Genomic DNA, 48845 nt, shown 5'->3' with positions numbered 1-48845 from the left:
ATATTCAATGTTTAGTGACAATAGCGAAGAGGTCACACCTGTTCCCATGCCGAACACAGCAGTTAAGCTCTTCAGCGCCGATGGTAGTTGGGGCCTTGCCCCTGCAAGAGTAGGACGTCGCTATGCAAACAAAAAAGAAAACCTTTCATGAAGAATTCACTTCAAGAAAGGTTTTCTTTTTTGTTATCATTGTTGTATTTGCGAGATGAAGAAAAATCCGCTTTGTATTACCTGTTAATCAGTGGATATTTTAACTATTCTATCACTGATTATTAGCCAAAAAGGATGAACCGTCGGGTTGATAACGTCCGTTACTCCTGTATAAATGAACTTTGATTTCTTTTTCTTTTGAATAATCGGGAGTTTTACGAACGGTTGCTAGGGGATTACCTATTGAATTTAGCTAAGGGATTACCTATTGAATTTAAATGATTAAGTAAACGGATAATATCCTGCAGCAGCTACTTGATCTGCAATGTAACGATATCCCGTACGATTAGGGTGTAGACGGTCGATCGATAGTAATTCTGGACGGTATCGAAATATTGGTGAGATATCGACAAAATGAACCAGCTTATTATTACAGAGTGAACGTACTTTGTTATTGAATTGATTTACCCAATAATTGCTATAGTGTAGATTTGGGTATGGATTATAGACACCAATGATTCGAATGAAGTATGGAGAGACATACTTAGTTTTTAAAGATTGTATTTCAGCAAGAATTATTTTTAAATTGTGATACACGTTATCAATCGTCCCCTGGAAAAGTTGGAAGTTACTTGATTTATGAATCAATCGGTTTGTATCTAATAAATCCATTCCGCCTATCGTAATTGTAATCATATTAGCATTTGCGATTTTTTTTCTTACATAAGTATCAGTTTTTATTAATGCTACGAGCTCCTTACTTCTCATACCATTCTTCGCAAAAATAGCTACGAGTATTCGATTGTTTAAAGTTCTTTCTGATAACGATGCATATCGCTTCACAAATCCGCGTGATAATCCCGCACCACTGCCGACTGTTAACGAATCACCTAAAGCTACATAGTTTAAACTCTTGCTCATTCATTCACCTCCCCATACTTAAAATAGTATATGAATAACTTATAATGGCTGTATGGTTTAGTAACCGGATTATAACAGCTTTTTTGTTATCAATAAACCTAGCAATCATGAGAAATGCATAAGACTTACAATTTCCCCCTTAATCGTTTAAAAACAATCAGATAGTTAAAACCTAAAACCCCAGTTTTTTATGATAAAATAATTTTATCCTGGAGCAACCGTCCGTAAGACTCCCACTTCAAAAAAACGAGAAAATCAAGTGGTTTAGGTGGGAGTAACGGACGCTAGCATCCCGAATGGTTCAAGGGCCTTTAGGTCATCCTTTAGGACTAACAATCAGTGGGGAATACCTAAAAGCCCCCCCACTGATTGAAGTTTCACTTTATTCTGTCCGTTATATTTTGATAAACAATGTCGAAGGTGGGAGCTCTATGATTATAAAACAAGCAACTATTTATACAGAAGATGATACTTTTGTTGGGGATCTCTTCATTAAAGAAGGAAAAATAGCCGGAATATATCCTAAAAGAACTCCAAATAACTTCGTTGATTCAGAACAGATCGATGGAAAAGGTCTTCATCTGATTCCTGGTTTTATTGATACTCACATTCATGGAACGCATGGCGTTGATGTCATGGATGGGACGATCGAAGCCTTAGATAAGATGGCGAAATCATTAGTAGCAGAAGGTACAACGAGTTTCCTCGCGACAACGATTACGCAATCGCGTGAAAAGATTGATAAAGCTCTCCGTGCCGCCGCTAATTATCAAATGAAAGACAAAAGAGCAGAATTATTAGGTGTTCACTTAGAAGGGCCATTTCTTGATCTAGCAAAAGCAGGTGCTCAGCCAGCTGAATTTATCATAAAGCCAGATCTTGAATTATTTCATCATTGGCAAAAACTTTCGAAAGGTAAAATCAAGACTATTACGATGGCACCAGAACATGATCCAAATGGTGTATTCATTCAAGCACTACGGAAAATAGGGGTTAATGTGTCTGCTGGACACACCAATATGAATTTTTCACAAACAAAAGTAGCCCTTCAACATGGGGTGAACCAGTTGACGCATTTATGTAATGCTATGAACGGGATTCACCACCGAGATTTGGGACCTGTTGGTGTTGCTTTTTTAACAGAGGATATCATGGCAGAAATCATTGCGGATGGCATTCATCTTGATCAAAATATGTTAGAACTGATTTATCAGAATATCGGTAGTGAGCGGTTGTTATTGATTACAGATAGTATGCGAGCCAAAGGACTCGAACCGGGTGAGTATGATTTAGGAGAACAAAAGGTTCATGTGTTTCAAGATCGTACGGTTTTAAGTGACGGGACGCTGGCAGGGAGTATCTTATCCATGATTGATGCTGCAACAAGGATGATGCGTGTACCTGGTGTCTGTTTGCGAGATGTTATGAATATGGCGTCAGTAAATCCTGCCCGTCAACTTCAAGTGTTTGACCGGAAAGGGTCCATTGCAATAGGAAAAGATGCCGATCTACTCCTTGTTGATCAAGATCTACAACTTCAATACACTTTTTGTCGTGGGGAAATTGCTTTTCAAATGAGATAGTTTTTACTGTTTTCAAACCGGATTATTGGACATCAATGTTCGTGACAAGATAGGATGTATATATATAAGAGGAATTGTTTAATAAATAGAAAGGATGAAAACGATGAAGATTCTTGTAGTTGGAGCAAATGGTCAAGTTGGGAAGCATCTTGTTCAATTCATTCAAAAGAGTGATTATGAAGTGAGGTCGATGATTCGAAAAGAAGAGCAAGCTGAATACTTTAAAGATCTAGGTGCGGAGACAGCACTTGTTGATTTAGAGCAAGATGTTGAAGCGATCGCTAAAGCAGCTGACGGAGTAGATGTTATTGTGTTTGCTGCTGGTTCAGGTCCGAAGACTGGGAAAGATAAGACGATTATGGTTGACTTGGATGGTGCGGTAAAAACAATTGAAGCAGCGAAAACAGCTGGTGTGAAACGATTTATTATGGTGAGTTCATTTGATACAACTCGAGAGGCAATTCAAGAGGCACCTGAATCATTTGCACCGTATGTGGCCGCTAAACACTATGCTGATGAATGGTTAAAAGCAACAGATTTAGATTATACAATTATTCACCCAGGTGGACTTACGAATGACAAAGGAACAGGGAAAGTGTCTGCTGCTGAAAAAGTAGAACGAGGAGAGATTCCACGTGAGGATGTTGCCTCGGTTATTTTCCATAGCATAAAAAATAGTGACACGATCAAAAAAGAATTTCAGATTGTATCGGGAAACACACCAGTAGACGAGGCAGTTGAATCATTGTAAAAGAGGAAACAATAAGACTAATGATTGGAACAAGAAAATACCACAAAGAAGAAGTAATAAGCCTCCTAAATTATGTGCTAGGAGGTTTATTACTTTCCTTATTATTTAGAGAAGGATAAGAGCTATCATACTACTGGAAATACAGAGAATGCTTTAAGTTCTCGAACGACTCTGGAAATTGGTAATCCTACCACATTATAATAATCCCCAACCATTTGTTTAACAAAAATAGCGCCGATACTCTGAATTCCATATCCGCCAGCTTTATCATAAGGATCAGTAGTAGGGATATACCAATTGATTTCATCTTCAGATAATGGCCAAAATTTAACTTTTGTTTGTTCAACAAATACAACCTCTTTTTCAGAAGAACGAATCATCACACCAGTATAGACCTCATGTTCTTCTCCGCTTAATGATGTGATCATCTTCTTAGCTTCTTCACTGTTTTTTGGTTTTTCGAAAATATTTTGTTGAAAAGATACAACAGTATCTGCAGATAAAATTACTTCATCCGCGTGTTTGATGGGTACATTTCGGCCCTTAAGTGTTGCTAATTGTTTTACTTTTTCTAGTGGATCTTTGTTTGTCACTAGTGTCTCATCTAAAGAAGAAACTGTCACTTGGTGAGGAAGATTTACTTGTTTTAGTAGTGCTTGTCTTCTTGGTGACGAGGAAGCTAAAATAAGTTTATTTGCCATGAATATTCCTCCTGATGTAAGAATGAATGGTTAGTTGAAACTTCCCTCGTTTAATATGTGCTTACTATAGAAGGTTATCCCTACTCTAAAGTGGTGTTTCGACAAAAACCGACGGGTGACAGGCACCACAGGATTTTTTTCAATAACATTTTTTGCACGTGGGTGTCTAGGATGCCTTCTTTTGTGTGTGCTGGTGTGAGGCAACAAACTTTACCGTTTTCGAAGTTATGCTGCCATCCTGCGATCGATTCTCCTTCTGTGGAGGTACTTGTTAAAAACACATTTGTTTGCTCTTTCTGACAATGCACCATATAATGCTCGTCTTCTATGGTGAAACTTGTGTCCTTATTATGGTAGGTTATTGCTTGCATGCCAGGTGAATGGTACTTGAAATAGCCTTTAAGCATTTGAGTATAGTTTCCATCTGTTGGATAGAGTGCCATGCCAGCGTGCCAAGCAAGAATGCTTCCACCCGTTTTGACATAATCAACGATCGCATTTTCTATTTCTTCGTTCATCCATGTATTTATCACCCCATCTTCCGGGTTTAGTCGGTTTTCTTTATTAAGAATGAACAAATCTGGCTGCTCTTTAAGCCTGCTAATAAGCTCTTCGGTGACAATAATTTGAACGTCAAGTTCCGTTTCAATGGGAGAGAGAGCAGTCTCTAATCCTTCTTGAATAGCATCCTTGTGATGATAATAATCTCCTAATAGTGCAACGATTTTTTTCATTTTCATTTACCTCCTATGGATCGTTATTCTTTAGTGAAGACCACTGTTCAATATTTATTTCCATATCATTAACTTGGATTTCCTCTTTCTCTTTAATAGCTGTCTTCGTTTTCAACCGGTAAAAAACTTCTACATTAATCATAATACAAATACATAAACAAATCTAACGTGAGCAAAGTAACTACATGGTGTATAACCCTCCACCGCCATTATCTAGGTCTAGTCAATGCGTGACAGACAAATTGTAGGGGTAGATAATCGCACAAAAATAGAAAAATCATTGTAAGATAAGTTAACAAATGAATTGAAACTATTTGAAATCAGCTTATATTAAAGGTATGAACCATTCCTTTTACAGCTTTCCCAAACGAATAAGGTGGTTTTTAGTGTCTAGCTTCAACGCCTTGGTTAGTTTAATAAAAAGATCAGGGCGTTGGGCAATTTTTTTATTTTAGATAAAATCTCAAACAAATGACAAGACCAATATGTTCAACGAAGATCGTTTATGGAATAAGGGAGGTAAATTCTATGCCACAACTAAATGAGTTTACGTATTCGAGTCGCTTTTCAGATTCCATCCCTATAGTGGGATCCGCTTTTACTAAAAACCAACAAGATGCTATTCCTCTTTCCTTTGGTTTTCCAGCACCAGAGACCTTCCCAATTCAACCGATCATTGATGCAACCACCTATAGTTTAATGACAGACGGAGACAGAGCGCTTCAGTACACTGGTGGGGATGGTAAGAAAAAAATCGCACAGTGGATTGTAGATCGATCTAAGTTGCGTTCCATTGAAACAAGTGCAGAAAATGTCCTTGTGACTACAGGTTCGATGCAAGCAATTGATCTAGCTGTAAGGACATTAACAGATGAAAATGACGAAGTGTGGATAGAAGCTCCTACCTTTTTTGGTGCAGTACGAATTTTTCAATTAGCAGGAGTTCGTTTACGTTCCTTTCCCGTCGATCAAAATGGAGTCGATGTAGACGCAATAGAAAAGGAACTGATTGATGCAACAAACAATCATCAGCCTTTGCCCAAAATGATTTATGTCATGCCAAATTATCATAATCCTACAGGAGTTAATTTATCACTAGAGCGCCGCAAAAAGCTTGCAGCACTTGCTTATCGATATAACTTTTTCATTTTAGAGGATGATGCATACGTTGATTTGAACTTCTCTAATATTTACGTACCGGCAATCTACCATTATGCACCGGAGCGGGTTATTTATTTAAGTACCTTTTCAAAATTAATCGCTCCAAGTATTCGCATGGGGTGGGCGATTGGCAATGATTCCGTAATACAGAAAATGCATTTATTAAAAGTAGATGGAACGACAAGTGCTTTCGTACAAGAGATTGTAGCAAATGTATTAGAAAAAATGAATGTTGAAACACATATCTCTTCGATAACACAATTATACCGAGAACGTTGTGAAGCAATGATTTCTGCCGTGTTAAATTATTTTGGTGATGAAGTTACATTTGTTGTACCTAAAGGCGGCTTCTTTTTATGGTTAACTTTTCCTTTAGGTGTCAATACAAGCCATCTTGTTCAAGCGTGTGTGGATAAAGGTGTCAACTTTATTGCGGGTGAATATTTTTATGAAGGATGTTTGGAGTTTAATCATCTCCGTTTATGTTTTACGTTTTGTGACGAAAAAAAGATTGATGAAGGTATAAAAAAAATTGCAGAAGTTTATTTTGCAAACAAAAACTTACAATTATTTCAGGAGGCTGAATAGATGACGATGACAAAGATTAAAACCCACCAAATAACGCCATCCATATATTTTAGAAGCTCCATTTCCGATCAGCATTTACAAAAGTTGCGAGGAATTAGTGAGAGAGTGATTGTTGATCCTTGGGAAATGGGAGAGACAGAACCAGAACCAAGTGCAGATCTTTCCGATTGTAACATCATTTTCACGTTAGGTTTGACTGATGATCTTTCTATTTTGAAAAAAGCACCCAATGTAAAATGGGTACAATCGCATAGTGTGGGTGTGGATGCAATGCTCCATGAAGAGACGATCAATCAAGACATTATTATTACGAATGCACGTGGATGTACCTCGATTCCGATTGCAGAGCATACGATTGCGATGATTACTAGTTTTGCCAAACAAGTACCAACATTGCTAAAACATAAGCAACAACAAAATTGGGAAAAGGCAATGGTAAAAGATTTATCGGGCTCAACCATTGCTATTATCGGCTATGGTCAAATCGGTTCAGAGATCGCTAAACGTTGTAAAGCATTTGATATGCATGTGGTTGGGTGTCGAAGAAATCCTTCCCAAAATAATCCTGAAAACGATTATGCAGATTTGATCGTTGGTATGGATCAGGTCAATGATGTGTTAGGAAAAGCCGATTTTGTCGTATTAGCTTTGCCGGCAACGGAAGAGACGGATGATTTCTTAGATCGTGAGCGTTTGAAGGTTATGAAACCAGGAAGTGTGTTGATCAACGTTGGTCGAGGAAATGCAGTAGTCGAACCTGATTTGGTAGAGAGTTTACGAGCTGGCCATCTTGCTGGAGCTGCACTGGATGTTTTTGATGTGGAGCCATTACCGGATGAGCACCCATTTTGGCATATGGATAACGTGATTATCTCCCCACACCAAGCATATCTTTCTCCAAAAAATACAGATCGAATTATTGATTTGTTTTATCAAAATATCAAAAGATTTATCGCAGGAGATCCACTACTTAATGTGGTGAATAAAGTTAAGGGCTACTAATTATTTTCTTAGCAATAGACCGTCCGATGAAGAAGGATGGTCTATTTTTTGTTTGTTTTTATCACCTAAGAATAGCATCAAGCAATCGAACGTGGTAATCTTAGGATGGTTAGTTAGCTAAAGGGTGTGAGTAGAAATGAATCCAATTCTTGTCGTAGATGATGATGCACATATTCGTAAATTGATGAGATTGTATCTGGAAGACAGTAATTTTACCGTTATGGAAGCTGGCGATGGTAAAACCGCTTTGCATGTACTTGAAAAAAATGCAATTGATTTAGTAATTGTCGATGTGATGATGCCAGAAGTTGATGGTATAGAGTTAACGAGAGATATACGCAGTTTCTTAGATATTCCGATTTTGATGGTGACAGCAAAAAGTGAGTCACAAGATAAAGTAAAAGGCTTTCAAGCTGGAACGGACGATTATCTTGTTAAACCATTTGATCCTGTTGAATTGATTTTACGTGTTAAGGCACTGTTGAAACGATATAATGTCGTTTCCGAACAAATTAATCAAATTGGTGATGTGACGATTAATCTGGAATGCCTAACTGTCGAAGAGAATGGTCAAACCATTGATTTAAAACGAAAAGAATGTCAACTATTACTCGAGTTATCTCATGCTCCAGGAAAAATTTTAACAAGAACACAACTAATCGAAAAAATCTGGGGATTTGATTATCAAGGAGATGAACGCACGGTCGATGTCCATATAAAGAGGCTACGAGAAAAATTAACCCCGATAGATTCCCTCCACATCCGGACGGTTCGAGGATTAGGATATCGTTTGGAGGTTGTGAAGTAGATGGCACGAAGTTTGTATTTGAAATTTGTCTTTACTTTCATTTCGGGTGTAATGGTTAGTCTGTTTGCTTCATACTTCATTGCGACGGTTTTTTTTCATGATAATATAGTTTATCAAGATCGAATGGAGTCAACCACCAATCATGTGATTGAATTGCTGGATATCGTTGAAGGTGAACAGCTTCCTCGGTTGCTAGAATTGTTGGATGATTTATCGGTAGATGCTGTCTTGTTAAACGAGTCGTACCAAACGTACACAGATAGCATGTCGATTGAATGGATTACGGATGAAATGATCTACGCCATTCGTAATCAAGCAGCAGAAAAGACGCTCACCTTTCCTGTTGAACAACACCCTTCGATTCGATTAGTGGGAACGATGATTGAATTTGAAGGGCAACAACAATATTTATTTATTATCATTGACTTTGAACAAGAATTACTAGCGTTTCAAACGATTATTTTTCTTGTTTTATTACTGGTTTTGTTGATTGGTAGTATTTTTATTGCCTTAGTATCTCGCTATTTTGTTTCGAGTATACAGTCGGTAACTAATGCAGCAGGGCAATTGGCTACCGGAGATTTTACGGTGCGATTAAAAACTAATAAAAAAGATGAAATCGGAAAGTTGACGAAAAGTTTTAATCAACTTGCTACTTCGTTATCGAATATGGAGAAGGTGCGCGAAGATTTTGTAAGTAATGTATCTCATGAAATTCAGTCTCCTTTAACTTCCATTAAAGGATATACACGTGCTTTAAAAGATGGTTTAGTTGCAGCAGAAGAGCAGAAAGAATATTTAGAGGTTATTTATCAAGAAACGGACCGCTTGTCTCGTTTAAGCGATAACCTTTTGAAAATGGCTTCTTTAGATTCTGAACACCACCCATACCATCCCGATCATTATCGTTTAGATGAACAATTACGAAGAGCTGTATTGGCAACAGAACCTCTCTGGCAAGAAAAAGAGATGAAGATGGAATTGCGATTAACCCAACAAAGGATTTACGCGGACCAAGATTTGTTTGAGCAAGTTTGGTTAAACTTAATAACAAATGCCATTAAATACAGTGAACCGTTTGGTAAAGTTATTATCGACTTAGATCGTGAAGATATGAATGTAAAAGTAAAGATTACCGATGAAGGGATCGGTATTCCTAAAGAGGAATTGCCATATATTTTCGATCGCTTTTACAAAGTAGATAAAGCGAGAAGTAGTGAGACAAAGGGCAATGGTCTTGGATTATCGATCGTGAAAAAAATAGTAACTTTACATCAGGCATCTATTGATGTGGAGAGTAAAATAGAGGAAGGGTCTTGTTTTATCGTCACCATTCCCTATACTGAATCAAAAAAATAGTAGTGCTAGTTCATATTTAGTTCATAATTTTCATTTATAATAAGGGGGTATCATTCAATAAAGCGAGGTGGATCAGTTGTTACTGACTTGTCACTTAAGGTTGATTGAAGACAAATATCTCCTTAAAATGAAAGAAAAGCAAGTACAAAAATCGTTACATCAGTTCGCGGAAGAATTACAAAAAGAAGGTGTACATGCATCCGTATGTACCCGCATAAAATAAAGATAAAGGTAGGTTGAGACAATGTTTTTTTTCTATCATCCAGTTATGGATTTATTGATTTTTGCAGCATTAGGATTGGCGCTTTGGGCGCAATCAAAAGTACAATCGAATTTTCAAAAATGGTCCAGAGTAGGTGCTAGTTCTCGCATGACAGGCTTGCAAGTGGCTAGAAGAATTTTAGATAATAACGGTTTACACGATGTAACAATTGAACAGTCAAGAAACGGAACTTTGTCTGATCATTATGACCCAAGAAGTAAGACAGTTCGTTTATCTAGTCCTGTTTACAGTGGTGCATCGATTGCTTCGCTTGCTGTTGCTGCACATGAAGTTGGTCATGCGATTCAACATCATCAAGGTTATGTGATGTTGAAAATTCGTAGCGGTGTATTTCCAGCTGCTCAACTTGGTTCGAGAATGGCACCGATCTTATTTATTGCAGGTTTTTTATTGTCTATTGATAGTCCATTAGGGAGCAACTTAATTGGAATTGGAATTGGTTTGTTTGCGGCTGCAGTATTGTTCCAAGTTGTTACACTGCCAGTGGAGTTCGATGCAAGTAGTAGAGCGAAAAAAGAATTAGTTTCCTTAGGTTTAATTGAAAATCGGGAAGAAAAAGGGATTAGTAATGTATTAAGTGCTGCTGCATTAACATATGTTGCTAGTACATTAATGGCTGTTTTACAGTTACTTAAATTCATTATGATTTTCCGAGGTGGAAATAGACGATAAAGGAAACTTCAATCAGTGGGGGGTTTTTAGGTATTCCCCCACTGATTGTTAGCCCTAAAGGCCCTTGAACCATTCGGGGTGCTAGTGTCTGTTACTCCCACTTAAACCACTTGATATTCTCGTTGTTTTCAAGGTGAGTCTTACGGACGGTTGCTCCGGGACAAATTGAGGTGATCGATCATTTGTGAAAAGATATAATCTATCGGTGAAAAGAATTATATTTGGATTGATTGGTAGTTATCTTTTATATGTACTACTTACTGCAGTTGTGTTATTTGGCTTTTATTCTCCAGATATACAAGCAACTGTTTTTGAACAAGAATCTGCTTATGAATATTTTCGATCAAAGGATCGTGTTGCATTGGTTGATGATGGCGTAAAAGCAGGAATGGCACGATTGCATGTAATAGAAAATGCAACTAGCTCGTTAGATATTTCCTATTATTCCATGCAAGGTGGAGACTCAGTCCCTGTATTTTTTTCAACCATCATTGACGCGGCAGATCGTGGTGTGGAAGTGCAAATCTTGTTGGACGGGATTTTTCATAATTTACGAGGAAAAGACAGGGATATGATCTATGCTGTAGAAAAGCACCCTAACATTGAATTACGCTTTTATGAAACTTTGGACATATTGCGTCCTTGGACATGGCATAATCGTTTGCATGATAAGTTCATCATTGCTGATCAAGAAGTAGCTTTAATCGGGGGAAGAAATATTGGAGATAAATATTTTGCTTCTGATGGGTATCAAGATGCAGTGTTTGATCGAGATGTGATGATTAAGAGAACAAGCGAGATCGAAGCGAATCAGATTAGTGCAATTGACGAGATGATTCATTATTTCCAGCTTGTTTGGGAACACGAATATACGGCCCCTGCAACGAATAATCTTCGAAATAGACAAGTGAAAAAAGCAGAGAACAGCTTGGAAAAACTTCGTGAAACATATATATTATGGCAGGAGAACAAACCTTTAGCATATCAAGAAACTATCGACTGGGGAAAAATGTTTCACCCGACGAATGGAGTTTACTTCGTTCATAATTCTCTAGAACGTGGACATAAGGAGCCTAACGTTTGGATCGAATTGGTTAGGTTAATGGAACAAGCGGAAGATTCGATTTTTCTACAGAGTCCCTATATTATTCCAACGGATAATATGATCCGTTTTTTAAATGTGGAAAACGTGACGGCTGATGACATAACATTGCTAACGAACTCTTTAGCAGCAACGCCTAATATCGTTGCTCATTCAGGGTATCGAAATCATCGCAAGGATTTAGCTGGACGTGACTTAAATTTATATGAATATCAAGGTCCTAATGATTCTGTTCACACAAAGTCGATGGTATTTGATAAACAGATTAGTGCAGTTGGTTCTTTTAATTTGGATGCAAGAAGTACTTTTTTAAACACGGAGTCGATGGTGTTTATAGATAGTGAATCCTTTGCTCATGAGTTGATAGAAAAACAAGAACAAACAATTCTTCCAAATAGTTTACCAGTTTCACCGACTGGTGATTATCACCCTGAGTACGAAGAGATGGCTGCACCTGTATCTTCGTTCAAGCGAGGACTAGCATTTGTCACAACCATCCTTGTTCAGTTTTTCGAATTTTTGTTATAGAGGAAGCGATGAGTTGGATTTTCACTTTTATTTAAATAGTCGGATTCAAAAATTTATACAACCTGAAAAACAGCATTTCATTATAGGAGTGCTGTTTTGGTTTGCATTTTTTCGGGAATAGATAAAGATAATTCAGAGGATGGCTTTTACTTCTAAAATAATGCGAGCATTTTTAAAAGAATGCGAATAAATCCCGGAGAATGCGAACAAATTGGAAAAGATGCGAATAAATCTCGGAGAATGCGAGGAAATCCCAAAAATCGACGAGGTATTTTAAACAGATTTATAATTAGAAGACATCTGTTACAGAGGCAATCAATGAGGTGGGTGATTTCAGGGAGAAAAACGAGGGCATAGTAGCTCAAGAACATGGTGCGGCAACAGTCGCTCAGTTTAGTTTTACAAAAATAAATGAAGATTCTAGTGTCTTGTCCAAACCGGAAAGTGACAGGGTAATTCTCTTTGCGATTGAATCAAATCATCATTATCTCGGAGTTCAGATGATTTGCAATGTATTTCAAATTTATGGTGTTCAACTGAGGTTCAAATCGATTTCGATACATTTATTAAAGTTGCTGACTAGGAGATGTACCAGTATAAAGAACAATATAAGAAGGAAAGAGAAAAGCCTCAATAACGTACCTATTGTCTTTCTCTGATTGGTAGTATATCCAATGAGTAGCTTTTTGCACACTTAATTGTTAAAATAGTTTTTAAACAAAAGGGGGATGAATGAAATGTTCGCGTTAGCATTAAAAGAGATCCGTTTCTTTAAAGTGAAATATACGTTAATTGGTTTTATCCTATTCTTAATCGCGGCACTTGTTTTTATTGTTAGTGGACTAGCGAGGGGATTAGCGTTTGATACAGCAGTTGCTATGGAAGAGATGGATGCAGAAAGATTTTATTTAGAAACAGATGCAGACGAACAATTAGTACGGTCTCGATTTATGTTATCTGATTTAGAGGAAGAGATCGATAGAGAAGCGGGCTGGGAGCCGTTGTTATTGCATCGAATTCGCTTGGATCTCGTAGATAGCGATTTTCGAGAAAACGTTACATTGGTACCAGTCGATCCTGATAGTTTTGTTTACCCTGGTGTAGTAACCGGCGAATCTATTGAATCATCAACGGACCTGTATATTGTTGTTGACGAGTCATTACAGGCCGATGGGGTGGAGGTTGGAGATCAACTATATAATGAAGAATCAGAACTTCAATTAACCGTTGTTGGTTTTGCTGAAAATCAAATGTATAGCCATATGCCTCTTGCTTACATAGCTGAAGATGCATTTGCTTCGATGGAAATCGTTCCCGATTCTGTTGCGAATGCGATTCTACTACAAGAGTCAGATGAAGAATTAGAAGCGAGAATTGAAAATATCATATCAGGCGGTAATTGGTTAACAAAAGATGCGGTTGTACAGGCAACACCTGGTTATTCAGCACAACAAAGCTCGTTAATGATGATGATTGCCTTCTTAATTATTATCGCAGTCTTTGTTTTGGCATCGTTTTTCTATATCATAACCATCCAAAAAATAAATCAATTTGGTGTGTTAAAAGCCATTGGTGCCAAAAATAGCTTCCTTGTTGGAGCTACTGTTTTACAAGTGTTTTCTTTGGCGGTAATAAGTATAGGGGTTGCGATAGCATTTACCGTGTTTGTTCAGATGAACCTACCTCCGGGAATGCCATTTGTTTTTGATCTGTCCTTACTATTTGTTTATTCAGGTATTCTGTTAACTGTCTCGTTGCTAGGGGCATTGCTGTCTAGTGTAAAAATTGTAAAAGTTGATCCACAGCAAGCAATGGGGAGGGCTGAATAATGACAAATCAAGCGCCGTTAGAACTCGCTAATATTACGAAGCGCTATAAAGATGGGGACCAGTATATTGAAGTGATAAAAGACTTATCTTTTCATGTTCACAAAGGTGAATTTGTCGCAGTTATCGGTCCTTCTGGATCAGGTAAAAGTACATTCCTATCGATTGCGGGAGCATTATTGAGTCCTGATGAGGGCAAAGTATTGGTCAATGGCGAGGATATCGCAACCTATCCAGATAAAGCAAAAGCTGATGTTCGTTTACGTACGATAGGCTATATTTTTCAATCTGCCAACCTAGTTCCATACTTACGAGCCAAAGATCAATTGAAATTGGTGAGTGAAATGGCTGGTAAGTGGAGTAAAACGAATGAAAAGAGAGTAAAAGATTTATTGAATGGAGTAGGCTTATCGAGTAGGAACAATCATTTCCCGCATCAACTATCAGGTGGGGAGAAACAGCGGGTAGCGATTGCACGTGCATTTATGAATGAACCAGATATTATTTTAGCAGACGAACCAACAGCAAATTTAGATGGTGATCGAAGTACCGAGATTGTGGAACTGATTGCAAAAGAAGTGAAAGACAAAGAGAAGGCAGCCGTAATGGTTACCCATGATGAAAATCTGTTGAAATACTGTGATCGTATTTATCGGCTAGCAGATGGTCAATTAACATTAGAAAAATAATAGCAAAAGACGCTTTTCAGATTTGTTGTGAAAAGCGTCTTTGTTTATTTTGTTAAGTACTAGGTACATATTGTCGTTTTCATACTGCATTTCTATTATTTCTATTATAACAGTTGAGAAACATTTAAGAAAAGTCAAAGGATGCCGATATAATAAGAAATTATATAAAATAGAGGAGTTGGCCTACGTATGGATGTGGGAAGGTTACTTTCCGGGTCCCAGCTTATGCATAAGTCAGAACAGCTAGAAGTAACTACAACAACTGCAGGCGAACGATCCAGACAACAAACAATTACAAACACAAAACAGTCAAACGCAATCGAAACAGAGAGACGACCAGAAGTGATTAACCGCGCAGAAATAGAAAGCATGGTAGAAGGTTTAAATGAATTTTTGGAACCGATAAATACCTCGATAAAATTTGAATTGCATGATAGACTAGAGAAATATTATGTTACGGTAGTAGATTCAGCTACTGAGGAAATTATTCGAGAGATTCCTCCAAAGCAAATGCTAGATATGTACGCAGCAATGGCGGAGTATATGGGATTAATTGTTGATGAAAAAATATAGAAATATTTATTTAGTAAGGAGTGTACCACGATGAGGATAGGTGGATTAGCAACGGGAATGGATATTGACGGAATTGTTGAAGATTTAATGGCAGCAGAACGCATTCCATTAGATAAGATGGAACAAGACAAAACGAGGTTAGAATGGCAACGTGACGCATATCGTGATGTCAATGCGATGTTTCTTGAGCTAGACAGTATAATGTATGATATGAGACTGAGCAGTGCATACAATGCAAAAACAACGACATCTACACAACCGAATGCAGTTACGGCAACAGCTACTTCCAGTGTAGAACCAGGGAGTTATAGTATTGAAGTTACACAGTTGGCAACGAATGCTATTAATGTAAGTCAACAAGGGATCTCCGGTGCGGGAAACAAAATTGATCCTACAGCGCCATTAAAAGATATAATTGGAGAAGATGGACCAGTCAACTTTCAAAAAAAGATTACCTTCAAAACATATCACAATGGTGATGAACCACCACATGAAATTGAAATCCAAGAAGGGGATTCTCTAAATAGTATTTTAAGAAGAATTACTAACCAGAATAATGGTGTTCGAGCTTTTTATGACGCCAATTCTGATAAAGTAATTATGGAGCGTACAGGTACTGGAAATTATAATCCTGATGGTCCTGAAATTGATTTTGATGTAGATGATAGCGGTTTTTTTGATTTCTTAAACTTAGACTTAGAAAAAGAAACAGGTGGAGAAGATGCGAAATTCAGGTATAATAATGCAGTTGATTTAACATCAAAAACCAATTCTGCTACGTTAAACGGAATCACTTTCAACTTCACCAATAAAATGGATTCGCCGGCATTTGTGACAATTGCCAATGATACGGATAAAGCTGTGGATAATATTATGAATTTTGTTAATAAATATAACGAAATTGTAGAAAAAGCGAATGGTAAACTGACAGAACCACGTAACCGTGATTATCCACCATTAACAGAAGCGCAAAGAAATGAAATGAGCGAATCGGAAATTGAACGTTGGGAAGAGCAAGCCAAAAGTGGCTTGTTACGAAGTGATCCTATTCTTACCAGCGCTTTAAGTCAGATGCGTCAGAATTGGTCTTCTGTTGTTAAAAATGAAGGAGCTTTTACACATATATCACAAATTGGGATTAGTACTACCTCGAATTACATGGATGGTGGTAAATTAGAAGTCGATGAAGATAAGCTGAGACAGGCACTTGAAGATGATGCTAGATCAGTGCAAAGATTATTTTCTAATAGTGTTGAGGGTGAAGGAAGAGGTATCATTAATCGGTTAGATAATACGGGTGATCGTACCACAGCGAGGATTCGTGAACAAGCGGGTAGAAGTACTTCTACATTAGAACAGTATTCATTAGGTAGAAGGTTAAAGGAAATTGATACACGAATGACTGCATTTCAAGCGAGATTACAACAAGTGGAAACTCGTTACTGGAGTCAATTCACGAGAATGGAACAAGCAATCCAACGAATGAATGATCAATCCAATTATATGTTTCAACAATTTAATGGTGGTTTTTAATGTTTTAAAAGGAGTGGCAAAATGGCACAACAACAATACCAAGCGTATAAGAATAATTCAGTGAATACAGCTTCCCCTGGAGAATTGACGTTAATGCTCTATAATGGTTGTTTGAAATTCATCAAATATGCGAAAAAAGGTATGGAAACAGAAGATTTTCAAATGAAAAACACGAATATACAAAAAGCGCAAAGAATTATTCAAGAATTAATGGTAACTTTAGATCCTAAAGCTGAAATATCCAAACAAATGATGCCATTGTATGATTATATTCATCATACCTTGATGAATGCCAATATTAAAAATGATGTTGCAAGTCTAGATGAAGCTTACGGCATGGTTGAAGAATTTCGAGACACTTGGAAAGAAGTTTTAAGGCAAACACGAAAACAACAACACGGACAAGGTGCGAGAGCTTAATGGAGCGGATGGAGCAATTAAAAACAATTACCTATGAGCTAAGAGAATGCGTGAGTGAATCGTTTTCTACAAATGATCGAGAAAAAAAAATGGATGAAATGAATCAATTGTTAGAGAAACGAGCGCATATATTAGAGAGTATAGAGCCTCCATATACAGAAGAAGAACAAGCGATAGGTAAGGAACTACTCCCAATTGATGCAGAAATAACAGAAAAAATGAATGCTATTTTTTCAAACATTAAACAAGAGATTCGATCTGTGAAGAAGCAAAAAACATTAAATAAACAATACACGAACCCGTACATTAATGTAGTTACGAATGACGGAACATATTGGGACAAGAAGAAATAAAAACCTGATCTATTGATCAGGTTTTTTCCATCAAACATTGTAATAAACTTAGAATGCGCTCCTAAAAGTTATTAATGATATTAACATAAAGAAAAGAAGAATGCCATGGATCGATGTCCCGATAATACTGGTTGTTAGACCTGCAATAGCCATGCCCCTGCCCCCTTGTTCGGTGGCAGTAATCTCTTTCAATGAACGATTTGCAAGGACGATACCAATAATACCTAGTACCACACCTAACCATACAATAATAATTGATAAGATTCCAATAACCATTGAAGCAATAGCTTTTCCGTTTGTTGGTGGTGCTGGTCGATATTGTTGCGTTTCCATTTTAGAATCACCTTTTCATTAAAATATGTGATTTCATTATAGCATGCTTTTGTAATAATATTCATTAATATTGAATAACCTAATAGATATCTAATCAAGTAATGAAGTATCATTTTATCCCGGAGCAACCGTCCGTAAGACTCCCACTTCAAAACAACAAGAAAAACAAGTTGTTTAAGTGGGAGTAACGGACGCTAGCACCCCGAATGGTTCAAAGGCCTTTTAGGTCATCCTTTAGGGCTAACAATCAGTGGGGGAATACCTAAAAACCCCCACTGATTGAAGTTTCACTTTATAAAAATATTTTTCTGTTTTTGGTTTATTCCTATTAAGAAAAGGGTATAAAGTATTATAGATATAGAAAGGAGGACACTTTTATGAAATATAACATTAGAGGTGAAAACGTTGAGGTGACAGGAGCAATAAAAGAGTATGTGGAGAAAAAGATTAGCAAGCTAGAACGTTATTTTGACACCCCTCCAACGTCAGATGTCAATGTGAATTTAAGTGTCTATAATGAAGAGCAAGAAATTGAGGTTACGATTCCAATGCCGAACTTATTACTAAGAGCGGAGGAAAAGCATACAGATTTGTATGCAGCAATTGATTTAGTAGTAGATAAGTTAGAACGACAAATTAGAAAATATAAAACCAAAATCAATCGAAGAATCCGTCAAAAAGGTGCTCCAAAACATGTTTTTGCTGAAATGGAAGATGAAACATTAGACTATGACGAAGAAGATGGTTTAGAAATTGTTCGTACGAAACGATTCGATCTAAAACCAATGGATTCAGAGGAAGCAATTTTACAAATGGATATGCTAGGTCACAACTTCTTTGTATTTACCAATGCAGAATCTGGAGATACCAATGTAGTTTACCGAAGAAATGACGGAAAATATGCCTTAATTGAACCGAATTAAAAAATAAATAATCTTACATAGAGACCATCGCAATGCAAGTTTGCGATGGTCTCTTAGCATAAAGAACCATTTTACTTAAGACAAAAATTTGATACCACTATTACGTATAAGGAAGGATTATGTTTCTAACAATGCTAGGAGATCATGCTTTAGTTATGTCCATTGGATTGGTTTTGATTGTGAAAAAATGCCTCGATAGTAAATGCCGCCATTCCTACTGCTGAAGAATGAAATTTAGGCTCTGCAAACTGAATTTTTAGCTCTTCTTGATGAAAACCAATCGTATGCTTCTGTATATATTTTTCGATGACAGGGCGAATCCACCGCTCCGCTCGAATAAATTGATTCCCAATAATAACAAGTTCAGGATTAAAGATATTGATACAGTTAGTTAATCCCATTCCTATATATTCAGCAATGTTCTCAAATAAATGAATGGTTGAGTGATCCCCGTTACTAGCATACTCAATTAATCGATCAAATGGAGCAAGTTCATTTGGGGAGATGATTTCCAATTGTATTGCTTTCTCGATTAATGCTTGTTCAGAAGCATATCTTTCCCAGCAACCGACGTTACCACAGCGACAAGCGATCCCATCATTGTCAATCGTCATATGACCAATTTCCCCAGCGAACCCATGTAAACCACTATATAATTCTCCATTTAATATTAATCCCATCCCAATACCATTTCCAATACTTGCATAAATCATGTGATTAGCTGTCTGGCCAGAACCGAATTTCATTTCTCCATAAGCTCCTGCGTTTGCTTCATTTTCAATGATTACAGGGGTAGAAAAATAATTTTCTAATACTTGTTTCAATTGAATTCTTTTCCAGTCAAGGTTAGGGGCAAGTAAAACTTCTCCTTGTTTGCTGACTACACCAGGCACTCCAATGCCAATTCCGATAATTCCATAAGTACTTGTTGGAGCAGCAGCATGAAGTTTGGTGATGAACTCAATTAATTTAGGAAGAACAGCATTGAATTCTTTTTTCTGGAAATGTATCCGTTCTTCTAAAACGATATCTCCAGTTAAATCGGTTAACAACCCCCAAATATAACCAACACCTAAATCGATTGAAAGGGTATAGCCAGCTCGACGATTAAATAGTAACATGACAGGCCTTCTACCACCACTGGACTCACCAGGACCAGATTCATGAATAAAATCCTCTTCAATAAGTTCACTTACCAACGACGATACCGTTCCTTTATTTAATCCGGTAAGTTGAGCAACATTTGCTCGAGATAAAGGGGTATTTGCTTTGACAGTTTCTAATACAAGCATTTTGTTTTCTTTTTTTATGATCTGTTGATTCCACGTTTGATTCACGATTACTCACTCTTTCTCCCTTGTTATCTGACGGAAACCGTTTATAAGATTCCCCTCAGTAGTTGTTAAAGTGGGAAGGGAACTAACGGTTGCGTTCGACGTTATTTTTTTGTTCAGGTTAAATTACTATTAATGTAACATAAAAAAGAAAAGATTACTATAAACTTAGTTTGTCCGCTAGACAAACTAAGTTTAACTTGCTATAATTTTATTAAAGCTAAGCAAATGCTTGCTAAATTAGAAGGGGGTTATTTTAATGACTTATTTTGAAAGCGTTAAACAAATTAATTTTGAAGGAATAGACTCAAAGAATCCTTTGGCATTTAAATTTTATAATCCAACGGAAAAAATCAATGGTCAAACAATGGAAGAGTTTTTGCGATTCGGTGTTGCGTATTGGCATACGTTAACTCAGGATTTATCGGATCCATTTGGAGCAGGAACGGCGATCCGACCTTGGGATCACTTGACTGGAATGGATCAAGCAAAAGCAAGAGTGGAAGCAGCTTTTGAATTTTTTGAAAAACTGGGAGTGAAGTATTTTTGTTTTCATGATGTTGACATTGCACCAGAAGGAAACAGTCTGCGAGAATCATATAAAAATTTAGACACTATCGTTTCAATGATAAAAGGTTATATGAAAGATAGTGGTGTGAAATTATTATGGAATACTGCGAATAACTTTACACACCCACGATTTGTTCATGGAGCGGCATCTTCTAATCATGCAGATGTCTTTGCTTATGCTGCAGCTAAGGTGAAAAAAGGATTGGAGATTGGGAAAGAATTAGGTGGAGAAAATTATGTGTTTTGGGGTGGACGTGAAGGTTATGAAACTTTGTTAAACACGGATTTAAAACTGGAACAAGACAATCTAGCGCGTTTTTTCCAAATGGCAGTAGACTATGCGCGGGAAATTGACTTTGATGCACAGTTTTTAATTGAGCCAAAACCAAAAGAACCAACGACGCACCAATATGATTTTGATAGTCAGTCTACCCACGCTTTTTTACTTAATTATGGATTGCAAGATCACTTCAAGCTAAACATTGAAGCGAACCACGCTACTTTAGCTGGTCATACATTTGAACATGAATTACGCTATGCGCGAGTAAATGGTATGTTAGGTTCCGTAGATGCAAACCAAGGAGATCCTTTATTAGGTTGGGATACTGATGAGTTTCCAACAGACTTATATTCTACCGTACTAGCAATGTATGAAATCATTAAAAATGGTGGTTTAGGTTCAGGAGGTTTAAATTTTGATGCCAAAGTGCGCAGAGGTTCCTTTGAAGCAGAAGATTTATTCCATGCACATATTGCTGGAATGGACAGCTTTGCTATCGGGTATAAGGTAGCGCAAAAAATGATTGATGATCAAGTATTTGAGTCCATACTAGCAGACCGTTACCATACATTTAGTGAGGGAATCGGCTTGGATATAGTGAATGGAGCAACAGATTTTAAAAAATTAGAAGCACACGCATTATCGTTAGGGGAAATTAAACATCAGTCTGGCCGATTAGAAGTTATTAAAGCAACTATTAACCAGTACTTATTTAAAGCAATTGCAAATCAATAAAGTGAAACTTCAATCAGTGGGGAGGATAAAAACCTCACTGATTGAATTTCCCCTTATTCATTAAGGGTAATGTAAAAGAGTCGGTATGTTGAGCTTTTTTTGGAAAACTATAATGGAACCGCAAAGCAATGGACGAAGCGATTTTTCTCTTAGGAAGAGGTGTACAGATGAAGTATGTAATGGGTGTTGACTTAGGTACCAGTGCGGTAAAGGTGTTACTGGTAAACGAGAACGGTGAGGTAGTGGATCAAGAAGCCAAAGATTATCCATTATTGCAACCAAAAGCTGGATATAGCGAACAAGAACCAGAGCAATGGTTTACCCAGACCATATTAGCTATGAAAGAATTAACCAAGCGATTTGATGGAGAGATTACATTAATAGAAGGAATTAGCTTCTCTGGACAAATGCACGGTTTGGTTTTATTGGATCAAACAAATACTCCACTTCGTCCAGCGATTTTATGGAACGATACGAGAACTACTAAACAATGCGAGACAATCTATCAAAAAGTAGGTAAAGAACGTTATATCGAAATAACGAAAAATTTGGCATTAGAGGGATTCACTCTACCAAAAATCATTTGGGTAAAAGAAAATGAACCAGACCTTTTTGCTAAAGCTACAACGTTTTTATTACCAAAAGATTATTTACGTTATCGTCTGACCAAACAGTTAGCTATGGATTATTCTGATGCCGCCGGAACTGGTTTATTGGATGTAGCGGCTAAAGATTGGAGTGCGGAGATTTGTGCTACAGTTGATATTCCACAATCACTTTGTCCTCCATTAGTTGAATCAAGTGAGAAAGTAGGAACAATCATTCCTGAGTTAGCAGCTAGCATCGGATTGTCTAGCAAGACAAAAGTGTTTGCGGGTGGAGCAGATAATGCTTGTGGTGCAATTGGGTCAGGCATCTTATCAGAGGGGAAAACGTTTGCCAGCATTGGAACTTCGGGTGTTGTGTTATCTTATGAACCGAGTGGAGAAAAAGATTATGAGGGGAAAGTGCATTACTTCAATCATGGCGAGAAGGATGCATATTACGCAATGGGTGTGACATTATCAGCAGGTCATAGTCTTTCGTGGTTTAGAGATACTTTTGCGTCAGGTTTATCGTTTGAAGCATTGTTAGCTGATATAGCTTCTGTCCCTATTGGTGCAAACGGGTTGTTATTCACGCCATACCTTGTTGGTGAACGAACACCACATGCCGATGCGACGATTCGGGCTAGTTTTATTGGAATGGACACGACTCATCGACTAGTCGATTTCACGCGTGCGGTTTTAGAAGGAATAACCTTTTCGCTTCAAGAATCCATTGAAATATTTCGTGAAAAAGGTAAACAGATTGATACTGTTTATTCCATTGGTGGTGGAGCAAAAAATCCGGTTTGGTTACAAATGCAAGCAGACATTTTTAATGCAAAAATTGTTCGACTGAAAAGTGAACAAGGACCAGGAATGGGAGCAGCAATGTTGGCAGCCCTTGGTTGCGGTTGGTTCTCGACACTACAAGCATGTGCAGATCATTTTTTAATGGAGGCAGATGTATACGAACCAATTCCAGATCATGTGAAAAAATATCAATCATTGTATCAGCTGTATCGTCAAGTTTATCAACAAACGAAAGAGCTAAACCAAAACTTAATGTCCTTCCGATAAAATCGTCTAATTTGTATTTCCTTTTTGATAAGGAAAAGCTGGATCTGATAAACGAATGATTATATAAATATGCCTTTGATGAGCCTGTTTCCCTTTTGGGAAGCAGGCTCAAATTATATAATCAATGTGTGAGTATAAAGAGCGAACCGAGAGTTTTTTTTGCTCGTCTGAGTAGATAAAATGGTGAATTAGCGAGCAAGGTTAACAGAAACTCCATTAGCTGGTTGTGCCCCAGTAAGTTGTGTTATACTAGCACTCTCCCATTTTTGAAAACATTTTAAACAATGTTGTATACGAGGGGAAATTCTATAATTAGAATGTTGGGAACTAACATCTCGCATGGTACAACGAATATTTGTGGAGGAATAGCGACCAGTCTTCTGGATTGAAATTACTTCCATATTCTCACGGATATAATAATTGTTGAAAAATTCACCATAGCGTGTAAAATGATTGGAGATCAAGTTTTAGCGGGTTCACTTAATGGATGCATTCTATTCAGTTGCAAGACCATGATATTAACTCTTTGAAACACTGGTTACTGATTTAAAAGATTTACGTAACATAGAAAGTACCATAAAGAAAACCAAAAAAAAGGTGTACAAATCTCGAAGAAAAAAACTATACTTACCAGCATGATGGTAAGTGTTTTCCCATACTAGAATAAAAAAAGGGGTGCAGTTATATGGGGTTGGGGTTGCGTTTGCGAGATGCTTTACAGGGGATGTCACGAAAAGAAAAACTCGATTATATTTGGGAGTATTATAAGATCCATATTGTTGGTACAATAGCTTTTCTATTTTTTGTCGTCTTTATTATTGGAGGGGCTTTCAGATCCGAACCTGAAGTGTTGGGAATAACAGTAGTTAGCGAAGCGGATGATGAAGAAATTAGAGCAATAGAGCAAGAAATGTATGAATTCGTTTTCGATGATTTTGACTTGTATTTTGAGCATGTATACCATGAAAGTGGTCTGTTAGAAAATAACCCTTACGAAATGACGGAGAGAATGTTTATTAGTCTTACGTTAGGTCAAATTGATCTTTTCGTTACAAATGTTGCTTTTATTGAGCAGCTAATTAATGAAGACATTTTTGTACCAATAACGGATAAAATTGATGTTTCTAGATTTGAAGAAGCGGGACATGAATTACTTATTGTTGATGAGGAAATTTATGCGATCAGTGCGAAAGAAATGTTTCCCTTTAAGGAACATGAAACGTTTGAATCCAGTTATATTTTCTTCCCTGCCACCGGAAGAAATTGGGATCGTGTGGAACTCGTTTTGGATGCTTTAAATGAGCAATAATTTCATCAGAAACATTTTCAATGTTTGATTTGCTGACTTAGCTACTAAGATGCAATAGTTAACGATGGTATTCGAATCGCTGAATTAGTTGATAAAAATGAATTCCCATCTTGCTATAGTATCATGGTGGCTCCCTAAGAGATAGAGCAGAATCTGCTAGACAAGTAATAAAGCAACTGAATCATCCAAATGTAAAACGGTATTGGCAACCAGAGGTAGGAGCCTTGCAAAAGCAACGATTATAACGTATTGAAGGCAATTTTGGACTATATGTATTTCATACCAGTTGATTTTTTTAAAAAATGATGATGAGTAGTACAAACTATGAAATCATGTGCACTAATCATTGTATTGTACCCTTTCGTAGCTTAATTTATCACTAGAGAAACATTCTTGTTTTTGCCATATGCTAGTGTTATGATAAGGGGTAGATTAACAGCATGTATTGTTAGCCATTTTTACTAAATAGAGGAGCGTATATTATGCGTGGATTACTTAAAAAGATGTTTGACGGTAACCAACGTCAATTAAATCAACTTCAAAAGTCAGTCGATGAAATAGAAGCGTTGGAATCGGAATATGAACAATTGTCTGATTATGCAATACAGGAGAAAACTAGCGAATTTAAAAAACGTTATCAAGACGGTGAAACCTTGGATGACTTGATGGTAGAAGCCTATGCACTTGTTCGCGAAGCATCAAAACGTGTATTAAATATGCGTCCCTTCCCTGTGCAGTTATTAGGTGCCATTGTTTTGCACGGCGGAGATATTGCAGAAATGAAAACTGGGGAAGGAAAAACGTTATCCTCAACGATGCCTGCCTATTTAAACGCGTTATCAGGTAAAGGTGTTCACATTATTACCGTAAATGAATATTTAGCAGATCGTGATGCACGAGAAATGGGACAACTTTTTGAATTTCTTGGATTAACTGTCGGTTTAAATGTTAACAGTCTAACAAAAGAACAAAAACGTGAAGCATACCTAGCAGATATCACTTATGGAACTAATAACGAATTTGGTTTTGATTATTTACGTGATAATATGGTACTTTACAAAAATCAAATGGTACAACGTCCTTTGCATTTTGCGATAATTGATGAGGTCGATTCGATTTTAATTGATGAAGCACGTACACCGTTAATTATATCGGGTTCTGCCCGTAAGTCAGCAAGTCTTTATCAGCAAGCTAATGCATTTGTACGCACATTAAAAAAAGAAGCTGATTTTAGTTTTGATGAAAAAACAAAAGGGGTTCAACTAACAGAAGAAGGTATTAATAAAGCCGAAAACTTCTTTGGTGTAGAGAACTTATTTGACTTGGAGAATGTTACATTAACCCATCACATTAATCAAGCGTTAAAAGCCCATGCTTCCATGCATCGAGACACGGATTATGTAGTGGAAGAAGGCGAAGTTGTCATTGTTGACCAATTTACGGGACGTTTAATGAAAGGCCGCCGTTATAGTGATGGTCTTCACCAAGCAATTGAAGCAAAAGAAGGTTTGCAAATTCAGAATGAAAGCATGACATTAGCTTCGATCACATTCCAGAACTATTTCCGTATGTATGAGAAATTAGCTGGTATGACGGGTACTGCAAAGACGGAAGAAGAAGAATTTCGCAACATTTACAACATGAATGTCCTTGCGATTCCTACGAACAAACCAATTGTGCGTGATGATCGTCCAGACTTAATTTTTAAAACAATAGATGGGAAATATCGTGCAGTTGTAGAAGAAATTAAAAAACGTAATCAATCAGGTCAACCTGTTCTCGTAGGTACAGTGGCAGTTGAAACCTCTGAGCTAATCTCACAATTGTTAAAAAGGGCAGGAGTTAATCATAATGTTTTAAATGCAAAAAATCATTATCGAGAAGCAGAGATTATTGAAAATGCTGGTCAACTAGGTTCTGTCACGATAGCTACCAACATGGCAGGACGTGGTACAGATATTAAATTAGGTAAAGGTGTCATTGAACTTGGCGGGTTAGCTGTAATTGGAACAGAACGTCATGAATCTCGCCGAATTGATAATCAGTTACGTGGTCGTTCAGGTCGACAAGGAGACCCTGGGGTTACACAGTTTTATTTATCTATGGAAGATAATTTAATGCGACGCTTCGGTTCAGATAACATGCGAGCAGTGATGGAGCGGCTCGGTATGGATGATTCGCAACCGATCGAGAGTAAAGTGATCTCTAGGGCAGTAGAATCTGCTCAGAAACGAGTGGAAGGAAATAACTTTGATGCACGTAAAAACATCCTTTCTTATGATGATGTATTACGTGAACAACGTGAAATTATTTATAAACAGCGCTTTGATGTAATTGATTCAGATAATTTACGAGAAATTATTGAAACAATGATCGAATCGGTTGTTACCGAAACTGTACAAACGCACACACAAGATGATGATCATCAAGAGTGGGATTTACACGCGATTACAGAGTATGTTCATGCAAACTTAGTCGAAGAAAACTATCTAACAGAAGCTGATTTGAAGGATAAAGAACCTGACGAGATCATTGCGTTTATTATGGATAAAGTTCGTGAAAAGTATGTGGAAAAAGAAGCAGATTTAGGTCCAGAGCAAATGCGTGAATTTGAAAAAGTAATTTTATTACGTTCAGTGGACACAAAATGGATGGATCATATTGACCAAATGGATCAACTTCGTCAAGGTATCCACCTTCGTGCTTACGGTCAAAACGACCCATTACGTGAGTATCAAATGGAAGGTTTTGCAATGTTTGAACAAATGGTCGCCTCGATAAATGAAGATGTGGCACGTTATGTGATGAAAGCACAAGTTCGACAAAACTTAAAGCGTCAAGAAGTTGCAAAAAATGCGACAGCCGTATCTGGTGATCAAGGTAAAAAGCAAAAGAAGAAGACACCGTTTGTAAAAGCAGAAACTGTCGGTCGTAATGACCCATGTCCTTGTGGTAGTGGAAAAAAATACAAGCAATGTCACGGGCGATAATCATTGAACAAGGACACTCTCTTTCGCTAGAGAGTGTCCTCTATATATTCGAGTTTAATTTTGTTAGGGTTAAATACTATTATCGAGGTGAAGAAATTGGAATTAGCAGAAATAAAGCAAGAACTTGAGAAAATGGCAACAAAATTAACAGACTTTAGGGGGTCTCTTTGACTTAGAAGAAAAGCGAACGCGTATCGCTGAATTAGAAGCGGAAATGAGTGACCCTGAATTCTGGAATGATCAACAAGCGGCACAGAAGGTTATAAACGAGGCTAATGCCCTTAAAGAACTAGTCCAAACTTTTGATAAGCATGTGGAGAGTCTTGAAAATCTGGAAGTTTCTTATGAGTTGGTCAAGGAAGAAGCGGATGAGGATCTTAGACAAGAGTTAGAAGATGAATTAATTCCTTTAACAAAAGCTTTGAATGAGTTCGAATTATTTATTCTTCTTAGTGAACCTTATGATAAGAGTAACGCAATATTGGAGCTTCATCCAGGTGCAGGGGGAACCGAATCACAAGACTGGGCTAGTATGCTGCTTCGAATGTATACACGTTGGGCAGAACGAAAGAATTTTAAAGTGGAAACACTTGATTATTTACCAGGGGAAGAAGCAGGTGTGAAAAGTGTTACACTATTGATTACAGGGCATAATGCTTATGGTTATTTAAAAGCTGAAAAAGGAGTTCACCGTCTTGTTCGAATCTCTCCATTTGATTCATCCGGAAGAAGACACACTTCTTTTGCTTCGTGTGAAGTCATGCCCGAATTAGACGATGACATCGATATCGAGGTTAATACAGAAGATCTAAAAATTGACACGTATCGTGCTAGTGGTGCGGGTGGTCAGCATGTAAACACGACTGATTCAGCTGTTCGAATTACTCATGTACCTACGAACACGGTTGTAACCTGCCAGTCTGAGCGTTCGCAAATCAAAAACCGAGAACAAGCAATGAAGATGTTAAAAGCTAAGCTTTATCAATTGGAGATTGAGAAGCAACAAGCAGAGATTAGTGAAATTCGTGGTGAACAAAAAGAAATTGGTTGGGGAAGTCAGATTCGTTCTTACGTTTTCCACCCTTATTCTATGGTAAAAGATCATCGTACAAATGTAGAAACAGGCAATACACAATCTGTACTGGATGGGGATTTAGATCCTTTCATCAATGCATACTTACGTGAACAAATGAATTAAAGTTTTAAAAGCATTTTGTTGTTTGATTTGAACAGCGAAATGCTTTTTTATTTTGATGATCGCAAGTGGGTTCGAAAAGTAGCATCTAAATTCGAAAAGCCGCCTGTAAATCGCGAAGAATGCACGCAAATTCCTATATTACGAACTTCAAATTCTCTATTACCATAACAGAACCAAAAGCCCCGAGATCACTACTAATTTATGAACTAGTCTCAGAGCAACAGTTTGTAAGACTCCTACCTAAAAAACAAAAATATAAAAGCTAGTTCAATGGGAGTATCAGAAGGAAGTTCCTAACAGCTTCAAGAATCTTTAGATCATCCTTTAGGGCTAATTATCAGCGGAAAAGATCCTGCCCTCTATTGATTGAAGTTTTAATTAATTGTCGAATTATTTCTGTGAACAGGTTGTTAGATATTGTAGAAAAATGATATACTCCAGAAGGTTAAAAAAAGTAATTAGAGGTGACTAAAAATGATAGCAAAATATCGTCGTGAACCAATGCCCAAGTCTTTGGTTTATTTTATAGAATATAGTTTCGTTTTACTGGGTTGTTTTTTTGTAGCTATTGCATTTAATTTGTTTTTATTACCGAATAATGTTGCTTCTGGAGGCGTAGCAGGGATAAGTACAATAACAAATTCCATATTTGGATGGCAGCCTTCCATTGTACAATGGGCAATTAATATCCCATTGTTTTTTATCGGAATCGCCATTTTAGGGAAGAAATTCGGGGTGAAAACTCTTGTCGGTACGATTATGGTTCCTCTTTTCGTGTATTTTACGAGTGACTGGTCACCAGCAACTCCAGATCCGTTGCTTGGAGCAATATTTGGTGGTATGAGTGCTGGATTAGGGATTGGCATCGTTTTTCGAGGAAAAGGATCAACGGGCGGCATCGATTTGGCAGCACAAATTGTCCACAAATATCTTCCGTTACCACTTGGTATATGTGTTGCTTTGTTTGATGGCTTAATTGTTTTGACAGCGACTTTTGTTTTCTCTGTAGAACAAGGATTGTATGCGATGATCGGGTTATTTGTAACAAGTAGAACGATTGATTTTGTTCAAGTTGGTTTTAATACTTCCAAAAGTATTATGATTATTACGGATTATGTTGAAGAAGTAAGGCAAGTTTTACTTCAAGAAATTGATCGTGGAGTAACGGTTTGGAATGCAGAAGGAGGCTACACAGCCCAAAAACGAAAAATGATCATGTGTGTTGTGAATCAAAGAGAGTTTAGTAGAACTACACAAGTAGTTAAGCATGCTGATCCAAATGCGTTTATTGTTGTGATGAACGCCAGTGAAGTGCTAGGTGAAGGGTTTACAAAAGGCTAAATATGTCTGAAAAGCATAACCTTTCCTTGCTACCCATGTTTGAAATTACCTATGAAGATTATGTCACGTTTTGAAATGAAATTGTAATGAAAAAAAACCATGGTTAGATGTTATAATAAAATAGATTCATGATGCGACAGAATATTACAGTTTGTGTCAATAAATCTAATCGTAAAGGTGAGTATATATTATGATAGAAATGAAAGATGTGAAAAAAACATATCCTAATGGCGTTTCAGCCCTTAATGGTGTAGATATTTCGATAGATGCTGGTGAATTTGTTTATCTTGTAGGTCAGAGTGGCGCAGGAAAATCTACTTTTATTAAACTAATTTTTCGTGAAGAAATAGCGTCTAGTGGTTCAATTAAAGTTGATAATTTTGATCTATTAAAAATGAAATGGAAAGAGGTCCCGCTCTTACGTCGTGATATTGGGGTTGTATACCAAGACTTTAAACTCCTACCGAAGATGACTGTCTATGAAAATGTTGCTTTTGCATTAGAAGTTGTCGAAGAGACCCCACGTAATATTAGAAAAAGAGTAATGGAAGTATTAGATCAGGTTGGTTTAAAAAACAAGGCGAGATTTATACCAGACGAACTTTCCGGTGGAGAACAACAACGAGTATCCATTGCTCGTGCGATTGCTAACTATCCAAAACTATTAATTGCGGATGAGCCAACAGGAAACTTAGATCCGGATACATCGTGGGAGATTATGAAGCTATTAGAAGAAATCAATGCTGCGGGTACAACGATTATAATGGCCACTCACAGTAAAGAGATTGTCAACACGATAAAAAGACGTGTAATTGCCATTGAAGGTGGATTAATTGTGCGTGACCAACATAGAGGTGATTATGGCTATGAAACTTAGAACAGTGAAACGACATTTCCGTGAAGGATTGAAGAATAGTTGGAGAAACAGTTGGATGACCATTGCTTCAGTAGGTGCAGTTACGACAACATTAATTTTAGTGGCCACATTTTTAGCTTTAATGATGAATTTAAATCATGTGGCTAGTAACTTAGAAGAAGATGTAGAAGTAAAGGTTCTAGTAGATTTGACTGCGACGGAAGAGGAAACGATTGAACTCGGAGAGAATCTAGCAGAAATTGATAATGTGGAATCAGTAGTTTTTTCATCCAGAGATGAAGAATTACAAGCTTTAGTTTCTAGTATGGGCGATATTTGGGGTGCTTATGAGGATGATAATCCTCTGAATGATGCATTTATTGTGCGTGCAACGGATCCGCACGATACGATTGAAATAGCAGAAGAAATAGCTGATTTCAATCAAGTTGAACGCGTTAACTATGGACAAGATGTTGTGCAGAATTTGTTCCGTTTTAACCAATATGCTCGAAACATTGGTCTGGTACTTATTTTAGCGCTTGTCTTTACGGCTATTTTCTTAATCTCAAATACGATTAAAATAACGATTATGGCTAGAAGAAAAGAAATCGAAATAATGAAACTTGTTGGCGCAACAAATTGGTTTATACGTTGGCCGTTCTTTGTTGAAGGACTTCTATTAGGCGTACTTGGTAGTATTTTACCTATCGCCTTACTAATAAGCGGTTATTACTTTCTAGATCAAAACATTGAATCAGTTAATCAGTTTAGTTTTATTGAGATACTTCCATTTAACCCATTTGTATGGCAATTATCATTTCTTGTTCTTGCCATTGGCGCATGTATAGGCGTTTGGGGAAGTGTAATGAGTGTTCGTAAATTCCTTAAAGTGTAGCCTCTATTTCAAGAGGCTATACCTACATAAATTAATAGTTTGATATAGTGGGAGATTTGAAAAGAAAAAGGAGGATTTCTGGCATGAAGAAATGGTTTGCTTATCTATTTATTGTAACATTACTAGTTAGTTTTGTTTTGCCTTCAGGAAATACGACAACTGCACAGAGTATTGCTGATCTAGAAAGAGAATTGAAAGAATTAGAAGAAGAACGTAATAGTATTGATCAAGACTCCAGTGATGCAGAACAAAAACTTGCTGAAAATGAAGCAAAGCAAGCAGAAGTTAGTCAAGAGATCGATGACATCAACGCTGAATTAGATGTAACGGAAGCAAATCTTGCCAACAAGCAAAATGATATAACGAAAACAAATGAGCAAATAAAAACGATCGAGACGTCTATTAAAGAAACAGAAATAGAAATTGAACAAACTGAAATCGAGATTATAGATCTTAATGACGAGATTGATATTTTAATGGCAAGAATTGCCGACCGTGAAGAGTTAATAAAAAATCGGATGCGCTCTATTCAACACAATGGTGGAGATGTAACATACTTACAAGTGTTAATGGGCGCACAAAGCTTCGGTGATTTTATTAATAGAGTAACTGCTGTAACACGTATTATTGATCAAGATAATACTATCATCGAGAGGCAGCAGGCGGATAAGTTAAGTTTAGAAGAAAGCGTAGCACTGGTTGAAGAAAAACAAGATCAATTAACTGCTGATAAAGAACGGTTAGATAATGACAAGAATGAATTAGAAAACCAAAGAGCCACATTGGTTGCTCAACAGCAAGAATTAGCTAACTTACAAGCCCAGTTAAATGAGCAAATCGATGACCGTACAAATTTAATGGCTACATTAGAAGATGAATATGATGAGTTAGAAGAATATCAAATAACTTTGGCAGACCTACAAGAAGTTCAACGCAGTTCCGTCGCAGCCCTCGAAAAAGCGATTGAGTTGGCACGTAAAGAAGAGGAAGAAAAACAGAGATTAGCCCAATTAGCACAAGAGCCACAAAACGATCAAGCTTCAAATAATGCTGTCTTGTTTTGGCCTGCTTCAACAAGAAGGGTAACTTCACCATATGGTTATCGTACTCATCCAATTACTGGTGAACCATATAGATTTCACACTGGGATAGATATTGCTCAAATTGGATATCAAGAAATTTATGCCGCTGAAGCTGGAATTGTACAAGCAACTTATACGGAAAATGATGGACTGATGAGAGGTTATGGTGATACGATTTTGATAACACACTATATAGATCTTAATGGTGATGGAAATAGGCAACAAATCTCCACCTTATATGCTCATTTGCGCAGTGGAACTACTCTAGTACGAGCAGGGGATCAGGTTCAACGAGGACAAAAAATTGCGACAATGGGCAATACAGGTAATTCCACTGGACAACATCTTCATTTTGAAGTTCATACTGGGCACTGGAGAGGTAGAGATAGTTCATTAAACCCACTCAATTATTTATCACCATAAAAGACTATGAAAGAAACTAGAAGCATATATTCTTTTTAGGGCATCGCACGCTACGTTGTGATGCCTTTTTTCCACATAAATATGATACACTAGAAGAATAGGACAAATTATTGAGGTGAATATTGTGCAAATAAAGAAAAGTCTTTTCGTAACCATGATTATTTTAGCTGTTTTCCTAGGGGGGATAGGTACATACTTTGGTACAATGTTCTTTACAGAGGATTCGCCTATGTATGATTTGACCGAAGAATCAGATGGCACAACCACTCTATCAGAAGCTGAATATCAAGAAATCATTGAAAGTATCAGTGATTCTGTAGCATTGCCAAAGGTTGTTCAAGCGTTTCAAATTATACAAGAATACTTTCTAGAATCAGTCGAAGATGATGATCTGATTGAGGGTGCTGTGCGTGGCATGCTTAATACATTAGATGATCCGTATAGTGAATACATGGATTCGGAATCAATGGAGCGATTTAATGAACAAATTGAATCCTCATTTGAGGGGATAGGTGCAGAGGTAAGCATGGTAGATGGTCGTGTGACCATTGTTGCACCAATTAAAGATTCTCCGGCTGAAAAAGCAGGTTTGCGACCAAATGATCAAATTTTAACTGTAGATGACGAAAGTGTCGAAGGGTTAGATCTGTTTGAAGCTGTATCAAAAATTCGTGGAGAAAAGGGATCAGAAGTTACCCTCGAAATTATTCGCCCTGGGGTGTCCAACGAGATAACGATAACGTTGGTACGTGATACGATTCCTCTTGAGACTGTTTATACAGAAAGTCAAGAAGTCAATGGAGATCATGTAGGGTTTATTCAAATAACTTCTTTTTCTGAAAATACTGGTGCGCGTTTTAAAGAAGATTTAGCGACATTAGAAGATGAAGGTATTGACGGCTTAGTGATTGATGTTCGAGGTAATCCTGGTGGGTTATTGCCAGTGATTCAAGATATCTTACAAATCTTTATAACCAAAGATCAGCCATACATGCAAATTGAAGATGGTCAAGGTGAGGTGGAGCGTTACTACTCTACTCTTGAAGAACCAAAAGATTATCCTATTAGTGTTTTAATTGATGAAGGCAGCGCATCTGCTTCAGAAATTTTAGCGATCTCATTACGTGAAGCAATAGACGCAACAATTGTTGGTACGACAAGTTTTGGAAAGGGAACTGTTCAACAGACAATTCCAATGGGAGATGGCAGTTCAATCAAATTAACCTTGTTTAATTGGTTATCGCCTGAAGGCACATCGATACATCGTGTTGGTGTAGAGCCAACCATTGAGGTTGAACAACCAGAGTATTATTATGTAGCTCCGATCCAAGTAGAAGAAGATGCGTTTGTCTATAATGATAGTGATGACAATATTGGCTTCGCTCAAATTATGCTCCGAGGACTGGGATATCAAGTTGACCGAACCGATGGGTATTTTAGTCAACAAACAGAAGATGCTCTGATCCAATTCCAATCAGATCAATCAATTGAAGAATCGGGCGAATTAAATAGCCAAACAGCTGAATTGCTTCAAGTGAACTTGATAGAACAGATAAGAAGTGGAGAGAACGATCTGCAACGTGAAAAAGCATTTGAAGTACTTTTTCAATAAGATAGAACTTCAATCATTAAGGGTTTTGTCTGTGCCTATGATGGTTAGTTATATCAGGATGAAAAATAATCCGCCCATGCTTAAGGGCGGATTATTTTTGCTTAAATAGCTTTACTATGCAGGAATTAGAAAAAAATAAATAGAATATAGGAGATAGCACTATTTTTAATTAAGTTGCGATAAACCCTCCTGTTTTACAGGATAGGTAATTGAATCGCGTTTGGAGGAGTTTACAGATGGAAGATTGGCTAATTGAATTAGCAAAAGGAATAGGAAGGTTTTTCCTAAATCCGTTGTTCTATTGGTTTATTATCATTACTTTTTTTGCATCAACTAGTCGAATAAAGCAAGAAAGAAAAAAATTCGGTAGCAAAATCTATGATTTATATGATGAAGTCTATGGAACACGTTTGTTATCTCTACTATTTGGACTGGGATTGATAGCTGTTTCATTATTATTAGGTGTTGTGTTGCATAATCTCATGATTATAGGACTTATTTTATTTACGATATTATTTTCTATTCATAAAAAATTCACATGGCTTTCTAGTGCATATACATTTGGTTTTACCACCATTGCATTGTTGTTCTTCCCATATTATCGTGATTATTTACCAGAGCTACTACAATCAGATATTACGGTTTATCAATGGGTTGCCTTTACCACATTAATGGGGCTTCTTTTGCTATTTGAAGCTGTTATTTTATTAAAAGTAGGACAAGATCAAACTTTTCCTGAAATAATGAAAAGTAAGCGCGGGAAGTGGGTTGGTCAGCATCGAATCAAAAAGATTGCTCTTCTTCCATTTGGAACGCTTATTCCTGCTGGATTAATCACTCCTTTTGCTGAATGGTGGCCAGTTATCGAGTTTGGTGAGAATACATATGGAATATTGTTCTTCCCAATTATTATTGGGTTTGAACACGTAATTCGAGGATCTTTACCTGTTAAAGCAGCTAAGGCTTTTAGTCAGTCCTTATTCATACTAGGGTTTTTGGTGATTGGCTTTTCTATATCCGGCTATTTCATGGGTGTATTTACAATAGTTAGTGTAGTAGTCGCTTTAATTGGTAGGGAATGGTTATCTTATCGATGGAAGCTAAAAGATCAAGCGAGAGGAATTTTGTTCAGTCCAAATTCTCAAGGTCTAAAAATATTGGCTATTATACCTGGTTCACCAGCTGAAGATCTTGGGTTACTAATTGGAGAAACGATTGTCAAAGTGAACGGAGAAAAAATAGAAGAACAATCCGAATTTTATCAAGCATTACAAATGAATAGTGCATTTTGTAAATTGGATATTATTGATGAGCGTGGTGAACTACGTTTTGCACAACGAGCGCTTTATCAAGGAGATCATCATGAATTAGGTATTATTTTTGCTTGTGATCCAACATTTGACTCCTCCGATGCATCTTAGAAACAACTTTTCCTGTGTTCTTTAAACCTAGATTTGTTGTCATTGTTCTTTTGTGAGCCTGTCCTAATATTGTGATGAAAGTATCTGAAAATAGAAATAAAAACTAATTGTAATCATACAATGATAAAGTGAAACTTCAATCAGTGGGGGAGTTAGGTATTTCCTCACTAATTGTTAGCCCTAAAGGCCCTTGAAGCCTTCGGGGTGATAGCGTCCGTTACTCGGGGATAAATAGATTGATCTTCGTTGTAGTAAAACAACAGGAATGGAGCGTGTGTACGTGAGTGAGTTATTAGGTTTTCTTGGTGGCATTGTTTTTTTAATAGTAGCAATTATTTTTACAATTATAGGTTCAGTTGTTTGGTTTATTTATATGAAAATAAGATATAAAACAGTTTCTTCAAATGAAGCATTGATCGTAACAGGGCCAAAGTTGGGTGATCCAGAAAGAGATCCGAGCATTTTCAAAGATAATGAAGGACGGTACATGAAGATTATCCGTGGTGGCGGACATCGGCTTAAACTTTTTCAAAGTTCGGAGAAGGTTTCCTTAAACGCTTTTCAGTTAGACATTACGACACCAAAAGTATATACATTAGAAGGTGTGCCAATTGAAGCTGATGCTATTGCAATGTTAAAGGTAGCAGATAATTTACAAGGAACAGCTAAATATGCCGAACAATTCCTCGGACGTAAACAAAAAGATATTGAAGCAGATGTTGCAGGAGTATTGGGTTCTAATTTACGAGCAATTTTATCAAAAATGACCGTAGAACAAATTAATAATGATCGAGAAAGTTTTAATACAGAAGTGAGGGATATTGCTCAGCAACAATTAGATGATATGGGCTTTAAGATTACTAGTTTAGGTTTAACCGATATAAGGGATGCTGATGGCAGTCAGTACCTGGTCAATTTGGGTCGTAAACGTGCAGCAGAAGTAAAACGTGTAGCAGACATGGCAGAAGCTAGTAATACGAGAGATACGAAAGTGCATAGTGCAAAGATGAACGAAGAAACGAAAAAGGAAGAGTATGAACGAGAAGTTTCAATCGCTGAAGCGCGGAAAGAAAAAGAATTAAAAGATGCGATGTTCAAAGAAGAGACAGAAAGAGCAAGAGCGAAAACAGAAGCAGCTTATGCATTAGAGCAAGCAGAACGAGAACTAGAGGTGGAAAAAGAACGACTAAAAGTAATTAGTCAAAATAAGGAAGAAGAATTACGGTTAATGCAAATGGAAAGAGAAAGAAATGTAAAACTGGAGCAAGAAGAAGCAAAGGTTCGAAAAGAAAAAGCAGATGCCGAATATTATGAACAAATCAAGAAGGCAGAGGCAGAAGCAGAAGCAAAGAAAAAAGCAGGGCAAGCGGAAGCAGAGGTAATTAGACAGACCAGCATAGCAGAAATAGAAGCAATCGAACGACGAGCAGAAGCATTAGCGAAGAATGAAGAAGTAATGATGTCCGAAATGATTATCAATATGCTACCAGAGTTTGCGAGAGCAGTATCAGAACCGTTAGCTAATGTTGAATCCATACGAATTATAGATGGTGGAGGAAGCGGAAATGGTAATGGAGTTCGAAGTTTGTCTGATGGAGTTACAGGTACGATGGTGAAGTTACAGGAAAGTCTATCTCAAATGACTGGAATTGATTTGAGTGAAATATTGAATAACCTTTCGAAAAAAAGTGACGATAAGTTCGAATTAAGTGTACCAGAAAATACATCGAATACCGAAGAGACTGACCGAGAAGCAGAGCATGTTGCCGAAGAAGAACAAGAATAAAAAGAACCCAACCATTTTATTTCCCCGGAAATATGGTTGGGTTCTTTTTTTGCCTCTTGAAGTAAGTTTTGCATATTTTTTTGTTACTGTATCGCTAGTAATTCTTGTAATTCATCTTTTGTCAGGGAAGTAAGCATCGTTTCTCCTGGTTGAATCACTTGATCAACAAGTTCCCGCTTTTTGGCTTGAAGTTGATAGATTTTTTCTTCAATTGTACCTGTAGTAATTAATCGAATCACTTGAACAACATTTTTTTGGCCGATCCGATGTGCTCTACCAGCTGCTTGTGCCTCAACAGCAGGATTCCACCATAAGTCATACAAAATTACTGTATCAGCTCCAGTTAAATTTAGTCCTGTACCCCCGGCTTTTAATGAAATGAGAAAGATATCTTTTTCACCATCATTAAAGGCATCAGCCATTTCCACTCTTTCTTGTGAAGGAGTAGAACCGTCTAAATAAAAGAGTTTGTGTCCTTCAGAAGCTAATCTGTCGTGGATGATCTTCAACATACTTGAAAACTGTGAAAAGATTAGTGGCCGTTTTCCGTTTGCTCTTAACTCGGTAACTAATGATTGTAAATGTTCTAATTTCCCTGATTGCCCCTCGTAGTTTTCTAGAAACAATGAAGGATGGCAACATATTTGCCGCAATCGTGTTAAACCCGCTAGGACCTCTAATTTTCTTTTATTAAACTCGTTCGAATCAATCGTCTCAGCTAAACTTGTTTGCATTTTCTCTAAATATGCGAGATAGACTTCTTTTTGCTGTTTGGTTAACTCTGCATATTGTTCTGTTTCTATTTTGGCTGGTAGTTCAGACAAAACCTCTTCTTTTAAACGTCGTAAAATAAATGGGCGAGTTATTCTTTTTACGTAATCTATGTTTAGTGATAAGAAGTGTCTTTTTGTACTTAGAAAGCCTGGTGAGATCGTTTGAAAAATAGACCATAATTCCTCAAGTCCATTTTCAATTGGCGTTCCACTTAAGGCAAAGCGTTGTTTGGCTTGAATAAGTCTAGTGGCTCTCGCAGTTAACGTCAAATGGTTCTTTATGGCCTGTGCCTCATCCAAAATTAGTGCATCAAATTCATAGCTTTCATACAGTTCAATGTCTTTACGAATTAGTGGGTATGAAGTAATGAAAATATTCACTTGTTTATCTGCTTGTATTTGCTTTTCACGTTCCGATTTTGTTCCTATGATAATTTTGGTGGTGAGTGAGGGAGCAAACTTTTCTATTTCTTTTTTCCAGTTATATACAAGTGATGCTGGTGCGATCACCATTGCTTGATAGTGTTCTGTTCCTTTTTCCTCTTGTTCACTTAGTAAAAAGGAAATAGTTTGTATGGTTTTACCAAGCCCCATCTCATCAGCCAAAATTCCACCGAGTTTATATCTAGAAAGCGACTTTAACCAATAGAATCCTGTTGTTTGATAATCACGTAACGTAGCTTTTAACGTAGAAGGAACGTTTACAGTGGTATCTTGAGGATGCGTTAAATTGGTTAATAAATGATTAAATGTCGTTTGGTAACGGGCAACTTCTGGTGAAAAACTATCTTCCACTTGAAAACTACGTGCAGCGCTTAGTTCTATCTGTGAGTTAGTCAGGTCTTTCTTCTTTAATTGCAACGTTTCAGCAAAGGCTTGGAAGGAAAGAAAGGATTCGTCATCTAATTTCAATAATGGCCCGTCCGTGACACGATAATATTGTTTCTTTTCCACTAATGCTTGCAATACAGCTTGTACTTCTTGGCCTGATATTCCTTCCATATCAAAAGAAATATCAAGCATACCTGTTGTTTTGTTTACACCAATGTTTGTTTCTAAGATTGGTTCATTATCTGAAAGCAAGTTTTCCACTTGATCGGACAGAAAAATTGTAGCATGGTTTTCTAATTCCTCTAATCCTTCATGGAGAAATTGATAAATTTGAGCATGATTAAACAGTTGAAAATGTTGGTTAAGATAATGAAAACCTGCTTGCTCAAGTAAGTTAATAATTCTAGTCTCTTTTATGGCATCACGTTTGATTACGGCATCATTGTTTGATTTCTTTTGAAAGGCTAAGAACTGATATGGTCCATAATCAAAAGTGATAGTGGCAGACAATGCATTTTTCTTTTCTTCAAAATAAATCTTTGTTTCCAAAGGAAAAGATAGTATCTTTCTTTCTGCTTCCATTGAATAATGAATTTTACCGATTTTTTCTAAAACAGGGATAACATGTGAAGTGAATGTTCCCATTGTCTCATTTGTAATTCGGTGCGATTGTTTATTCCGGTAAGGAAGAAGTCGATATAATTGATCAATAATGGTTCGTTGTTCTGTCGATAATTTATAAAAATTATTTTCTTTTAACAAATAACCATAGTTCGTTAAATATCGATAAATAAATAAATCAGAAAAATCGATTAAAAAAGTTTGTTCGCTTTCCATTTCAACAGGGAAAACCAATTTTGGTATTTGGTCATGTCGTTTGATCTCAGTTAACACCTCACCTGTTTCGGTTGTTAGGGAGTGTGGTAAGTTGCCAATAGTATTAAGGAATGAGTCTACTAAATAAGCTGGAAGGCATAGCGATCTTTTATCGTGTTCATAATAATCACTAGCATAGATCGACTCTTGTTGCTGCGCCTCAAATAGGTTGTTTAACAGCTGTTGATCATCTTCTGAAAATACATGTTTCCTTGGATCGTAGGTGAATTTTTTTGTAACATCAAAAAGTTGTTCGTTTTGGACGACAATTAAAAAATCACGAATATCTTTAATAATATAGAGTTGATGTTCACCAACCTTTAACTCTACCGTAAGCATGGATTGGTTGCTTGATATACCTTTCTTTAAAGACAACATATAATCGACTTGTAAAAAATTTGTACTTTGGTTTTGAGGCGTATGAATGGTTTCAAAGGCTTCGATCATCCGCAAAGGAAAAGGATCACTCATTGAAGCCGTTTGCTTTTCCGCTTGTTTTGTTTTATAACGATCTTGTTTGTCATGCCGTTGACTTTGCTGAGTAATCGACAGTAAGACCGCTGCAATGTGCTTACAAGTGTAGTGCGTTTCATATGCGGGGCAATTACACTTTGCTTCTAATTCTTCGTTTTCGAAAAAGAAGACACGCACCTGATAGTTTTGTGCACCACGAACTTGAGCACTCCAAGAATCGATCATTGGATTATAGTTAAGCCCATGTATTCTTCCTTTTTTAAAATACTCATAACCTCTTTTGTAAAAACGTTGCCCAGTAATTTTAATAATATCTTGTTGTTCTAAAAAAATAGCGCGCATGATGTTCTCCTTAAATAAAAAAAGTCTATCCGCTCATTATAACAAAGAAATAGCGAAACAAACGAGTATAGATAGAAATAATAGTTGACTTTATTAAAAAAACTATGCTATTTTCAGTAACGTGTATATACTTTCAGCTTATCTATATAAAGTGAAACTTCAATCAGTGAGGGTTTTTGGTATTCCCCCACGATTGTTAGTTCTAAAAGATGACCTAAAGGCCCTTAAAACCTTGGGGGTGTTAGCGTCCGTTACTCTCACGTAAACCACTTGATATTCTCGGTGTTTTGAAGTGGGAGTCTTACGAACGATTGCTCCGGGATAAATTATTTACATAATAACTTTTACTTCGTATAGGTAATGTTTTTAAAGGAGCATAAAAAATGTGAAATCCCCTATAGAAAATACTATACAAATATAAGAAATGAGAGGGATTTAAAATAATGACTTTAAAAAGTGAAGTGTCAAAACGAAAAACATTTGCGATTATATCTCACCCGGATGCCGGGAAAACGACATTAACAGAAAAATTGCTTCTTTTCGGTAATTTAATCCGTTCAGCCGGGACGGTAAAAGGGAAGAAATCAGGCAAGTTCGCTACATCTGACTGGATGGAAATCGAAAAACAACGTGGTATTTCGGTAACTTCCAGTGTAATGAATTTCCCGTATAAAGATTTTAAGGTGAATATCTTGGATACTCCTGGTCACGAAGATTTTAGTGAGGATACGTATCGTACCTTAACGGCTGTGGATAGTGTTGTTATGATTATTGACGCAACAAAAGGGATTGAAGCGCAAACGATCAAATTGTTCAAAGTATGTAAAATGAGAGGGATTCCTATTTTTACTTTTATCAATAAAATGGATCGTGAAGGTCGGGAGCCGTTAGAATTATTGGAGCAAATTGAAGAAGTATTAGACATTGAAACATATCCAATGAATTGGCCTGCAGGAATGGGAAAACGGTTTTTAGGTATTTTTGATCGTTACCATAAACAGTTTGTGAAATTCAATGGAAATGAAGCAGAAACTTTCATTCCATATGAACAATTAGAACAACCAGAACATGAAGAGTTGGTGCAGAATCCGACCTATGAAGAGACAAAAGATGAGTTGGCTCTGTTAGATGAAGCAGGTGATGAGTTTTCTATAGATGCCATTCTAAGAGGAGAACAAACGCCAGTATTCTTCGGTAGCGCATTAGCACCATTTGGTGTAGAAACGTTCTTTGATACGTTTATTGATATGGCACCGAATCCAAAGCCTAGAAAAACAACAGAAGGATTGATTCAACCAGAACGAGAGGATTTCTCGGGTTTTATTTTTAAAATTCAAGCAAACATGAATCCAGCACATCGTGATCGTGTTGCATTTTTACGCGTGTGTTCGGGTAAATTTGAACGAGGAATGACAGTCAAGTTACCGAGAACAAACAAAACGATCAAGCTATCACAAACACAACAATTTGTTGCATCCTCTCGGGACACGGTAGATGAAGCATATCCTGGAGATATTATCGGTATCTATGATCCTGGTGTATATCGGATTGGGGATACACTTCTCACAGGTAAAGACAATTTTGTTTATGATGAACTACCACAGTTTCCACCAGAACTGTTTAAACGAGTAACTGCCAAAAACGTTATGAAGTCGAAGCAATTTAAAAAAGGTTTAGAGCAGTTAGTACAGGAAGGTGCGATTCAATTATTTACGGGGCATCCGATGGAAACCTATATTATTGGAGCGGTTGGGGAACTGCAGTACCAAGTATTTGAACATCGCATGAAACACGAGTATAATGTGGATGTAATGCTAGAATCAATTGGTGAGCGAATACCTCGTTGGTTGGAATTAGAACAAGTAGACACAACCTTATTCGACGAACGTAACTTGTTGGTTAAAGATAGAGAAGGTGGATTTTTAGTTCTATTTAAAAATGATTTTGCGCTTCGTTGGTTTGAAGATAAACATAAAGACATCAAATTAATTGATTTATTTGAAGTAAATAAGTATGATCAATCGTATTAGATGGATAAAAGAGAAGCTTGAGGGTTATTTCCTCAAGCTTCTTCGTAATTTTTCGTCATAACACGAATGTTCGTTCGCATTATATGTGAACATATAGTATAATATGGTTAGAAAATATAGAAGCGGGAATCTTTTAAGAGAATGGAGGAATGCAATCGTGGATCAATCATTTGAGTTAGTATCAAATTATCAACCGGAAGGGGACCAACCAAAAGCGATAGCTGAGCTTGTCTCTGGAATTAAAGAAGGGAAGCGCGCCCAGACATTGTTAGGGGCGACCGGAACAGGGAAAACGTTCACTGTTTCTAATGTGATTCAAGAAGTGAAAAAACCGACCTTGGTTATTGCCCATAATAAAACGTTGGCTGGCCAACTATATAGTGAATTCAAAGAGTTTTTTCCTAATAATGCAGTAGAATATTTTGTTAGTTATTATGATTACTACCAGCCAGAGGCTTATGTGCCATCTACGGATACATTTATCGAAAAAGATGCTAGCATTAATGATGAAATTGATAAACTTAGGCACTCCGCAACATCTTCCTTGTTTGAACGGAACGATGTACTTGTAGTCGCAAGTGTTTCCTGTATTTACGGCTTAGGTTCACCAGAAGAATACCGCAAACAAGTGTTATCGATTCGAACCGGAATGGAGAAGGATCGAGATCAACTTTTGCGCAATCTCGTGGATATTCAGTATGCACGTAACGATATTGACTTTCAACGTGGAACATTCCGAGTGCGGGGGGACTCTGTTGAGATTATTCCTGCTTCTCGAGAAGAACATTGTGTTCGTGTTGAGTTTTTTGGTGATGAGATCGACCGTATACGTGAGGTAGACGCTTTAACGGGTGAAATTATTGGTGATCGAGAGCATATCGCCATTTTCCCTGCATCCCACTTCGTAACTGGAGAAGATAAATTAAAAATCGCAATGAAAAATATTGAAGCAGAATTAGAAGAGCAACTGAAATATTTTAGAGAAAACGATAAGTTATTAGAAGCACAACGAATTGAACAGCGAACACGTTATGATTTAGAAATGATGGAAGAAATGGGTTTTTGTTCTGGGATTGAAAATTACTCACGTCACCTTACTTTACGTGAACCTGGTTCTACACCATACACTTTAATTGATTATTTTCCTGATGATTTTATGATCGTTATAGATGAGTCGCATGTGACTTTACCGCAAGTGCGTGGGATGTTCAATGGTGATAAAGCACGAAAGCAAGTACTCGTTGATCATGGTTTTCGTCTTCCTTCTGCCATGGATAACCGTCCATTGACATTTGAGGAATTTGAACAGAAAGCTCATCAATTTATGTTTATTTCTGCGACTCCTGGTCCTTATGAATTGGAACATACTCCAAAAATGACGGAACAAATCATTCGTCCTACTGGATTGCTTGATCCAAAAGTTGAAATTCGTCCAATTGATGGTCAAATTGATCATTTAATTGGGGAAATTAATCAACGAATAGGGCGTAATGAACGTGTGCTTGTGACTACATTAACGAAAAAAATGTCGGAAGATTTGACCGATTATTTAAAAGAAATCGGAATGAAGGTGGCTTATTTACATTCGGAAATCAAGACGTTAGAGCGGATTGAAATCATCCGTGATTTACGTGTAGGTAAATACGATGTATTAATCGGTATTAATCTTTTACGAGAAGGGCTAGACATTCCTGAAGTTTCCCTTGTAGCGATACTAGATGCTGATAAAGAAGGCTTCTTGCGTTCAGATAGATCGTTAATTCAAACCATGGGACGAGCTGCTCGTAATGAAAATGGGCAAGTCATCATGTATGCGGATCGGATTACGGATTCCATGAAACGTGCGATAGAAGAAACAGAACGTAGACGAGAAAAACAGATCGCTTACAACGAAAAACATGGTATTACACCGAAAACAATTAAGAAAGAAGTTCGTGATGTGATCCGTGCAACAATTGCTGCCGAGGATCAAGCGGAATATCAAGAAAACAAACCGAACCTCAGTAAGATGACGAAGAAAGAACGTACGAAACTAATTGAAACAATGGAACATGAAATGAAGCAAGCAGCTAGAGAATTAAACTTTGAAAAAGCTGCCGAACTACGTGATTTAGTTTTGGAACTGAAAGCGGAAGGATGAGTGTAGATGGTTAAAAAACATATTACGATAAAAGGAGCAAGAGCGCATAACCTGAAAAATATTGATGTGGACATCCCTAAAGATAAACTGGTTGTCCTAACAGGTTTGTCAGGATCAGGAAAATCATCGCTTGCTTTTGATACGATTTATGCGGAGGGCCAACGCCGTTATGTGGAATCACTATCGGCGTATGCCCGTCAATTCTTAGGGCAAATGGACAAACCGGATGTGGACACGATCGAGGGTTTATCACCGGCTATTTCAATTGATCAAAAAACGACAAGTAGAAATCCTCGTTCAACGGTTGCAACAGTGACAGAAATCTATGATTATTTACGTCTTTTATTTGCTAGAGTTGGGCATCCTACTTGTCCAAAGCACGGAACGGAAATTACCTCACAAACGGTTGAACAAATGGTTGATCGAATATTAGATTATCCAGAACGAACAAAACTACAAATCTTAGCACCTGTTATATCAGGTCGTAAAGGCGGTCACGTAAAGGTATTAGATAAGCTTAAACAAGAAGGATATATTCGCCTTCGTATTGACGGAGAAATGCGCGAAATTAGTGAGGATATTACATTAGAGAAAAACAACAAACATTCCATTGAGGTAGTGATTGATCGAATCGTAGTAAAGGAGGGAATTTCCGGCCGATTAAGCGATTCATTGGAGACGGCATTAAAATTAAGCGAAGGAAAAGTGATCGTCGATGTAATTGGGGAAGAAGAATTGTTATTCAGTGAACATCATGCTTGTCCGATTTGTGGATTTTCTATTAGTGACTTAGAACCACGCCTTTTCTCATTTAATAGTCCTTTTGGTGCGTGTGAACGTTGTGATGGTTTAGGAACGAAACTAGAGGTGGATGTTGATCTTGTCATCCCAGATAAAACCTTGACTTTAAATGAAGGTGCGATTGTTGCCTGGCAACCAACAAGCTCACAATATTATCCACAACTTTTGCAAAGTGTATGTACACATTTTGGAATTGACATGGACGTTCCGGTTGAAAAACTACCAGCAGATCAATTAGATAAGATTTTGCATGGTAGTAGTGGGGAAAAAATTCATTTTAGTTATGAAAATGATTATGGCATGACGAGAGAAAATGATATTTATTTTGAAGGGGTCTTAACAAATATTGCAAGACGGTTTCGAGAAACAACCTCTGATTATGTAAGAGAGCAAATGGAAAAATACATGACTCAAAAAGCTTGTCCTTCTTGTAAAGGATATCGATTAAAAACAGAGGCAACCGCAGTATTAATTAATCAAAAACATATTGGTCAAGTGACGGAGCTTTCGGTTAAAGAAGCAAATGCATTTATCGAATCATTATCTTTATCTGAAAAAGAACAAAAGATCGCCCAAATGATTTTAAAAGAATTAGATAATCGACTGTCTTTCTTAACAAATGTAGGATTAGATTATCTGACTTTATCAAGAACAGCAGGGACATTATCCGGTGGGGAAGCACAACGTATCCGATTAGCGACTCAGATTGGCTCAGCGTTAACTGGTGTTCTCTACGTATTGGATGAGCCTTCGATTGGTTTGCATCAACGAGATAACGATCGTTTGATCGAAACATTGCAGCGGATGCGTGATTTAGGTAACACATTGCTTGTGGTCGAACATGATGAAGATACGATGCTTGCAGCTGATTGGTTAATTGATATCGGTCCAGGTGCAGGAGAACATGGTGGTCAAATCATTGCAGATGGTACGCCAAAACAAGTGATGCAAAACAAAAAATCGCTAACTGGACAATATTTAGTAGGAAATAAATTCATTCCATTACCACTAGAACGTCGCCAGCCAAATGATCGGTTCTTAGAAATAATCGGTGCGGAAGAGAACAATTTGAAAAAAGTAAATGTGAAAATCCCGATCGGTGTATTAACAACGATTACAGGGGTTTCTGGATCAGGGAAAAGTACACTAATTAACGAAATTTTGCACAAACGCTTAGCGATGACACTTAATCGAGCAAAGCAAAAACCTGGCAAGCATAAAGAGTTAAAAGGAAGCGAGCATTTAGAAAAAGTAATCGATATCGATCAATCACCAATTGGCAGGACACCTCGTTCAAATCCTGCAACATATACCGGTGTTTTTGATGACATTCGTGACGTTTTTGCGCAAACAAATGAAGCGAAGATCAGAGGATACAAAAAAGGTCGTTTTAGTTTTAATGTAAAAGGCGGCCGTTGCGAAGCTTGTCGTGGTGATGGAATTATTAAGATCGAGATGCACTTCTTGCCTGATGTCTATGTTCCATGTGAAGTTTGCCATGGCAAACGTTATAATCGTGAAACTTTAGAAGTTAAATACAAAGGAAAAAATATTGCAGATATTTTAAATATGACGATAGAAGAAGCTCTAGCTTTCTTTACGAACATACCGAAAATCAAGCGGAAATTACAGACGGTTTATGATGTTGGTCTTAGTTATATTCGCCTTGGACAACCAGCTACAACACTTTCTGGGGGAGAGGCTCAGCGAGTAAAATTAGCAAGTGAGCTACATCGTCGATCAAATGGCAAATCACTTTATATTCTTGACGAGCCAACAACAGGATTACATGTGGATGATATTGGTCGATTACTTGTTGTTTTACAGCGGTTAGTAGACAATGGGGATACCGTAGTTATTATTGAGCATAATCTTGATGTAATTAAAGCAGCTGACTATTTGATTGACCTAGGTCCTGAGGGAGGAGATCGAGGTGGTACGATCGTTGCTACAGGTACACCTGAAGAAGTAGCTGAAATTGATGGATCGTATACCGGGGTTTATCTTAAACCAGTATTGATCCGAGATCGTGAACGAATGGAGCAGCAAATACAAGTAACGGAGAATAGCTAGTACGCTAGTGTGGTTC

36 protein-coding genes and 1 rRNA gene are annotated in these 48845 nt (G+C 37.2%); 31 read left to right on the top strand and 6 right to left on the bottom strand.

The window, feature by feature from the left end:
* The first annotated feature begins 10 nt into the window (after positions 1-10).
* Positions 11-126 (top strand): 5S ribosomal RNA (gene rrf / locus OWO01_RS13145).
* Between the two features lie 306 nt (positions 127-432).
* Here rrf and OWO01_RS13140 read toward each other — a convergent pair.
* Positions 433-1071, bottom strand: coding sequence for a GDSL-type esterase/lipase family protein (locus OWO01_RS13140; protein ID WP_268780922.1), 639 nt, complete (start codon positions 1069-1071; stop codon positions 433-435).
* A 431-nt stretch (positions 1072-1502) separates the two neighbouring features.
* Between OWO01_RS13140 and nagA the strand changes: the two genes are divergently transcribed.
* Together nagA and OWO01_RS13130 are read left to right on the top strand one after the other, a co-directional pair.
* Complete coding sequence (nagA, locus tag OWO01_RS13135) at positions 1503-2654, top strand: N-acetylglucosamine-6-phosphate deacetylase (RefSeq protein WP_268780921.1); 1152 nt, start codon at positions 1503-1505, stop codon at positions 2652-2654.
* A gap of 103 nt (positions 2655-2757) precedes the next feature.
* A complete protein-coding gene (locus OWO01_RS13130; RefSeq protein ID WP_268780920.1) occupies positions 2758-3405 on the top strand; it encodes an SDR family oxidoreductase in 648 nt (215 codons plus the stop codon).
* 125 nt (positions 3406-3530) lie between these two features.
* Here OWO01_RS13130 and OWO01_RS13125 read toward each other — a convergent pair whose 3' ends face one another.
* Positions 3531-4106 (bottom strand): Maf family protein, encoded by a 576-nt coding sequence (locus OWO01_RS13125; protein WP_268780919.1) that lies wholly within the window; start codon positions 4104-4106, stop codon positions 3531-3533.
* A gap of 80 nt (positions 4107-4186) precedes the next feature.
* A complete protein-coding gene (locus tag OWO01_RS13120; protein ID WP_268780918.1) occupies positions 4187-4840 on the bottom strand; it encodes a ThuA domain-containing protein in 654 nt (217 codons plus the stop codon).
* A 528-nt stretch (positions 4841-5368) separates the two neighbouring features.
* On the opposite strand from OWO01_RS13120, the gene OWO01_RS13115 reads away from it, so the two are divergent.
* From OWO01_RS13115 to OWO01_RS13060, 12 genes are all read left to right on the top strand, one after another.
* Complete coding sequence (locus OWO01_RS13115) at positions 5369-6589, top strand: aminotransferase-like domain-containing protein (protein ID WP_268780917.1); 1221 nt, start codon at positions 5369-5371, stop codon at positions 6587-6589.
* Complete coding sequence (locus OWO01_RS13110; RefSeq protein ID WP_268780916.1) at positions 6590-7591, top strand: D-2-hydroxyacid dehydrogenase; 1002 nt, start codon at positions 6590-6592, stop codon at positions 7589-7591.
* Between the two features lie 136 nt (positions 7592-7727).
* Positions 7728-8399 carry a response regulator transcription factor gene (locus OWO01_RS13105; protein WP_268780915.1) on the top strand — a complete coding sequence of 224 codons (672 nt, stop codon included), beginning with the start codon at positions 7728-7730 and terminating at the stop codon, positions 8397-8399.
* Positions 8400-9758: a sensor histidine kinase gene (locus tag OWO01_RS13100; RefSeq protein ID WP_268780914.1), complete on the top strand. Its 1359-nt coding sequence runs from the start codon at positions 8400-8402 to the stop codon at positions 9756-9758.
* 244 nt (positions 9759-10002) lie between these two features.
* A complete protein-coding gene (locus OWO01_RS13095) occupies positions 10003-10713 on the top strand; it encodes a zinc metallopeptidase (RefSeq protein ID WP_268780913.1) in 711 nt (236 codons plus the stop codon).
* Positions 10714-10897: 184 nt separating this feature from the next.
* Positions 10898-12343 carry a phospholipase D-like domain-containing protein gene (locus OWO01_RS13090; protein ID WP_268780912.1) on the top strand — a complete coding sequence of 482 codons (1446 nt, stop codon included), beginning with the start codon at positions 10898-10900 and terminating at the stop codon, positions 12341-12343.
* Between the two features lie 737 nt (positions 12344-13080).
* Positions 13081-14172, top strand: a complete 1092-nt coding sequence (locus tag OWO01_RS13085) for an ABC transporter permease (protein WP_268780911.1) — start codon at positions 13081-13083, stop codon at positions 14170-14172.
* The gene (locus OWO01_RS13080; RefSeq protein WP_268780910.1) at positions 14172-14858 is read left to right on the top strand and encodes an ABC transporter ATP-binding protein; all 687 of its coding nucleotides are present in this window, start codon (positions 14172-14174) and stop codon (positions 14856-14858) included. Before OWO01_RS13085 ends, OWO01_RS13080 begins: the two co-directional genes overlap by 1 nt.
* Before the next feature lie 189 nt (positions 14859-15047).
* The gene (gene flaG / locus OWO01_RS13075; protein ID WP_268780909.1) at positions 15048-15431 is read left to right on the top strand and encodes a flagellar protein FlaG; all 384 of its coding nucleotides are present in this window, start codon (positions 15048-15050) and stop codon (positions 15429-15431) included.
* A 30-nt stretch (positions 15432-15461) separates the two neighbouring features.
* Positions 15462-16964, top strand: a complete 1503-nt coding sequence (locus OWO01_RS13070; protein WP_268780908.1) for a flagellar hook-associated protein 2 — start codon at positions 15462-15464, stop codon at positions 16962-16964.
* 21 nt (positions 16965-16985) lie between these two features.
* The gene (gene fliS / locus OWO01_RS13065) at positions 16986-17384 is read left to right on the top strand and encodes a flagellar export chaperone FliS (RefSeq protein WP_268780907.1); all 399 of its coding nucleotides are present in this window, start codon (positions 16986-16988) and stop codon (positions 17382-17384) included.
* Positions 17384-17737 carry a flagellar protein FliT gene (locus tag OWO01_RS13060; protein ID WP_268780906.1) on the top strand — a complete coding sequence of 118 codons (354 nt, stop codon included), beginning with the start codon at positions 17384-17386 and terminating at the stop codon, positions 17735-17737. Before fliS ends, OWO01_RS13060 begins: the two co-directional genes overlap by 1 nt.
* A 48-nt stretch (positions 17738-17785) precedes the next feature.
* On the opposite strand, the gene OWO01_RS13055 is transcribed toward OWO01_RS13060, so the two are convergent.
* Positions 17786-18070 carry a DUF4190 domain-containing protein gene (locus OWO01_RS13055; RefSeq protein WP_268780905.1) on the bottom strand — a complete coding sequence of 95 codons (285 nt, stop codon included), beginning with the start codon at positions 18068-18070 and terminating at the stop codon, positions 17786-17788.
* Positions 18071-18447: 377 nt separating this feature from the next.
* Between OWO01_RS13055 and hpf the strand changes: the two genes are divergently transcribed.
* Positions 18448-18993 (top strand): ribosome hibernation-promoting factor, HPF/YfiA family, encoded by a 546-nt coding sequence (gene hpf, locus OWO01_RS13050; protein ID WP_268780904.1) that lies wholly within the window; start codon positions 18448-18450, stop codon positions 18991-18993.
* A 149-nt stretch (positions 18994-19142) separates the two neighbouring features.
* On the opposite strand, the gene OWO01_RS13045 is transcribed toward hpf, so the two are convergent.
* Complete coding sequence (locus OWO01_RS13045; RefSeq protein WP_268780903.1) at positions 19143-20330, bottom strand: ROK family transcriptional regulator; 1188 nt, start codon at positions 20328-20330, stop codon at positions 19143-19145.
* A gap of 256 nt (positions 20331-20586) precedes the next feature.
* Between OWO01_RS13045 and xylA the strand changes: the two genes are divergently transcribed.
* The 12 genes from xylA (at position 20587) to OWO01_RS12985 (ending at position 38489) form a co-directional block, all read left to right on the top strand.
* The gene (gene xylA / locus OWO01_RS13040) at positions 20587-21912 is read left to right on the top strand and encodes a xylose isomerase (RefSeq protein ID WP_268780902.1); all 1326 of its coding nucleotides are present in this window, start codon (positions 20587-20589) and stop codon (positions 21910-21912) included.
* 167 nt (positions 21913-22079) lie between these two features.
* Positions 22080-23576 carry a xylulokinase gene (xylB, locus tag OWO01_RS13035; protein ID WP_268780901.1) on the top strand — a complete coding sequence of 499 codons (1497 nt, stop codon included), beginning with the start codon at positions 22080-22082 and terminating at the stop codon, positions 23574-23576.
* A 685-nt stretch (positions 23577-24261) separates the two neighbouring features.
* Complete coding sequence (locus OWO01_RS13030) at positions 24262-24885, top strand: hypothetical protein (RefSeq protein WP_268780900.1); 624 nt, start codon at positions 24262-24264, stop codon at positions 24883-24885.
* Between the two features lie 482 nt (positions 24886-25367).
* Positions 25368-27875 carry a preprotein translocase subunit SecA gene (gene secA / locus OWO01_RS13025; protein WP_268780899.1) on the top strand — a complete coding sequence of 836 codons (2508 nt, stop codon included), beginning with the start codon at positions 25368-25370 and terminating at the stop codon, positions 27873-27875.
* A gap of 96 nt (positions 27876-27971) precedes the next feature.
* A protein-coding gene (prfB, locus tag OWO01_RS13020) for a peptide chain release factor 2 (protein ID WP_268780898.1) occupies positions 27972-29073 on the top strand; the annotation gives its coding sequence in 2 pieces (ribosomal slippage) (positions 27972-28043 and positions 28045-29073; 1101 coding nt in all).
* 474 nt (positions 29074-29547) lie between these two features.
* Positions 29548-30414 (top strand): YitT family protein, encoded by an 867-nt coding sequence (locus OWO01_RS13015; protein WP_268780897.1) that lies wholly within the window; start codon positions 29548-29550, stop codon positions 30412-30414.
* A 190-nt stretch (positions 30415-30604) separates the two neighbouring features.
* Positions 30605-31291, top strand: coding sequence for a cell division ATP-binding protein FtsE (gene ftsE, locus OWO01_RS13010; protein WP_268780896.1), 687 nt, complete (start codon positions 30605-30607; stop codon positions 31289-31291).
* Positions 31281-32165 carry a permease-like cell division protein FtsX gene (gene ftsX / locus OWO01_RS13005; protein ID WP_268780895.1) on the top strand — a complete coding sequence of 295 codons (885 nt, stop codon included), beginning with the start codon at positions 31281-31283 and terminating at the stop codon, positions 32163-32165. The genes ftsE and ftsX overlap by 11 nt, the downstream gene beginning before the upstream one ends.
* A gap of 83 nt (positions 32166-32248) precedes the next feature.
* Positions 32249-33670, top strand: a complete 1422-nt coding sequence (locus OWO01_RS13000) for a murein hydrolase activator EnvC family protein (RefSeq protein ID WP_268780893.1) — start codon at positions 32249-32251, stop codon at positions 33668-33670.
* Positions 33671-33794: 124 nt separating this feature from the next.
* A complete protein-coding gene (locus tag OWO01_RS12995; RefSeq protein ID WP_268780892.1) occupies positions 33795-35282 on the top strand; it encodes a S41 family peptidase in 1488 nt (495 codons plus the stop codon).
* A gap of 236 nt (positions 35283-35518) precedes the next feature.
* Positions 35519-36703 (top strand): PDZ domain-containing protein, encoded by a 1185-nt coding sequence (locus OWO01_RS12990; protein ID WP_268780891.1) that lies wholly within the window; start codon positions 35519-35521, stop codon positions 36701-36703.
* Between the two features lie 280 nt (positions 36704-36983).
* On the top strand, positions 36984-38489 hold the full coding sequence (locus tag OWO01_RS12985; protein WP_268780890.1) for a flotillin family protein: 1506 nt from the start codon (positions 36984-36986) through the stop codon (positions 38487-38489).
* Between the two features lie 83 nt (positions 38490-38572).
* On the opposite strand, the gene OWO01_RS12980 is transcribed toward OWO01_RS12985, so the two are convergent.
* A complete protein-coding gene (locus OWO01_RS12980) occupies positions 38573-41785 on the bottom strand; it encodes a DEAD/DEAH box helicase (protein ID WP_268780889.1) in 3213 nt (1070 codons plus the stop codon).
* 443 nt (positions 41786-42228) lie between these two features.
* On the opposite strand from OWO01_RS12980, the gene OWO01_RS12975 reads away from it, so the two are divergent.
* The 3 genes from OWO01_RS12975 (at position 42229) to uvrA (ending at position 48829) form a co-directional block, all read left to right on the top strand.
* Entirely contained in the window at positions 42229-43815 is a 1587-nt protein-coding gene (locus tag OWO01_RS12975) for a peptide chain release factor 3 (protein ID WP_268780888.1), read from the top strand.
* A gap of 157 nt (positions 43816-43972) precedes the next feature.
* Entirely contained in the window at positions 43973-45955 is a 1983-nt protein-coding gene (gene uvrB, locus OWO01_RS12970; protein ID WP_268780887.1) for an excinuclease ABC subunit UvrB, read from the top strand.
* 6 nt (positions 45956-45961) lie between these two features.
* The gene (uvrA, locus tag OWO01_RS12965; RefSeq protein ID WP_268780886.1) at positions 45962-48829 is read left to right on the top strand and encodes an excinuclease ABC subunit UvrA; all 2868 of its coding nucleotides are present in this window, start codon (positions 45962-45964) and stop codon (positions 48827-48829) included.
* The last annotated feature ends 16 nt before the right edge of the window (positions 48830-48845 follow it).

The sequence above is a fragment of the Natronobacillus azotifigens genome, from assembly GCF_026805325.1.
GTDB classification, from domain to species: domain Bacteria; phylum Bacillota; class Bacilli; order Bacillales; family Amphibacillaceae; genus Natronobacillus; species Natronobacillus azotifigens.
Note: the sequence above shows the minus strand (reverse complement) of the source record. Positions and strands in the feature narration are given on the sequence as shown.

Coding starts and splice junctions, on each gene's coding strand:
- OWO01_RS13140 (WP_268780922.1), bottom strand. CDS start 1,071: ATGAGCAAGAGTTTAAACTATGTAGCTTTAGGTGATTCGTTAACAGTC.
- nagA (WP_268780921.1), top strand. CDS start 1,503: ATGATTATAAAACAAGCAACTATTTATACAGAAGATGATACTTTTGTT.
- OWO01_RS13130 (WP_268780920.1), top strand. CDS start 2,758: ATGAAGATTCTTGTAGTTGGAGCAAATGGTCAAGTTGGGAAGCATCTT.
- OWO01_RS13125 (WP_268780919.1), bottom strand. CDS start 4,106: ATGGCAAATAAACTTATTTTAGCTTCCTCGTCACCAAGAAGACAAGCA.
- OWO01_RS13120 (WP_268780918.1), bottom strand. CDS start 4,840: ATGAAAAAAATCGTTGCACTATTAGGAGATTATTATCATCACAAGGAT.
- OWO01_RS13115 (WP_268780917.1), top strand. CDS start 5,369: ATGCCACAACTAAATGAGTTTACGTATTCGAGTCGCTTTTCAGATTCC.
- OWO01_RS13110 (WP_268780916.1), top strand. CDS start 6,590: ATGACGATGACAAAGATTAAAACCCACCAAATAACGCCATCCATATAT.
- OWO01_RS13105 (WP_268780915.1), top strand. CDS start 7,728: ATGAATCCAATTCTTGTCGTAGATGATGATGCACATATTCGTAAATTG.
- OWO01_RS13100 (WP_268780914.1), top strand. CDS start 8,400: ATGGCACGAAGTTTGTATTTGAAATTTGTCTTTACTTTCATTTCGGGT.
- OWO01_RS13095 (WP_268780913.1), top strand. CDS start 10,003: ATGTTTTTTTTCTATCATCCAGTTATGGATTTATTGATTTTTGCAGCA.
- OWO01_RS13085 (WP_268780911.1), top strand. CDS start 13,081: ATGTTCGCGTTAGCATTAAAAGAGATCCGTTTCTTTAAAGTGAAATAT.
- OWO01_RS13080 (WP_268780910.1), top strand. CDS start 14,172: ATGACAAATCAAGCGCCGTTAGAACTCGCTAATATTACGAAGCGCTAT.
- flaG (WP_268780909.1), top strand. CDS start 15,048: ATGGATGTGGGAAGGTTACTTTCCGGGTCCCAGCTTATGCATAAGTCA.
- OWO01_RS13070 (WP_268780908.1), top strand. CDS start 15,462: ATGAGGATAGGTGGATTAGCAACGGGAATGGATATTGACGGAATTGTT.
- fliS (WP_268780907.1), top strand. CDS start 16,986: ATGGCACAACAACAATACCAAGCGTATAAGAATAATTCAGTGAATACA.
- OWO01_RS13060 (WP_268780906.1), top strand. CDS start 17,384: ATGGAGCGGATGGAGCAATTAAAAACAATTACCTATGAGCTAAGAGAA.
- OWO01_RS13055 (WP_268780905.1), bottom strand. CDS start 18,070: ATGGAAACGCAACAATATCGACCAGCACCACCAACAAACGGAAAAGCT.
- hpf (WP_268780904.1), top strand. CDS start 18,448: ATGAAATATAACATTAGAGGTGAAAACGTTGAGGTGACAGGAGCAATA.
- xylA (WP_268780902.1), top strand. CDS start 20,587: ATGACTTATTTTGAAAGCGTTAAACAAATTAATTTTGAAGGAATAGAC.
- xylB (WP_268780901.1), top strand. CDS start 22,080: ATGAAGTATGTAATGGGTGTTGACTTAGGTACCAGTGCGGTAAAGGTG.
- OWO01_RS13030 (WP_268780900.1), top strand. CDS start 24,262: ATGGGGTTGGGGTTGCGTTTGCGAGATGCTTTACAGGGGATGTCACGA.
- secA (WP_268780899.1), top strand. CDS start 25,368: ATGCGTGGATTACTTAAAAAGATGTTTGACGGTAACCAACGTCAATTA.
- OWO01_RS13015 (WP_268780897.1), top strand. CDS start 29,548: ATGATAGCAAAATATCGTCGTGAACCAATGCCCAAGTCTTTGGTTTAT.
- ftsE (WP_268780896.1), top strand. CDS start 30,605: ATGATAGAAATGAAAGATGTGAAAAAAACATATCCTAATGGCGTTTCA.
- ftsX (WP_268780895.1), top strand. CDS start 31,281: ATGAAACTTAGAACAGTGAAACGACATTTCCGTGAAGGATTGAAGAAT.
- OWO01_RS13000 (WP_268780893.1), top strand. CDS start 32,249: ATGAAGAAATGGTTTGCTTATCTATTTATTGTAACATTACTAGTTAGT.
- OWO01_RS12990 (WP_268780891.1), top strand. CDS start 35,519: ATGGAAGATTGGCTAATTGAATTAGCAAAAGGAATAGGAAGGTTTTTC.
- OWO01_RS12980 (WP_268780889.1), bottom strand. CDS start 41,785: ATGCGCGCTATTTTTTTAGAACAACAAGATATTATTAAAATTACTGGG.
- OWO01_RS12975 (WP_268780888.1), top strand. CDS start 42,229: ATGACTTTAAAAAGTGAAGTGTCAAAACGAAAAACATTTGCGATTATA.
- uvrA (WP_268780886.1), top strand. CDS start 45,962: ATGGTTAAAAAACATATTACGATAAAAGGAGCAAGAGCGCATAACCTG.